Genomic DNA, 57,671 nt, shown 5'->3' with positions numbered 1-57,671 from the left:
CTATTGCTGTTGGAACAGGTGCTAACCAGATGATTGCGTCATCTGTAACAGGGGCTATTACACATTTTAGAAGGCGTACGCTTGATATCAAGCTTGGTATTCTTTTGGCAGTTGGGGGAGGGATTGGTTCTTTGATTGGGATTCAGATTTTTTCTGTTTTGAAAAAGTTAGGTCAATTAGATTTAATGATTTCACTTCTCTATGTGATTCTTCTTGGAAGTATAGGAAGCTTGATGATTGTTGAAAGTTGGTATGATATGATACGCAAGCGGGAGGCAGGAAAAGTCAATATGCGTCTTGCTGGTCGACATAATTGGATTCATCGTTTACCATTTAAAATGCGTTTTCGGACATCTATGATATATGTCAGCATTATTCCAGTTTTAGGAATTGGTCTCATTGTAGGGTTGCTGTCTTCTATTATGGGAATTGGTGGCGGGTTCTTTATGATACCAGCATTGATTTATCTTCTGCGGGTTCCAACTAGTGTGGTGATTGGGACTTCACTTTTTCAGATTACATTTGTATCTTCTTTCACGACGGTTTTGCAAAGTATAACTAATCAATCCGTTGATATTGTTTTGGCTTTTTTATTAATGCTTGGAGGAAGTATTGGTGCGCAATATGGAACACGGGCTGGACGAAAATTAAAAGCTGAGCAATTGCGTATGGCACTTGCATTTTTAGTGTTAATTGTATGTATGCGTCTTATTTTTCAATTGTTTATACGCCCCGATAATCTTTTCTCGCTGGATATTCTGATGAGATAAAAATGGGTAGGTTATTTTCTTTATGTATCATTGCAGGTTGCTTTTGTTTTGTTTCTTTTTCGACATGGTCACATGTTGAGATGACAGCTACATTCATTGATCAAGTTGATCACGAAACTATTCAAATTATCGTAACAACGAATACGATTACTGTGGATGCAAATTTTGCTGGTTGTGATCTTTATATTGCTGGTGTTTTGGAAAATATTGATCCATTATATTCTCGCCAGAACCGTTATGATGTTGTGGTAAGCTTGGAGGGACAAGACCGGACAATGGTAATGCGAGAAAAAAAACGCAATGCTGGGGTATGGGTTAATACAGATTCCCTTATTTTTAAAAAGGTTCCTTTTTTTTATGCTATGGTCACAACGCGTGAAATTGACGATATTACGAGCATTGAAGATTATAAACGGTTGGGATTAGGATTACTCTATTTGCCATTGCAAACGAATGAACAAGATCAGAAAAAAGTACAAGTTTTTCGCGATGAACTTATAAAGTTGCAAAAAGCTAAAAACTTTTATTATGAGGAAGTCGGTGGAGTTCGTTTTGGTTCTGACACACTTTTTACAGCACATTTTCGTTTGCCAGCAAATATTCCTGTTGGACATTATAAAGTACGTGCTTATCTTTTTCGTGATGGCCAATTTATTGATAGTATAACAACAACTCTTGAAATTGTTAAAGCACACATCGCTTATACAATTTTTAATGCGGCGCATCAATATCGTTTCTTATATGGTATTGTTGCGGTGATTACTGCTGTGATCACAGGATTTTTATGTCGTTTGATCTTTCGAAAAGATTAACGCAAAGAAGGTCTGAAGGATTCTATTTTTTATGAAAAATGCGTAAGATAAGAAAAATAGGCACAACAACAATTGCTCCCATCATAGCTATATGAAAGAAGTTTGTAAGTATTATAAGCCCTGTTTTCCATAAATATTGAAAAAAATCTATTATTTTCTGTATGAAATTTCGGGGTGTCCATCCAAAAAAACTCATTACGATGCCCATGAAGAATGAAAGGAGGAGCAATTGTATGCTAATACGGCTTAATGTTCCTCCAAGAAATGTATAAAAAGAATTTGATAATTTTTTCTTTCGGTTCATTTTAGTATACTTTCAAATGTCTCGTTTTTTATTATATCATCATGGTACAGTGATGTCTTTATCATCTTTATCATAAAGGGGAAATGTTTTTTTATTTTTTCTGACTTTTTTCGATTTTACTACCTTTGGTGTTATCAGGACTGGCTTTTGAAATATACTCGTATTTTATTCGTAATATTTCAATAGTGCTTCTTTTATTAAAATGCGGTAGTATCCTTTCATTTTTGAGAATTTGTAGGGGAATTTTTATAACGTTTCGATATTTCGCATCAGGGTAAGGGTTCTAGTACATTGAAGATTTTGTAATGAACTTATTATTGTTATATATAGAAATAATATTTCAGGATAGTTTACTTAAAAAAGACTACGTATTTTGCTAACGGTGTGTTTCCATAAATATTATATATATTGGGGAGTACATGAATAAATATTCATTACTGATTATCGCTACAATGGACTTAACGGAAAGAAAAATACCTCTTCTGAGTCATTTAAAATACTAAGAACTTTTGCAATATTGAGAACTGATGAATAGTAAAGGAACACTTACATCTTTGTAAAGTCAAGACGATGGTGAACAATCGATTTTATAGCATTCACAAACACCATCGTAAAATAGAGTATTAAGAAATGCTTCTTAAAAAACACGTGAATGAACAATAAAATAATATTCTATTTTGGAGAGAATTTGGATCCCATAATCATGCTACACAACACCATTCCATCTAAACGCAATAATGCAATCACAAATACCTTCAATGATTAAAAGTCTGCTTTTGCTCTTTAGAGATTACTTGCTTTTAAAAATAAATAGGTGAACTATATAAAATATTTAGTTACCTCCTTACAGAGGATATACTATTCAGATCACATCATTCAAGTGAAAGATTAACAAAATTCATTTTCGTATACATATTTTCATAAAATCTAATTTTTGTATACAATAAGCATTCTACTCTATGGTTTCTTTCCATATCGAGAAGGATTTTTAATTCTAAGCCCTTTTGAATATAAATCGTTAACCATAAATAGAGTAGGGGTTTTACTCATCTTAATAATTCATAGACCATTGCAATGTTAGCTATGTATATGAATTATAGAAACTCTGTTTTGTGATATATATTATAATTAATTAAACTTGTCTACGTGTTGTCTCATGTTTTGAATTTATGTCCTTTACGTAAAACGAACGCCATTGGGGTATTCATTTGTGCACTCGCTTTAAAAAGACATGTCTTCAAGTTCATCACATCCATTTCGCGAAAGTGTTTGTGAATAGTATAACGATAAAGCTCTTGATGAAGAAGATAAAATTTGTAGATTACTTCTATCTTTGCGCTGATAAAAGAGCAAGTCAGCACCCTCATACACTTTACTAACTCTTTGGTTTTTGTGATAGCCCTTAGCACTTGAGAGCGTTTATAAGAAAAATTTTAAACTTTTTTTGTTGTGTTTTACCTCTACATTTCAGCTCCACTTATGACATGGCAGAATATGATTTTTATTGCTTCAATATAGACAGATTTGAAATGAGAGAATCTTACGGTATTCAGAGTTCTAATTCAAGTTGAATAACGCTAAATTACCGTTATAAATCAATATACTGTCTACAAAAGCTTTTTAAAAATCAATCTCACTTTTTTATCATACATGTTTAAATATATTCTATCAAAAACTTCTAAAATAAGGCGCAGCGTTATTCCTTAATAATATTATGTAACTTTAATTTTTAACTAAGAAAAAGTATGGACAATTTTCTTGACAAGATATTGTTTTTCATTTGGAACTTTCTAAGCTATGTTTGTATAATATATCTTGTAGATTGACTACTCTTCAATCTAAAAGTGATTCTATAACCCACTATTTTAATGGGAAATAAAAAATACTTTGATCATATTAATAATAATCTTGCGATAGTTTGTTTGCATAGACATCACCATTATCCAACTGCAAATACATAACATTTAAGATATCACCCTTTTTTACCTCTGTTTTTGCATTCTCAAAGTTATATTTTTATCATTTTGATTGTCAACAATAGTAGAAAATTATCAAGAGTGTATAGTCTGTATACTTCAATGATCTTATACAGTGGAGTTGCATAATCTGTAGATTTATTAAATAATTCAATTATTATTCTGTTGATCATTATCCTTACGAAAGAAATTTTGCCAATTTATCGGAAAAAACATCCTTCAAGATGATCATTAACAATCCCTACAGATTGCATAAAAGCATAACAAATCGTGGGACCAATAAATGTCCAACCACGTTTCTTCAAATCGTGAGCAAGACGAAGAGATGCAGGGATTATAGGATGAGCCGATAATGTTTGAAAGTCTATCTTTTCATAATGCTCTGATTGTAGTGGCTGAAAAGACCAAAAATAATGGGACAAGCTTCCCCATTCTACTATAATTTCCTGTGCTTTAAGTGCATTATTAAGTACTGATCGAATTTTTCCTTGATGGCGAACAATGTCTTTGTTTTGCATCAACATTTGCACTTTTAACTCATCATAATGAGCAATTTTTTCGAAGTCAAAGTGATCAAATGCAAGGCGAAAAGAAGAGCGTTTTTTTAAAATTGTAAACCAAGAAAGCCCTGCTTGGAAACCTTCAAGACAAATTTTTTCAAACAAACCGATATCCTCAAAAACCGGTTTTCCCCATTCGTTATCATGATAAGCACAATAAAGCGGATCTGTTCCTGCCCATGCACAACGAACTTTCCCATCTACTCCCTTGAGAAGACCTTCTGCAAGCGTAGAATTAACTGTACTAAAAGAGAGTTCCTTGGTTATCATCTGGTGACTTTATTTGTTTGTGTTTTAAACGTTTAGTGGAAACAGGCTCTTGTGTTGCAACATTGATATCACCATCAAAAAAGCGTAAGTTTATTTGCCCTGTTCCAGGAAATTGGGCCAAGCGTTTAATGGGCTTATTATTTTGCCCTAAAGCCAAAACAAAACCACGCTCTAAAATATTCTGATAAGAAGTGCTTTTTAAAAGCCTAAATGCTACCTCCATTTGGGCACGTTGTTTTTCCACACTACGTACAAAAGCACGATTAAGACGCGCTGTATATTCTCTTGTATTGTGTTGGGCTTTTTCACTATTTAATAAACGTAGCGAAAGACGTAGACGAAGAGTATGAAAAGAAAAACGTTTTTTATCATAACTCACACAGAGAGCACGCTGTAATCGACTTGAAATTTCATCAAAACCACGTCGTGATAGGGCGAAAAGTTGATCGACAGTGGGAAGACCACGTCTAGCTGCACGCAATTTTTGTTGATGAAAATCAAAAGAACGCGCAAGACCCTTGCGCAAACGTGCCCCAAGTGACGCAACGCACACTTCAAGATCAAGTTTGACGGGAACAGCTTTTTCTGCGGCTCCTGTAGGGGTTGGTGCACGCCAATCAGCAACATAATCAATCAAGGTCCAATCCGTTTCATGCCCAACAGCAGAAATGATAGGAAGGGCTGAGGTATAAACAGCACGAACAACGGCCTCGTCATTAAATCCCCACAAATCTTCTAAACTTCCTCCTCCGCGTGCAACAATAATAAGATCAGGTTTTGGAATAAGGCCTCCTGGAGCAAGAGCATTAAAACCTTTAATAGCAGTAGCGACTTCTTTCCCACTTGTTTCGCCTTGAACACGTACCGGCCAAACCAAAACATGCAACGGAAAACGATCGGATATACGATGAATAATATCACGAATAACAGCACCCGTTGGTGATGTTACAACGCCTATAATTTGAGGCATGTAAGGTAAAGATTTTTTCTTTTCTTCATCAAATAAACCTTCTTCTATAAACTGTTTCTTACGATTTTCAAGAAGTGTCATCAAAGCACCAACCCCTGTTGGTTCAAGAGCCTCAATGACAATTTGATATCTCGATGATCCTGGATAAGTCGTAAGTTTACCAACAGCAATTACTTCCATCCCTTCTTCAGGAGGAAATTTAAGCTTTTCCATCACTCCACGCCAGATAACAGCTTCTAACCGCGCCTTATCATCTTTTAAAGCAAAATAAGCATGTCCTGAAGCATGAGCACCACGGTAACCTGATACTTCTCCACGTACCCGTACATAACCAAACTTTTCTTCAACAACGCGCTTTAAAGCTCCTGCTATTTCGGAAACAGTAAATTCCGCAACATTCGTTGCATTTGTTTTTTCACCAAATAAATTGATCATTTTCACTTCACGGAAGTTGAAACATTCAGTCTTAATATCTACATATACATAAACACGTCTTTAATGAAAATAAAAGAGCTCTTTAAAATAGAATGTCTTAAAAGTACATTTTTTCTACAACAGATCCATTCATTATCCATGATACCCCCTTGTTATTCATGAACTTTGACGTATCGTAAAATTTTTAAACCCTATGCAATACGCTGAATATGTTATGATAATGCTTTTTATCTATTTGATAGCATTTAAGACATCCTTATTTTTCAATTTTACTATAAAAAATACGCGGCGCACTATTCCAAACCCATTTCTTAATATTGGATGTCATCGCTATAACATCATATTTTTGATAGATAAATGCATAAGGTCCTTTTTGCATCAGTTCGCGTTGTAAATCAGCATACATTTGCGCCCGTTTTTGCAGATCTTTTTGAAATAAGGCTTCTTCAACCTTTTGATTCATTTTGGCATCAAAATACCCATGCCTCCAACTAGGATAGGCTGTATTTCTAGCCTCAAGCCTATTATCTGGATTATAAACAAGACGTGAAGCCATAGTATGAGGATCTGTAGAACCGCTATTCCACCCCACAAAAGCCGTATCGAAAGCCCGTGCATTCACTTTTGAAAACAATTGTGTACCTGCCACATGTTCAATTTTAAGACGTACTTCCCGCTTGTGCGGTACTATCTTGAAGCGATTGAGCAAGTAACAAAGTGTAAGGAGCGTTTGATACGAGAAAACTTACCTCAAATCCGTTCGGATAACCGGCCTCGGTTAAAAGTTGTTTGGCTTTTTGAATATCAAGTTTAAAGGGTTGTCCTTCTTTTTCATCCAAAGCCCCAAAGTTGCCAAGAGGAACAAAACTTGCTCGTGGAACACCAATCCCTTTGAGAAGTTTCTTACCAAGACCTTCATAATCTATAAGGTAGCGCATCACCAAGCGTACTTTTTCCATTATGGATGAAATGAAAAGAACGGAGACATAGAGCGATCCACACCTTTTATTGTTTTGACCAGTGACATAAGAAGCCCATCTATCCATAAAAACACGACGCTGGTCTAAATAGTCAGTCCGACGATAGGCACGTTCTACTTTACCCCCCACCGTATGCGCTAAAATAGTTTCAGCGACCTCATAGGGGGCATCGGTTGTTTCAGCGAGCCAATCACGTAAACTAGAACGAAAACCATGGGGGCAGGCTTTAAGTCCAGTCTGTTGCATATAGTGTGACATACAGCGTGCAGCAAGGGGACCGCGACCGGTTGCAGAGAAGAAGAAATCATTGCGAGAAAGCCTGCGCGCTTGTTTTAAAATTTTCAATGCTTCTGTTGATAAAGGGACGCGAAATTCTGTTGTAGCATCACGCCTTCCTTTCATATTTTCAGCAGGAATAGTCCATATATCCCCATCAATTTGATCTTTATGAATATGGCGTATAGGATTTGTACGAACCCCTGTCAGAATAAGCAAACGCAAAGCCAGTTGTGTTATGGTTGTTTTTTGGCAAAGTGTTTTATAAAAAGTGGGTACATCTTTCCAATTCATGGCTGGTCTATTTTGTGTTTTATGGAGTTGTTTGCCTAAGAGAGCGCGTGCTTTTTCTACAGCTTGTAAATCAACATCCAAACCCAAAGCAGCCGCATGTTTGAGACAAAGATTGAGACGAATAAGAGCTCTATTAGCTGTTCCTGCTTTTGTATGCCAGATAGGAGCAAGTGTATTGCGTATCTCTGTTTGGGTAATCTCAGAAACGGGTAAACAGCCTAATTTGGGGAGAATATAAAGACGTAAAGGTGAAAACCAATCACAAGCCTTGCCATCATCTTTTAATTCAGCTTTCCTACTTTCAAAAGCATCTAAAGCAATATCTTTTAAATAATGAAGATTGCTTATTGCTTCACGTTTTTGTTTCTCACTTTCTTTAATAGGGTCACGACCTTCATGTAAAACAGAACGCCATTGATTTGCCAATTCACGTGCTTTTTTTAAAGAAACGTTTCGCAACGCCCCCAAACCCATTTCACGACGGCGCCCGTGAATGGTATACCGTAAAATCCATTGAGCACCTCCATCTTTACGCTTGTGAAGAAGCAAGTCTGCACCATCATTATATTTGCCGGCCCCCAATGTTGCGACAGATCTTGCATTAAGACGGTTCATAAGAGCCATTTTTATTCCTTTCTTATATAAATTTGATCCACACACTCATCCCACTTGTTATGTGCAAATGAGTGGTTTTGATTGATTCAAGATAAACCGGTTTGAAATGAGAGAATCCTACGATATTCGGGACTCTCATTCAACATACAAAACAGTTAATTATCATTATAAATCAATGTATTGATATATAAAAGCCACTTTGCAATTCATTAATAAATCATGGAAAAAATATTCTTTCCTGAAAAAATGCAAGCAATGAATTGAGCATTGTGAGGAGAAGCTGAAAAAAAGTCTTAATCTTATTTTGTACGAGCGCGTAAGGGAATGTCAATGGTTATAGTGCCCATACTCCTTTTATTTGGAAATAAGATATCTTATTATTTGACGGGGCATTATGGAAAAATTCAAATTTTTTCTTGCAGAAATAGTAAAGGTAGGTGCATCTTGACTGATAGGCGGTTTTCCTGTTTTATTAAAATATCAAATATTAAATTATTTTTCCATGTATATTAGGGGTTGGCTTGTAAGTATAGGCAGGAGGAGTAGTTAATAAGTATTATTGTTTAATTTTAATACTTTGTTTTTAAGGACCTATGGTTCGTATAAACTTATTTATTCCACACGTTTTGCTGCAGGGGAAATTTATACAATAACGTTAAAAGGAAAAGTTTATGAACTTGAAAAAAAAGACATTGAAAAGTGGCAGTGCTCTTATTTCTACTCTTATAACGCTGGGGATAGTTACACAACAAATTTCAGCGAAACCACCCGCTGATATCCTTGTAATGGCTTGGAATCTCGATGCAATCAGTACATTTGATCCCGCACAAATCAATGATATTTATAGCAGTGAAATTATTTACAATGTTTGTGATAATTTGGTGAGTACTGCAACAGATGACCCAACGAAAATAGTTCCTGCTTTAGCAACACATTGGGATGTTTCAGGAGATGATCACAGTACGGTGATTACTTTTCATTTGCGCGATGGCTTGAAGTTTAATGATGGTAGACCAGCTAATGCCAATGATCTTATTTGGGGTATTAAGCGGATTGTCAAATTAAAGATGGCTGCTGCTGCAACTTTTAATGAATACGGAATTGTAGCACAAAATATTGATGATGCTTTGCAAGCCCCCGATGAGAAAACAGTGGTGATGAAATTTGATAAGCCATATCCAGCAGAACTCATTCTTAATAATATTGTTGCAAATCATGTAACTGCTTTGCTTGACCGTAAAACAATTATGAAGCATGAAAAAGATGGTGATCTAGGAAATCATTATTTGAAAACACATGCTGCTTGTGTTGGTCCTTATCAATTAAAAAGTTGGCGTCCTGGAGAAGCTATTTTGTTGCATGCCAGTTCCAACTATTGGGGCCCTCCCCCTAAATTGAAGCAGATTCTCATTCGCCATGTTTCAGAACCAGGAACACAACGCTTATTGTTACAAAAGCATGATATTGATATTGCTCGTGACTTGACATCTGAAGATCTTGCAGATCTGCAAAAAACAACAGATATTAAAATTGAAAAAGTGTTGGCGCCAAGCATGACATACTGGGGATTTAATACGACAAATCCTATTTTTGCTAAGGAAAAAGTACGCTTGGCGATGCGCTACCTTATAGATTATGAAGGTCTTGGTAAGAAACTTCTCAAAGGGATTGGTGTTCCACGAGCAAGTTTTGTTCCTCTTGGCAACTTTGGGGCTTTGGATGAAAAAGAAGGACAACCCTTTAAACTTGATATTCAAAAAGCCAAACAACTTTTAACCGAAGCCGGTTATCCGAACGGATTTGAGGTAAGTTTTCTCGTATCAAACGCTCCTTACACTTTGTTACTTGCTCAATCGCTTCAAGATAGTGCCGCACAAGCGGGAGTACGTCTTAAAATTGAACATGTGGCAGGTACACAATTGTTTTCAAAAGTGAATGCACGGGCTTTCGATACGGCTTTTGTGGGGTGGAATAGCGGTTCTACAGATCCTCATACTATGGCTTCACGTCTTGTTTATAATCCAGATAATAGGCTTGAGGCTAGAAATACAGCCTATCCTAGTTGGAGGCATGGGTATTTTGATGCCAAAATGAATCAAAAGGTTGAAGAAGCCTTATTTCAAAAAGATCTGCAAAAACGGGCGCAAATGTATGCTGATTTACAACGCGAACTGATGCAAAAAGGACCTTATGCATTTATCTATCAAAAATATGATGTTATAGCGATGACATCCAATATTAAGAAATGGGTTTGGAATAGTGCGCCGCGTATTTTTTATAGTAAAATTGAAAAATAAGGATGTCTTAAATGCTATCAAATAGATAAAAAGCATTATCATAACATATTCAGCGTATTGCATAGGGTTTAAAAATTTTACGATACGTCAAAGTTCATGAATAACAAGGGGGTATCATGGATAATGAATGGGGGTGGTATCAAGAGAACTATTTTATAGATGTTGGGTTTATTAAATAAAGTTGATGTTTGATGCTATGCTGTTTAAAAGATGAAAGAGCCAAATCATAATCACTCTGTGTGAAAAAATGTAAAGAATATAACAGGAAGAGATAACATGGGGAAAGAAGAATGTTGAAAAAACTTTTTATTTTATTAAGTGCAACAGCTTTTTTAAATGGGGCTGTAACATCTGCACTCAGTGTTTCGTCTAAAGATAGATTGGTGATGGCATGGAATATTGATTCAATTAGTAGTTTTGATCCAGCACAAACTGTTGAGGTTATTACTAGCGAATTATTGACCAATATTTGCAGTGGATTAGTGGTTTATGATCAGTATGGTTCCACAAAAATTCGTCCTGTGATGGCAAAATCTTGGGATGTTTCGGATGATGGAAAGAAAATAGTTTTTCATCTTCGTGATAATTTGAAGTTTGATGATGGAAGAAAGGCGACGGCGCAAGATCTCGCTTGGTCAATGCAACGGATTGTAAAATTAGGATTGGGCTATGCTCAATTTTTAGTGAATTACGGGTTTACTAAGGATAATGTTGATACAAATATTCTGGCTCTTGATGATAAGACTTTACAATTGAAATTAGATAAACCCTATCCTACTCAGCTTATACTGGCTGTTGTTGGGCAATCTTATACTTCTTCTTTACTTGATCGGAAAACAATTGAAGCGCACAGTATTAATGGTGATATGGGGAATAAATATTTAGCAACACATTCGGCTTGTGTTGGACCTTATAAATTAGTGAGTTGGTTTCCAGGGGATAAAATTGTGTTAGAGGCTACACAGCATTATTGGGGCGATGTGCCTAAAATTAAGCAGATTATTGTGCAGCACGTAGCGGATTCGTTAAGTCAAAGATTTCTTTTGGAAAAAGGTGATGTGGATATAGCTCGTGACCTCTCTTCAGAGGATATTTTAGATCTTGAAAAAAAAGGAGGTCCAATCAAAATTGGTCGTATTTTACGGCCACAAATGGTGTATTTAGCATTGAATAACAAAAATGCAATTTTTGCTAAGGAAAAAGTGCGTTTGGCATTGCGTTATTTGGTTGATTATGAAAATCTTGGAAAAACTGTTTTAAAAGGTCTTGCAATTCCACGGGCGGCTTATATACCAATGGGTATTCCAGGATCTTTGGATGAAAAAGAGGGGATGCCGTTTAAGTTAGATTTAGAAAAGGCAAAACAGTTGATCAGCGAAGCAGGTTATCCTGATGGTTTTAAGGCAAATATTTTAGTTGGTAGCCTTAGTTATATGAGATCTGTTGCTCAGTCTATTCAAGCGAATGCCCGTAAAATTGGGGTTGATCTCACAATTGAAACAATGGCGAAAAATCAATTGTTAAGCCGTGTACGTGATGGAAATTATGATACTGCTATTCTGTCGTGGGCAAGCGGTGATCCTGACGGGCATCCTACTTCATTAAATAATGTTTTTAATCCTGATCCAACATTTACAAAAAAGTACAAGGGGTATTTGGCTTGGCGTGCCGGTTATTATGATGAGAATATCAATAAAATGGTGACAGATGCTTTGTTTGAAAAAGATCAAAATAAGCGTATTGCGCTGTATCGTGCTTTACAGCATTATGTGTTTGAGCATGGTCCTATGGTTTATTTGTTTCAGACGTATTACACCGTTGGTATGGGACCTGCAGTGAAAAAGTGGGCTTGGAATGGTTTTGGGGTTTTCTACAATGATATAGAAAAACAATGATGCAGAAAAATAAAAAGGAGCATGTTAGAGAGGAGGATTGTAGAACATGCTTAATAAAAAGTTGTTTTGTTAAAAGTATTCGCTTTATGTTTTGTTGCTACGGAGGGGATTTTTATAATGGCTTTGCCACTTTCAGAGACTGAAAGAGCTGTATCAGAAAAGAAAAAAAAATTGTTTTTATGGGATTTTTTGTTCAGGGGATTTAAACTCCTTATTTCAGTTTTTATCACATTACTTGGGTTGGTAACAATTACTTTTTTTCTTGGTCATCTTCTTCCCCTCGATCCCGTTTTGTCTATTCTTGGTGATAATATCAGTCAGGAAGCTTATGAGACAATGTATTATAAGTTGGGTCTTGATAAGCCGTTGATTATCCAATATTGGAAGTACATTCATAATGTGTTCTTATTTGACTTTGGAGATGCTTTAACTTCTGGTCGTCCTGTTTTAGCGGATATTATGCATGTATTTCCTGCAACATTAGAACTTGCAACCGTTGCTATCGTTATTGGCACAAGTCTTGGAATTCCGTTTGGTGTTTTTGCAGCAATGTATCGCGATTCATTTATTGATTATATCGTTCGTATTTTTACACTTTTAAGTTATTCTACTCCGAAATTTTGGCTTGGGCTCATGGCGTTGTTAATATTTTACGCCAAACTCGGCTGGGTTGGTGGTCCAGGACGTATCGATTTTCTTTATGAATATTCTTTTGAACCTAAAACAGGATTTTTTCTTTGGGATACGGCGAGCCAAGGACAATGGGAGGCTTTTGGTAATGTCTTTAGTCACATTATTATGCCTGCTTTGATTTTAGCTTTTGGTGCTATGGCTTATATTAGCCGTATGACGCGTGGGTTTATGATTGAGCAGCTCAATCAGGAATATATCATTACTGCACGTGTAAAGGGATTATCGTGGATTAGAACGGTCTGGGGACATGCCTTTAGAAATGTGGCTGTTCAGGTTAGTACTGTTGTTGCGCTTTCTTATGTTTTTTTATTAGAAGGGGCTGTTTTGACGGAAACAGTTTTTGCTTGGCCTGGTTTTGGGCGTTATTTGACAAATACTCTTTTAGCTGGCGATATGAATGCAGTTGTAGGATGTACTTTATTTATAGGATTTATCTTTGTCGCTATTAATTTATTTTCTGATTTTCTTTATCGCATTTTTGATCCAAGGACACGTTGAATATGACAGTAAGTAATCATCATAAATCGCCATCATCATTTTCTTGGGGGAATTGGTTAAATGCTCCTGTTCCAAATTCCGTAATTCAAGCGAACATACAAAGAATTTATCACGCATTGGTTAAGTTTTTTCATAACTTTTCGGCTGTATTCGGTTTGCTTATTATTTGTATTATTATCATATGTGCCTTTTTTGCTCCTTGGATTGCTACTCATGATTTTCTTAGCAATGATTTGGGAAATCGGTTGCAACCACCATCTATGGCACATTATTTTGGGACAGATGAATTAGGGCGTGATATTTTTAGTCGCATTGTTTTTGGTTCCCGTATTACGCTTTATGTTGTTTTTCTCACAACAGTTATTGTAGGTCCAATAGGGCTTATCGTTGGAACTGTATCTGGTTATATGGGGGGATGGGTTGATATTGTTCTCATGCGCATTGTCGATATTTTTCTTGCTTTTCCAGGTTTGATTTTAGCTCTTGCATTTTCAGCTGCATTGGGTCCAGGGATCGAAAATGCTTCTATTGCAATTTCAATTGCAGCATGGCCATCAATCGCACGTTTAGCACGAGCTGAAACTTTAACGATACGTTCTTCTGATTATGTTGCTGTCGTTCGTTTGCAGGGGGCTTCTGCTTGGAGGATTATTTTGTTTCATATTGCGCCCATGTGTATTCCTTCAGTGATTGTACGATTAACTTTAGATATGTCTGGAATTATTTTAACGGCTGCGGGTCTGGGATTCTTAGGCTTGGGAGCTCAACTTCCAAGTCCTGAATGGGGGGCGATGCTTTCTTCAGGGCGAGAATTTATGATGACAAATTGGTGGTTGGCGGCAATACCAGGTTGTGCAATATTATTTGCAAGCCTTGCTTTCAATCTTTTAGGTGACGGTCTTCGTGATGTATTGGATCCACGCAATGGGTAATAAATTATTAGAAGTAGAAGATTTACGTATTTCTTTTCCTACAACATGCGGCATTTCAGAAGTTGTGCGTGGTGTTAGCTTTTCTGTTGGAAAAGAAAAAATTGGAATTGTTGGTGAATCCGGATCTGGAAAATCAATGACGGGACGCGCAATACTAAAGTTGAGGCCAATTTCAGCAATTGTTGAAGCCAAAAAAATGCGCTTTGGAGATGTCAATTTATTGACCGCAAGTGAATCTCAGATGCGAAAAATCCGAGGGAAGCATATTTCAATGATTCTACAAGATCCTAAATATTCACTTAATCCATTAATACGGATTGGGGAGCAGATTATGGAGGCTTACCGTATACATTACCGTGTTTCAAAAGCTGAAGCGCGAAAGCGAACTATATCTATGTTAGAGTCTGTTCATATTCGTGATCCTGAACATGTGATGCGATTATTTCCTCATGAGATATCAGGTGGGATGGGGCAGCGTGTGATGATTGCAATGATGCTTATTCCGAAGCCTGATTTAATTATTGCTGATGAGCCAACATCTGCTCTTGATATTACAGTAAGACGACAAGTCTTATCTGTATTAGATGAACTTGTGATAAAGTTTGGAGCGGGACTGATTTTCATTAGTCATGATTTGAATATGATTGCTGATTTTTGTGATCGTATTTTAGTGATGTATGCGGGACGTGTGTTAGAAGAGTTGTCTGCTTCTGATTTGTCTTGCGCTTGTCATCCTTATACGAAGGCTTTGCTTGCCAGTTTGCCACGGCTTGATAAGCCTGTTGATGTCTTGGCTGTGCCTGAGCGTGATCCTGATTGGTTGTATAATCCTACGATTGTTAATGGTGTTGAGAAGGTGCCTCATGACAAGTTGTGAGAATATTATTAATGTTTCTAATTTATCTGTAACTTTTGGTCATAGGCATAAGGCAGTAACAGTTGTTAAAAATGTTAACTTTCATATTAAACGTGGTGAGGCTTATGGGTTGATTGGTGAATCTGGATGTGGAAAATCAACGATCTTGAACACGTTGGTGGGGCTTATTCCAGATTATAGTGGAGAGTTCCTTTTTGCTGGACAAAAAGTCGAGAAAAAAAGAAGTAAAAATTTTTTACGCTGTATTCAAATGGTTTTTCAAGACCCTTATGCTTCGCTTCATCCCAGAAAAATGGTTCATACGGTTCTTTCTGAATCTCTCAAAATCTATGGTATGGATAATCAAAAGCAGCGGGTAGAGGAGGCTTTGGATGCTGTTGGTTTAGATTCTTCATTTCTTTATCGTTATCCTCATGAGTTGTCTGGAGGACAGCGTCAACGTATTGCTCTTGCACGTGCTTTAATTATTGAACCAGAGGTTTTGTTGCTTGATGAACCAACATCTGCATTGGATGTGTCGGTACAAGCTGAAATTTTAAACTTATTGAAATCATTGAGAGAGAAAAAAAATCTTACTTATTTGATGGTATCCCATGATCTTGCTGTTATTGCACATATTTGTGAACGCGTTGGAATTATGCATAAAGGGATTATTTTGGAAGAGCTTAGCAATGATGAATTGCGTAATCTACATGCGCAACATGGTTATACAAAGGAGTTTTTTGAAGCAAGTATTGAGCCTATCGTTCATAGAGAAGAGAGAGTGTGATAGGTTTGGTTAGAAAGAAAAATAGACTTTTTTGTTTGAGGCTTCTTTAACTGTAATATAGAGGTTTTCATTTTTTATTGTTATATCTAAATATAATATTTTTATTATATCATGCGTTCTGCTTTATAATATATGTAAATATAATTCATAAGATGAATTGTTTCTATATGATTAGAATTTATTTAGTTTTGTTTTTAAAAATATTTTCTGTGATAGTTTTCTAATGAGAATGGTAAAATAGCAATAGTACTTGAGAACCTCATAATTTAATTAATAAATTTTCTGATTTTCTATGAAATAGGTTTTATTTCTTCAAAAATACAGAGCTTTGTTTCTTGAAAAAGGAAGAGTAAGGGTTTTTTCAATTGTAAATAACAATTGTTAGAATCTTTTGGCTATTTTCAGTCAAAAGAGAAAGATTTTTAGAAAAAGAAATTTAGATGTATAAATTGAAAAGGCAGTATAATGTTCTGCCTTTTTCGTTAATGCTTACAGAATAAATACATTTGTTTTTACAGAATTATTTTTTTATGGCTTTGTTTTAAAATTGATAGCGTAGACCGCCTGAAAAGCTTGCTCCAGAGATACCAGTTTTTTGAAGCTTTTGTTGATAATTCACATCACCATGAAGAGAGAGATTGCGAGACAGTTGCGCGTTGATGCCAATGCCCCCTTCAAGAGAAGTATCTGTAGGTTCAAGGTCAAAGTCTCTGCCAATATGAATGCTGCTATCATCACCAAAGGTTTTGAGTAAATTGACTTTTCCATAGAAAGATACCGCACGGTTGGTTTTAGTAGAAATCGTTTGTGTCAAGCACCCACCAACACGGAACAACCATTGAGAAGGATTTTTCATATCAATGATAAGATTATCGGCATCGTGAATGGTCTTAAATATCAAATGTTGATAGGCAAGTTGTGCCTGCGGTTCGAAGGTTAAACCTTCCATTCCGATTGCAAATTCTTTGCCAACAGTGGTGGAGATACTCAACATTTTAGTATCGTTCAACTTTGCGGTTTCACCAATGAGAGCATTGGTGATATTTCCTTTTATCATCCCATAGGATAAGAGTGTATCAATATAGAGACTATTGTTATGGTGTATGTTGCCGTAGGCTGTTAGTGACCATTTATCCAGTATGCTCTTACCGGCATCTGCTATATCTTTCGGTGTGAATGATAGTTGCCCATAGCTGCTTACAAGGCCAAAACGCGTGGTGGTGTTTTGTCCCTCATTTTCCATCAATGTAATGCCAGCTTGCAGAGCCGCATAACGAATATCAGCGCCATAACCGTATTTGAGAGGTCCACGTTCAGAAGCTAAGGTTCCTGTGTTTCCATAAGTGTAGAGGAAGAAATTGGTCTGTTTATCTTCTTCTTTTCTCAAAACAGATGTTCTCATATCGGCTAAAAGCGCATTTTGTTTGGCTATATCAGTTAATCCCGTATAGAAGAGAACGTTTGGCATGACTAAGTAACTAGCTGTTTGTGGTACAGGGGTATACATATTTGAATTAGGATCAGGATTTGAATCAGGATTGGAGCCAAGTAGCACGGGTTGTAAACGGAAATCCCAGAAGTTTTCATTCTTTTTATCAAATAGGTTTTGCTCAATGTTGGCTTTACCTTGGCTTGACTCTGGTCCATAGGCACGTAGTGTATACATATCTGGAGAACCATCTATTGTCATATAGCCATTTACTAGTTTGAAAGAGGATTCGGTTGCTTTTCCAGAAACTTGAATGAGTGAAAGACCACGTACATTAGGAGCGGCAGAGGTATTTGCTTTAACATTGTTTTTTTCTAAATTAACATAAACTGATGTGTTGCCCGAGATGTTTCCATTGATCAAAAGTCTATCGGTTTTTTGATTAGCTATTGCTGCGCCATCATTCCATTTTGCGTTGAAGTAAATCTTTGCATTATTGACTGCAGTGTAGACGGTTTGCGTATCTGGTTTACCAGATCCTATATGCAATGTTTGGTAATGATCTTCTTGCTTATTAAAAATAATGGAGCTGTTATCGAGATTAAGCGTGGAAATATCAGAACGAGATCTTTGGGCAATATCAAGCAGATTGCCATCAGCATCTTTTTCATTATTGCTGATCTTCAACGTCCATTTTGTATTATTTTTCAGATCAAAGCGTACGTTTCTTTCTTGTGCAATGTTTGCTCTGCCCTCTAAAGTAGAATGATCAGCATTTAATGTGAAGTTGCCATTTGATATTTCTTCAACTTCTTTATCATTCCACACAATTTTATCATTCCAAGAAGTTTTGTTCCAAAAAATACCATCATCTAATAATACATCGGTATGGATTTCTGAGTTGTTAAGATTAAGTGTACCGATTGATAAGTTTTGAATATCTTCAGTACTCTTTTTAGCAATAGCTCCAATGAGAATTCCTGTGCCATTGTCAATGTGAATATCTGCATTGGTTAAATTGATTTCATTACTTTGATGTTTTGGTGGATCATTTGGTTTGGTTTCAAGGAAATCTATAAACTGCAAGCCACTGATTTCTGCTGCTACAGAGACATTTGTAAGATCAATATGTCCACCCGATATTACTGATAGCGCCATTGTTTTTGCTTTTATTTCATTTTCTACATTACCATTAATCATCTTAATCGTGCTGTTATTTCCTGCAGTAAGACCCATATCAAAGTTTTGAATGGTTGTTTTACCATTTAATTCGATCAGACTACCAAGCTCTGCAACGTTTACACCAACAGTCATTTTTTTGGATTCATCACCGATCATTGTTAAATCTCCGCTAATGATTTTACCCCCATCGTCTACATAGAAACCTTCATCAACATTTTTAATAATTGTTTTGCCTGTTAACTCAATTATACTACTAGATCCTGTTACCGATACACCAGAGCGATCTTCCTCGGAGTTTTGATCAATTGCTTTATTAAAGCTTATCGTTAAATTTTCGCTAATGATTTTACCACCACTAAAGGCTCCAAGACCGTCCAAAGTATTGTTAATTTCTGTATTGCCATGTAATTTAATTGTGCTGTCAGTACCATGTGCAATTGCACCGCTTCCTTTGCCATTTGTTGTTAGAAAAACATTCGTGGTGTCAATATGTCCACCTGTGTTTGCCGATAATGCTGTTTTTTTTGAGGTTATTTTCCCACCAGTCATTTTGATTGTGCCATGGTTCTGAGAAGCTACAGTTCCATCAAATGATCCTTTAGAAATTGTTATTTTAGAATCGTTAGTTGCAATGATAGCAGTTCTCGCTTGAGTAATTTTTACATTTTCTAAAGTGACTTGACTGCTGTCATGCGCTGCTACTCCAACTACCAGTGGTGCATCGTTTTTATCACTCGATATTGTGATACTATCCAGTTTGTTGCCTTTACTATCAATAAATTCTGCGCCAGTGTTGGAAACGGTAATAGATCCACCAGTCATTTTGATTGTGCCACCATTTTTTGTTTCAAGACCGAAGCGGATAGCAGAATCAATTCCCTTGATGATTGAACCATTCAGTAATTCAATTGTACTATTAGAGCCTTCAGCGATCACAACATAGTTTTTAGAGCCGTGGAGGAAATTTATATTTGTTTCTTTATTACCAATTACTGTTAAATGGTTTCCGAAGATTTGACCATCTTTTAGGGTATGAAGTGTCTCATAGGTGCCATCGCTGACTTCTTTTTTACTCCCAGAAACTTCAAGAGATTCAGCATGCGCATTGATTTGGATGTTAAATAGCATCATTGCTGCTGTTGCTATAGATGACAGAAGGAATTTTTTATACACGAATACTCTCCTTTTAAAGCTCCCAATATTTATTTCCCCGCATTCTTTAAAAGAAGAACAGAAAATAGATATTTCTTTGTGTCTAATAAAGCGCAATTTCGATAATTTTTTTCTTTGTTTATCAAATTTAAATTTAAATGTATATTAAACTGTGGAATATTTAATTTAGTATAATGTATTTTTAGTTAAGTATATTTAAAAAATGAGTTTTTAATATTTAGGATCATATTATGAGAGGTGGGGCGTTGCGTTTATGAGGTTTTTATTCAGGGCAGATATTCTTTGATGCCAATATTCAATGGGGTATGGCTAAGAAATACGGAATAGAAAAGGCGCTAGAAATGAGAAAAGCAGTGTTAAAAAAAACACAAGGGTATTTGTGCATTGGTTGTCCATTCATGTATGATTTGTGACATCAAAGCAAGGGAGTGTACCAAAAACAACACATGTTTGTCGGTTGTTGTATCTTTTCTGAAAAGGGAGGGATTCTATCATTTTAGAGCCAATAAAGAATAAGCCTTTTTATATGTCGTTTGACAGTGTGTTTTGTACTGGATGAGAAAAGAAAGGATGAGGGTAGAATAGGTAGTAATTTATTGTTTTTATGTATAAAATTTAGCATTAAATGCGTGTTTTTTTAATGGATTTTGACATCTAAAATTGCAAAAATTACCGAAAATTAGAAAAAAGTGCGTTTTCATGGTAAAAATAAGGGAAGGTTTTGATAGAGCTCTGAAGGTTCTCTGAGATCTTAAAAAAACTTTGAAAAAAATAAATTAATGCAAAACTTGCTGTAAAATTATGTAAAACCTGCTGACAAGCTACAGTTATTATACAAAAGAGATATTATGAAAACTATTTTGAAAAAATGGTAGCGGAGGAGGGATTTGAACCCCCGACACAAGGATTATGATTCCTCTGCTCTAACCTACTGAGCTACTCCGCCAAAACAAAAAAATTACTACAATATTCCACCTTCTGCGGATATAAGGGGTAGAATAGTAAGATGTCAAGCATCGTTTTTAAGCTTTTTTCTTGTCATTCTATTTTATCCTCGATATGTAAAAATGTGATTTTAGAGGATAAAGTAAGGTAAGGCGTGAAAATGGTGCCACGTGTAGCGGTTTTAGGATGCGGTCATTGGGGTGGAAATCATATAAAAACACTCTACTCTCTTGGAGTTTTAGCAGCAGTTTCTGATATTGATAGTGATCGTGCTGTTCGTTTTGCAAAGATGTATGGTGTAGAAGTCATGACACCAGATGATCTTTTTGCTCATCGAGATATTGATGCACTGGTATTAGCGTTGCCTCCACAATTTCATACACAAAATGTGCTGCGTGCTGTTAAAAATGGGAAGGATGTTTTGGTGGAAAAACCAATAGCCCTAAATGTTGCTGATGCTAAACGCCAAGTTCAGGAGGCTGATGCTTATAAGCGGATTTTTATGGTGGGCCATATTTTGCGATTTCATCCGGCTTTTGAAAAAATGTGTGAATTGGTGAAAAAAGGAGAATTGGGGGATGTACGATATATTTATTCTCATAGATTAGGCTTTGGAAAATTTCATACACACAGTGATGCTTTATGGGATCTTGCCCCTCATGATCTTTCAATGATTTTGACGTTGACAGAATGTGAACCTTGCAAAATTCAGGGGGAGGGAGCTGCTGTCGTTGATCAGATTTCTGATTTTTCTCATGTTCATATGACTTTTCCAAATGGTGTGCGTAGTCATCTTTTTACTTCACGGCTTTGCCCTTATCGTGAAAGGCGTTTAATCGTTATTGGCACAAAGGCTATGCTCGTTTTTGATGATATGGAACCATGGAACCGTAAATTGGCAATGCACAATTTTGCAATTTGGAAAGAGAAGCAAGAACAGGATTTTAGTATGGATGAGCTGAATTACATTGATGTTGGTGAAGATTTGCCGCTTACTCGCGAATTACAGCACTTTTTGCATTGTATTAAAACGCGTCAATCACCTCGTACAAATGGTGATGATGCTATTGCAGTTTTACGAATTTTAACAGCTGCTGGTGTCAATCATTATAAATAAAATATTATAGATAAAAAAGAGAGGGGGCGCTTTTGCACTCTTGTGATGATCAATGGAGTTAATATGCAATTCATCGACCTTGGGGCGCAGCGTGCGCGTATTGAAGATAAAATTAATTCTGCAATTGTGCAGGTGATTGCTAGTGGTAAGTATATTTTGGGGCCAAAAGTAACAGAATTTGAAGAGAAATTAGCAGAGTATCTTGGGGTTAAACATGTGATTGCATGTGCTAATGGAACAGATGCTTTGAAGATGCCTCTCATGGCTAAAAATATCGGTCAAGGTGATGCTGTGTTTTGTCCTAGTTTTACGTTTTCTGCAACGGCCGAAGTAGTTGCTTTGGTAGGGGCAGAGCCCGTTTTTGTCGATGTTTTACCTGATACATTCAATATTGATGTTGAAAAACTTTCTCAGGCAATAAAAATGGTTAAAAAAGAGGGGCGGCTAAAGCCAAAGGCTATTATTGCTGTTGATTTGTTTGGACTTCCTGCTGACTATGTGAAAATTGCTCAAGTGGCAGCAAAAGAAAACCTTTTTGTAATTGAAGATGCAGCCCAATCTATGGGGGGAAAAAGCGGGAGGACTATGTGCGGTGCTTTTGGTGAGGTGGCAGCAACAAGTTTTTATCCCGCAAAACCATTAGGATGTTATGGCGATGGAGGCGCTATGATGACCAATGATGACCATTTAGCAGAACTTTTACGTTCTATTTTATTTCATGGTAAAGGTGAAACACAATATGATAATGTACGGATTGGTATGAATTCACGTCTTGATAGCATTCAGGCTGCAATTTTACTGGAAAAGTTTGTGATTTTTGAAGATGAAATGGAAAAGCGTGTAGAAATTGCTCAACGCTATTCCAATGGTTTAAGAGATATTGTTACAGTTCCAGAAATAGGAGAAAATATTCGTTCTGCTTATGCACAATATACGATTAAGGTAAAAGAGCGTGATAAATTAAAAGATTTTTTACAAAAAAACTCTATCCCTACAATGATTTATTATAAAACTCCTTTACATCAGCAGTCAGCTTATAAACATTTTCCTTATGTAAAAGATTCTCTTTCTGTATCAGAGTCTTTAGGAGAGAGTGTGTTAAGTTTACCAATGCATCCTTATTTGACACAAACGGATCAAGATATGATTATCCAGAAAATAAAAGATTTTTATCACTCTTGAGAGAATGCTTTTATCTTTAAAACTATGTAAAAGCTTTATTGATGTTCCATCTTAAAAGAGGTTTTTTGTTAGAGCGTGTGACAGGTATTTTAAAAGTATATTCTTCTTAGGGCTTATGAAATGCTGTTTTTTAAGACTGTGATATGAAAAGGAAGGTGAATATGCTTAAAAAAGATAGATTTTTTATAAAACGGTGTGGGGGCAGAAACTCTGTCTTTTAGCTTAGCGAGAAAATTATGCTTAAATAAAAAGTATTTAGGTTATGAGACTTACAATGAACCTTTGTTGATTTTACTCCTCATTTAAGATGTTCTAAAAGATAACTTATTTAAGGAGATTTGGGGATTAGTTCAGGGGGAGGAGGAGAGAAAATTTATTTTTTCGCGAATACGTGATGCTAGGTCATTTTTGCTTGTAGAGTTTTGAATGAGTGTGTTGATGGGTGATGTATTACCCTCTTGTAACGCTATGTGAGCTGCTAATGTTGCTGCGAGTTCTTTTGTTTCTTCACGTAGTTCCTCCACCAGTTGGCGGTTATCCCTTGTGTCAAGCTCATAAGTTTGGATTTCTTGTAAACGTCGCTGATAGTGGGCAATTTTTTCACGCATCATTTTGCTTTTCCTTGAAAGTGTTTGTTGTGGCAATATTTTGTTTGATTGCTATAGCTTCTTTGGTGGGCGTGTCTTGTGTGGGGAGGTATAGACGATAAAGCTGTTCTGTCACTTGGCTTAGTTGTATTTTCTGTTGGGCATATTTTTTTTGCAAAGATTCGTATTTTTGTTGGTTGTTTGCTAATTCTACAGCATGTTGTGCACGAAGAAAATCGTGGTTTGCTTCTATTTCCGCAAGTGATAATGGAATTTTCGCACAAACATCTTTATACGCAAAATGAACGGCTTTACGCCAAATAAGAGGAGACAAAAGCACCAGTAACCAAGAAGTAGTGGCAACTCCAAGAATAAAAAAAAGAAACGATTGAATAAACATAATATCCCTATTGCAAATAAGAAACCGTTTAGAACGGATTCCATGTCGGTTTAGGTGTTAATTTTAAATACCCTATATTGATACCAAGGCGTGCACCGATTCCTGTACGTATTGGAATTAACAAAGTATTATGGTATTTGAGAACATGAAAACCAACACCTGCAATTAAATAGGCCGAACCTGAAATACCACCATAGCGTCCCCATAAATTATTTATACTATTAAGATCGTAAACTAAGATCATTAAACGCGAGCCTTGGCCACCAAAATCCCATCCTACTGAGGGACCTTGCCAAAAAACTTTATGCTGGCCATAGCTTTTGCTAAAAACCGTTCCTTCGCCATAGGTTAAGCCTGCAAAAAAGGCACCGGAAGCTTCTTGCCCTAAAATATAGGCATTGGGATAACCGTATTGTGAAAAAATATTTTGAATGGCAACTGCTAGACCGCTGGTTGTTTTGCCAAAAAAAATATGACCAGAATCAATAATTTCTTGGAGTGAATAATGAGGTTCGTTTTGTTCTATCGGTTTTAGTTGAGCATATGCAGTGTTTATGGTGATCAATAAAAGGAAAATTAAAGATATAATATTTTTGTACCAGTATTTTAGAAGAGAGAGAGCCATAAAGTTTTCTCCTTTCATTCGTGACAAATAAAAAGATAATATTAGGATTTTCATTCTATTCAAATAAAAAAATAAAATGTAAGGTTATTTAAATTCTTGAATTTATTTCTGAAAATTTTTTAGCATGATTGGTAATGTTTCCTATTATGCATCAGATATTAAGAGTTTTTCTTTAAAATAAAGTTTGTTTTTTTGAATCTAGGAGTTTTCAATCATTATGACGTTAGATATTTCTTTGAAGCCTATGGATCTTGCTGCTTTGCTTTGTAGTCGTATTTGCCATGATTTGATTTCACCTGTAGGGGCTATTCAAAATGCAATGGAGCTTTATGATGATGGAGGAGACGAAGAAGATGTTTTACAATTAGTGCGTTTATCTGTTGCAAGTGCTTCTGCACGTCTACAGTTTGCGCGATTAGCTTTTGGTTTTGCTGGTGCAAGTGGAGGACAAATAGATACACGGGCTGCAGAACAGGTTGCTCAACAATACATGAAAGAAGAAAAAGCAACTTTAAAATGGCAAGCCCCTTCTTTTTTGCTACAAAAAGATGAAATTAAACTTTTGCTTAATTTGTTATTGATTGCAAATGCAACAGTTTCTCGTGGTGGTGAAATTGTTGTTATGATTCTGCAAGCGGAAAATAAACGTTCTTTTCGATTCGAGATTTTTGGTAAAACCTTACACATTCCTCCACATTTTCTTGCGTTATACCATGGAGAAGCTCAAGAAGAGCTTATTGACGCACATGTCATCCAATTTTATTACACAATGTTACTAGCTCAGATGACAGAGATGAAAATAAATATTGATGAAAGAGATTGTAGGATTGTTTTAGAAAGTATCAAAAAGCTTTGAATAAGAGAGAAGCGCTTAAGCCGTGTTAGGGAAAAATGGCTTCGATTGAAGTTACAAGCGATAAGATTATATTTGAAATAAGGTCTGCTTACTTCTTAAGCTTTAAGCGCTTTCTATATAAGATTTTTCGTGTGCAAGCTTTTATTTTTAACAGAGAAAAAATCTCGGTCCGCTATACCCCGAGATTTTACAATGTTTATTTTCACTGCTTAAGCGGTTTTTCGTACATTTTCTTCAACTGGATCACGTAACACATAACCACGTCCCCAAACTGTATCAATGTAATTTACATTAGAAGACACCGCTTCCAATTTTTTCCGCAATTTACAGATAAAAACATCGATAATTTTCAGCTCTGGTTCATCCATTCCACCATAGAGGTGATTGAGAAACATTTCTTTGGTAAGTGTTGTGCCTTTGCGTAAAGACAAAAGCTCTAGCATTTGGTACTCTTTACCAGTTAAATGAACAGGGCGTCCTGCAACTTCGACAGTTTTTGCATCAAGGTTAACGGTGAGATCACCGGTAACAATAACCGATTGCGCATGCCCTTTAGAACGACGAACAACTGCATGGATACGCGCAATGAGCTCATCCTTGTGGAAAGGCTTCGTCATATAATCGTCTGCTCCAAAGCCAAAGCCACGAACCTTATCTTCAATAGCATTCATACCAGAAAGAATAAGAACAGGAGTTTTTATTTTTGCTAACCTTAGAGTCCGCAAAACATCATACCCTGACATGTCAGGAAGATTCAGATCAAGCAAAATGATATCATAATCATAAAGTTTGCCTAAATCGATACCTTCTTCACCCAGATCAGTAATATAAACATTAAAATTGGCTGACTTTAGCATCAACTCAATACTTTGAGTAATTGCTCTATCATCTTCAATTAATAATACGCGCATTTTAGATCCCTCACTTCGCTCCTTTACGAATCAAAAGGAGCATTCCTATTTTATAACAGCTGATAAAATTACTGTTATAAAAAACTATGAAATCAAATACTTATAATAAAGCATTTATGAACATTCAGTAGTACGCGTAACAATCACTACTAAATTCCTCACTATCCATGATAGTGGTTAACAAAATATTTTTATTTTTGAAAGAGGCTACAAAATTATTTCAGAAAAATCCATATTTTTTAACATAATAAAAAATGAAGTTTTTTTCTATAAACTTTAATCTAAAAAAATCTTGTAAAAGAGCATTGTAAATTACTTTTTTACAATTTTAGTGTTTGTTTACTCAGCTTTAAATCTCTTCATTTTATAGTGGGGGGAGGGAGGGAAGAGAAAAGGATAAAAATCGTTATTGCTTTTTAAAGATGGGTATAGTTGCATATGCTTTAAGGAAAGGCAAAATTATTATAGTTTCAAGCTAATTTTGAGTTGCCGCTAGTCAAGGAGTAGTGAGTATGAAGCCACAGAAAAATATGGTGCGATTGAGAATGTTTCAAGTGCGTGGAAAGCACCGTGAAATTGCACAGCTTGATATGATGATCGCAGAATTTGAGCGGATGGTGCTAGAGCTGGAAGCACAGATTACGAATGAAGAACGTAAATCTGGAAATAATGATGTTCACCATTTTGCATATTCTTCTTTTGCGCGTGCAGCTCGGCAAAGACGTGATAATCTGATCAATTCAATTTGTGATTTAAAGTTTCAAAAAACAAATGCTGAAATCGCTCTTCATGAAGCGAATAAAGAATTGCAACGTGTACAGCTTTTGGAAGCAAGAGAAAAGAAAACTACCGCGGATGATGAAGATATTTTGATGCAATCTAAGTCAATGACTAGGTGATAAAAGCAATTCTTGAAAGATCAATTCTTTTAGATTTAATTTTTGAATATAATATAAAAACAGCCAAACTTTTATCAGTTTTGGCTGTTTTTATAGAGTGCTTTTGAGCTGTTATCGAATCATTATCAATAGCAATTTAATACCTGTAGTGTTGAATCTTAGTTGTTCGTAATCCCGCTAAACCGTGTTTATCGATTAAACTTTGCCATGAAAGAAATTCTTCTACAGTTAAAGTATAACGTTGACACGCCTCATCAAGACTTAATAATCCACCCCTGACAGCTGCAACAACTTCAGCTTTGCGACGAATCACCCAGCGCCGTGTTGTTTGCGGCGGCAAGTCGGCAATTGTAAGTGGACTTCCATCTGGCCCAATAACATATTTTATTTGTGTTTTTATCAAATTGGTCATTCGTATCCTCTACCTTTCGTCAAGGATTTGATTCGTTTATAGAGCATGAAATTTAAAAAAGAACTAAATGCGCTGAAAGAAAAAGTTAATAAAGTGATTGAGTATGTAAAAAGTGAAGTGTGTAGAAGAGTTTTTTGCAATATTTGATCAAATTTTAAAAAAGAGCAAAAAAATTTCTAAAAGGTTTCTTCTAAACAATTTTTATTGTGCCTTATTTCTATCACTCTTTTTTGTTTGCAGCAACTTGTAAGAAAGTAATGCTATGGTTGTGGAAAGGATAAAAAAACAATATAAAGAACAATCAATAGAGTGCTGAACAGCTTGCATCAGAATGTTAATAATATATGAGTATCCATTAAATAGAGCGTTAAATAGAGAATGAATACATGTTTTTAAACAGTCTTGATTTACCAGGACAACCTAAGGATTCTCGCATTGTTGTGGCAATGTCGGGAGGGGTTGATTCATCAGTTGTTGCAGGTCTTTTGAAAAAGGAAGGGTATAATGTTATTGGCATTACCTTGCAGCTTTATGATCATGGGGCTGCTACGCATCGAGTGGGGGCTTGTTGTGCAGGACAAGATATTGAAGATGCTCGTCGTGTTGCAGAAACATTAGGAATACCACATTATGTTCTTGATTATGAAAAGCGCTTTCGCGAAGCTGTTATGGATCCTTTTGCAGAAAGCTATGCTCATGGAGAGACACCAGTGCCGTGTATTGCATGCAATCAGACGGTTAAGTTTGCTGATTTATTAGCAACTGCACGCCAATTGGGGGCAGATGCTTTGGCTACCGGGCATTATATTCGTTCGCGTTCCAATGGAGCACATCGAGCACTCTTTCGTCCTCTCGATAACGAACGTGATCAGAGCTATTTTCTCTTTGCAACAACACAAGAACAGATTGATTATTTGCGCTTTCCACTTGGTGACCTTCCAAAAGCACGCGTTCGTGAAATGGCAGCAGAAATGGGCTTTGTGGTGGCTAATAAGCATGATAGTCAGGATATTTGTTTTGTTCCGCAAGGAAAATATTCAGATGTTATTGCAAAACTGCGACCAGAAGCAGCTAATCCTGGTGTTATTGTCCATATCGATGGAAAAATTTTAGGCAAACATTCGGGAATTGTTAATTATACTGTTGGTCAACGTCGTGGTATTGGGGTTTCAACGGGTGAAGCGCTGTATGTGATTTATCTCGATGTAGAAAATGCGCGTGTTATTGTTGGGCCACGTGAAATGCTGGAAACGCATAAGCTTTTTTTACGTGATGTGAATTGGCTTGGTGATGAGTCCTTGGATAACTTCCCGTCTCAAGGCATTGAGATGGCTGTAAAGGTTCGTTCAACACGTCCTCCTCATCGTGCACGTTTACATTATAAAGAAGGTGTTTTTTTTGTTGATCTGTTGGAATGTGAAAATGGTGTGGCTCCAGGGCAAGCTTGCGTTCTTTACGATGGAAATGGTCATGAGGCGCGTATTCTTGGGGGAGGATTCGTAACGCATTCAGAACGTGCCGCTGGTACTGAAATGATGTTGAAGCGTATTTTGTACAACCTCGAAAAAACAGATTCTGTTTCCTCTGAACTTGAAGCAACGGTTTCATAAAAAGAGCGTAAATTAATTTGTAATGATAATTTATAATCTTTAACTTGAATGAGAAATTTCCGTGATATTTTCTCATTACAAATTTGTTTTTATGAGTGATTCATCAAAATCATGTTTTTGATATATCACTAGTGGGGGGGAGAAAGGTGATGAAAAAAGGAAAATGTAAAAATGTTTCTTATCAATGCGTTTAAATGATAAGGGATAAGAACATTAGGGGATGGTAGATAACACACATCATCGGAGATTATTTATCACTTTAAAGTGTTATTATCTTGAGTGGTCCAAGTTGGTAAAATGGGCGAGTGCAATATCTGCATCTTTAACGACATTGAGGCTATGAAAGCTATCGGTCATGGGAATATGTAAAGATTTTAATTGTTGTAGTATACAGGGGTATATTATCGTCCTCCGTTTCAAAAATAAGTGCCATTTTTATGATTTTGTTGGCTTTATTGAGGTGTGTGAAGCGAAAGGGAAGGCGTATGAAGATGAAATTTTTATCGTTTAGGGCTGCTATAATGTCATTTATATCAGCTATATTAGCGTTTTGCGTATTAAGTATATTAACGTTTTATGTATAGAGTACTTTTAGAGTAGTGTTGCAAGAAACTCTGATTGATCTACGATAAAGTGGAGTGCATGAGACTTTTTCGACAATAATGCCGCTCTTGCAAAAAATTGATCTCATATTATCGTGATTCGAGATACAATATAAAATCAGAATCACAGCCTTTTCAGGCAGATTTTGTAAAGAATTTTGTAATGATGGTAACATTTTGCGTTTACCAATGCCGGGAGTACTACCATGAATATAGGAAATCGGTTATATTACCCAATGAACTTTTGTATAACGCAATAAATGAAACATATAGATAGATGGAAATATAAAAGCTGTGTTTTTTGCTCAAAGCAGTAGAAGTTCAGGAAGTCGTTTTGTTACTATGACCAGTAAGATGGCAGAAAATTCCTTCGAATGTAGTGATGCGGACAATGTTATTTTGCTTTCAACAATAAATTTATCTTGTCGTTCAGCAGGATTTTTTTTCGCGGATATTATGATAGGCTTTTAGGGCCGGAACATTTGTTTTGTTGGTTGTTGGATATGCAAATGCATGCGAGATTTTTAGTAATTTTCTTTTAATTTCCAGATGTAGAATTTATTTTATTTTTTAAGAGAGATAAAAAAACACTATTTTAAAACTTATAGTAGAATTTTTATTGACATTACACAACTATAAGTATAATATAAAAACACTGATGCAGGATAATATCGTTTGTTTTTGTATCGGGTACGATGTCTTGGGTCCCCGCTATTTCCCAAGCGTTGTAGGTCCTTAATTTTTAAGGGAAAGGAATCTGGGTCCCCAATGCCCAGATTCTTTTTGAGTATAATAATTGCTCTTCTTTTTTGTTTCTAAATTTTTTAGCAAATCATTTTAAAATCTAATTGAGCTGCAGGATTATTAAAGAATGCTGATTCATTTTTTCTAGTATGCACCGATGCTTATAAATTGGTTATGATGCACATCGTAAAGCGGAAGAATAATGTATGATCATGATATATATAAGCAAAAAAGTTTTGCGTTCATGAAACATAGAGAGCTTTAAGTTATTCAGAAAACTATTGATAATAAAGGTAATCTATTTGATTGCTCTAGGGAGAGCTCTTTGTTTATTGTTTGTTTCCTTTCAATCTTTATGAGCGATGTTCATATAGCTGGACAGTTCTTGCGATAATAATGGTGAGTTGAGGCACTTATTGTGTGATGAAGTTTTTTTAATATTGAGGAGATATTAGCGATATGCCAAAAATATCATTATATGGTTAAAAGTATTATTCCTTATTTCGTGAAGAAAAGGATGGTGTTCATGGATGTAAAAATCAATATACAAAGCTTGACTTTATACTCCATTTTTATTGCGTGGATTGTTTTTGCTTTGAAATATTGGGCATATTACATTACAGGTTCGGTTGCACTTTATTCTGATGCATTGGAATCAATTGTCAATATCCTTGCGTCATTGGCAGCATGGTGGGCTGTTAAAGTAAGTATGAAGCCAGCAGATTATGATCATCCCTTTGGGCATCATAAAGCGGAATATTTTTCTGCAATTCTTGAAGGGCTACTCATTATTATTGCGGCAATTGTTATTTTAAGAGAGGCATGGATAGCTCTTTCCACCGTTAAATTATTGCAGAAACCGGGAATATGGCTTGTTATTCATTTAGTTGCAACGGTCATAAATTGTATGTGGGGAATGGTTCTTATTTGGCAGGGAAAACGCTATCGCTCACCGGCTCTAAAAGCTGATGGAGTGCATTTCATAACGGATGTTTTTACGTCGCTTGCGATTTTAATCGGTTTAATTGCTGGTTTTGTAGGAGGATGGGGAGTTTTAGATCCAATTTTAGCGATAATCGTTGCTGTTAATATTCTCTTCCAGGGCTGGAAGGTGATTAGGAATGCTGCTCAAGGATTAATGGATGTTGGTGTTGAATTAACTGAAACCATGAAGATTCGAGAGCTGATTTCTGCAAATGCAGATGGGGCACTTGAAGTACATGATTTACGGACGCGTGTTGCTGGTAGAGTTACTTTTATAGAGTTCCATTTGGTTGTGCCAGCTGTAATGCAGGTTGGAGAAGCACATAAAATTTGTGATAAAATCGAAGCTGTTCTTCAAAAAGAATTTGATAATGTGCGTATTTCTATTCATGTTGAACCTGAAGATGAAGCAAAGTTGCCGCCTGGTACAACGATGATACCTTTTATATGAAAAGATTTTTTCAAATCCTCACAGATTATAAATATTATTTCTTATGATGGGAACGCTATATCTCTTGTAAATAAAAACATAATCTTTCGTTGATTTTATTTTTGCATCAATCAAGCACAGAAGGTTAAACAGAGTATTGAAGGTGAGATTTCTCTTGTTGTCGTAAAATACCGTAATTAAAGGTACGCTGATATAAGCAATGTAAATTTGATACATTAAGTGACTTTAAGAGTGAGAGGTGAATATTCAAAGTACGGTTTGCTGGTGTATCCTTGTTGTATGCGAATTACATGAAATAATTAGCCGCTTAAATTCACTTAAGAGGAAGAATTGTTTACAGATTGTCGGGAGTAGATATATTATTTCTTAGGATGAAGAGGAATTTAAGCTTTTGTCATAAGTTAATGAAGTTTAAAGGTCAGTTTTATATAAAAGTTATGAACAGAATTCTTAAGTTTGTGATCATCAATTAATCATTATTACTATTGCTGACAAATGAGTTATTTTATCAATATAATGCATTAGCTTAATAATAATTTATTGTTTTGTATGTTGAAAAAGAAATATGAAGACAGCAAAATTTTCTCATTCTAAAGTTGTTTGGGATGAATTAATCAAAATCATTAATCTGTATGTTATAGACCATGTTATAAGCGCAGTTAGGGTAAGGTGGACGAAATTGTAGAAGAAAGAAGTAAAAATGCTAGTATATAATGGATCCTATATTTTTTATAGGAAATTTTATCATTATACTCTTCTCTGAGGATATTGTGGAATGGGTGAGAAGGTAATATTGCTTTGAAATAAATGCTGAATTAACAATGTAATGTCTTTTGTTTTGAGCACTCTATTTTGTGTGAAGGGTAGGGCTCTCATTAAAGAAATAAAAGTATAAAATAATACTCATGCCTCTACTCTTTAAAGGATATTGCGGTGGTAGCTTTAGAAAATGTCACAAAGCTGCATTAAAGAATGATGATAAAGATAGAAGCCGATATTTATGCCTTCATATCGTCTTTCAATGGGACTGTTTTATAATTTTGAAGATTATTTCAAATAGATTATGCAATATTACACCCAAATCTATTATAAAAATTTTACAACTTCTTGTACAGTACGGTGCATTTGAATTTTTATTTCAAATGTGCTGCTGCTTTAGGGTGATTTTACTTTATAGACAATAAGAAAAAATGAAGACTTTGTGAGACAAACGATGCTATAAAGTCAAGAATTTATACGCAATAAATTGTAGAGATCGATCGAGTTTTTATAAAAGATTTTATGAGACAACGATTATAATATATTTATCTTTAAGTTTACTTATTTTTATAAACAGTTGTATCTGTCTTTTGCTTTGGATTTGTAAAGATAAGATTGAGGTTAATCTATCGATAATTCTTGGTTGAGAATATTAAAGGCAAGATTTTGATTTATGATGATAATATAGCGTTATTCAACTTAAATTAGAACCTCGAATACCGTAAAATTCTCTCATTTCAAATTTGCTTATCTTCAAACAAAACCATACCCTTGCACATCACAAGCGAGAGGTGTGTGGGTGAAAACTGTAAAAGAAAGAGCTAAAAATGATTCTTATGGAATCGGCTTAATGCAAGGGATGTCGCAACATTGGGAGCTGGCAAATATAACGATGGTGCCGGCTTGCTTCTCCATAAGCATAAAGATGGAGGTGCTCAATGGATTTATCGTTATATTCTTCACGGACGCTGTCGTGAAATGGGCTTGGGTTCCTTAAGAGATGTCTCTTTAAAAAAAGCACATGAATGAGTAACCTAATGGCGTTTTGTTTTACGTGAAGGGCGTGACCCCATTAAAGAACGCAATAAACAAAAGCGTGAAGCAATGCGTAATCTCCATTATTTAAAAGGCATTACTTTAGATGCTTTTGAAAGTCGGAAAGCTGAACTAAAAGATGATGGAAAGGCTGGGGATTGGTTTTACCTTTACGTCTTTAATATTCTCCTAAAATTAGGTTGTTTGCCGGTTTCATAAATTATCCAAATAGAGATACGCCATACCCTTGCCCCTATTTGGCATACAAAAGCTGCAACAGCAGAGAAAGCACTGAACCGTCTTAATATTTGTCTCAAGCATGCGGCTGCTCTAAGTTTAGATGTTGATTTACATGCAATAATAAAAGCACGTGCTCTCTTAGGTTAACAGTGGTATAAAACCGTCGATAGACCGGGTATGGATTGAAGGGATGTGTCGGGTTTTTACTAATTTCTCTGCAAAACAATAACCATAACACAACTAGCTTTGTGTTTGCTTATCCTGATCGACGTTTTGCGCAAATCTTTTGCGTCATATTCATGAAGATCAAGTTGATAGCGATATATGGGCTATTCCTGCTGAGAATATGAAAGGAAAGTATAGTCCTACAATAGAGTTTTGTCTGTCTTTACCTTTGATTCGTAAAAATTGATTACAAATCCGTAATTGCTTTAAAAATGAATTTATTATATCGATAAACAAAGTTAAATCAAAACGGCTTTATTTTTCTCTTCAAGGAAACAAATATATTGTATCCTTATAGCTTGAATGAAGCTAGATGTTTATCTGAATAGCTTCAGTGTAATTTTAAGAATAGAGAAGATATTCGTCTCACTATGGTGCTATTAAAGAGCTCTTAAAACAATAATTCCCGGTGTTTTTTTAACATAATCCATAAAAGGAGAATCAACGACTTTTTCATTTGCTTTTTTTGAAGAAGCATTTCGTAACATTGGTCCTTTATCTGTCATGATGAAGAACCCCACATGTGTTACATCCAATCCAGCAAGTTTCGTATAAATACCAATAAAATCGCCAGATTTTAGACGACTTACAACCTCTTCATTAATGAATTTACTTGGAATATATGTTATAGTACGTTTTACAACTGGCAGTCCAGGAAGATAGTTTCCACTATCAGCTTTTTGATTGAGATATTTTTCTGTCTTCATTGCATAAGGACTTATTTGTGCGGTAATATCAGTGGCAAGTTTATATTCTCTATAAGCCCAGTCGGTAAAAAAATGTTTCCGATTTAAAAAATGAATATTACCATTAATATAACGTGTTTTTATGATGTTATTGATGAATTCTGTTTGGGATGTTGATTTGCGCAATGCTTCAACATAGTCCAAATAAGTGAAGCAATCTAAGCCTCTAAAATCAATGATCAGTTTTTCTGGTGTATTCTTTGAGCCATGTAACATATTGGCTTGGTAAGGCGTTCCTAAAAAAGCTTTAGAAAGAGAGTCAATCAGTGCTTCTTTTTCGTGATAATTTGTTTCTGAACGTTTTTTGAGAAGAGCGTTTAATTTATTGAAAGTATATGGATCGAGGTTGATGCTGGCTGTTTGTTGTGTTTCTATTTTATTTTCTAAAATATCCTTTTGTGAATCAGAATTCTGCACATCACATCCTGTAACCAATATTAAAATGAGAATTAATTGAAATGTTTTTCGCATTTTATATACCGCTTTTGAATTAACAGCTTATGGTCAATGATTACTAAAAGTGTTATTTTCTCATGCTTCTTATATCATTATTGGATCTAATAATAATTTATAACTATGAATAGAATCAATAGACATGATCATGACTTTTTAGGTTATAAAAAATACAATTGTATGAATACTTTTTTAATTATAGAATAAAAAAACCTTATATGCTACAATATACTTATTTTTAAATAAAAAATTATTTTGAATAAATATTTTTTATAAAATTTTTCATTATATTCAAAATATGATAAGTTTTTTACGTTGTTAAGCTGCTTTAACCTTATAGTATATTCTGAGAATGAAAAAAGTTTTTAAGAACTTAATCTTTAAAAGATTTCAATTATTATGGAGTATGTGATGTATCAAATAGAATTGAGATTCTTGAAAGCGGTAAGATGAGAAGGGGAAATATGTCTGATACAATTGATCACAATAGCTCTAAAACTATTGCAAATGTTTTATATTCATAGAGATTTTATTCATAATTTATTCGCATGAATCTTTGTTCGTATACTGTAAAAATAACTTTTATGCTTTGAGAATGATATACTCATCTTGCTTTTGCTATGTAGGCTAATGATTTTGATTGATGTGATCCTAAGAGGAGGGGAATGAGAAAAATTTACAATATTTAGGCTTTTATTTAAATTATGAAATGATGAATAATAAATATTATTCAATAAGTTGTAGATATAAAAATAATATAGTTATACATGGGAAGGCAATATAATTTTAAGAAGAGAAACTGGACGGTAAAGTATTTCATTTTAAGATATTTTTTTATAATTCATGATGAGATCACAGAAATTTTGAAAGAGGTAGTGACTATCTTGTGGTCCAGGAGAAGCTTCAGGATGATATTGAACAGAAAAAACTGGTTTTCCAATGATTCGAATACCACAGTTTGAGCCATCAAAGAGAGAAATATGTGTTTCTTTAACATATTGTGGTAAAGAAGATGCATCTATGGTAAAACCATGATTCATCGATACAATCTCAACTTTTCCAGTGTTTAGGTCTTTAACTGGATGGTTGGCGCCGTGATGTCCTTGGTGCATTTTTACGGTTTTTGCACCAACTGTAAGAGCAAGAAGTTGATGGCCAAGACATATTCCAAAAATCGGTAAATTATGATCAATTAATGTTTTGATTGTTGGAATGGCATGTTGAGCAGTAGCTGCAGGATCTCCTGGTCCATTAGAAAGAAAAACGCCATCAGGGTTCATTGCTAGAATTTCTTTTGCAGTTGTGTGGGCCGGTACAACAGTAATGCGTACTTTTTGTGTTGCCATAAGGCGAAGAATATTGCGCTTAACACCATAATCAATTGCAATGATATGAAGGTTGTGTACATTATTTGTACCGTATCCTTTATTCCAACTCCACGGTTCTTCATTCCATTGCATTGATGATTGAGATGTTACTTCTTTTGTAAGGTCAAGATTGACAAGGCCGTGCCATTTTTGCGCACGTTTCTTTAAAGAAGGGATATCAAAAATCCCGTCAGAATCATGCGCAATAACAGCATTTTGCGCACCCTTTTCACGAATAAGAATTGTGAGCGCACGTGTATCAATACCACAAATTGCAATAATTTTACGCGCTTTAAGCCATTGATCGAAGCTATCGTTGGAACGATAATTTGAGGGATGTGTAATATCTGCCTTAAAAATAGCGCCAACAGCACCATGACAGTGGAGAGGAGTAAGATCCTCAATATCCTCACTATTTACCCCTACATTTCCTATATGAGGAAATGTAAAATTAACGATTTGTTGTGTGTATGATGGATCTGTGAGGATTTCTTCATAGCCTGTGATGGCGGTATTAAAACACACTTCAGCTTCAGCAATACCTATAGCACCTGTTCCTTTCCCTTCAATAACAGTTCCATCCGCTAATACTAAGAGAGCTGTAGGTTTGTTGATACTCCAAGGGTTGCTCGATGAAGTTGTTTGTATCATAGTGTGTATCCACGATTTATTCTCTGAAAGGTATAATGATCAACTTTACACAAGAATCATACCTCTAACCGATACTGTGTATGTTATTCTGGGTAATGTTTCGCTTGAAATAGAGAGTATAAGTACATTCCATGAAGAGGTAAAGTCTTGTTTTTATCTTTTCTAAAATCGAGTCTTTAATTACTTTTTATCCTACAGTGTAGGATGAATAATGATCATTGCAAGATGTATAAAGATTGGTTAGAAAGCACGTTCTTCTTGAATGAAATTGGATAAATTTATGTTGCGAGATCAGATTGATGTGGCTCTTAGGGCTGCTTTAAAAATGAAAGGTGATGCGCGTCTTGTTATACTTCGTTTAATGAATGCGGCCGTTAGGGATCGTGATATCCTTTGTAACAAGCCAGCACTATCATTATATTTGCCAGCTCTTAGGTGTTGTGATAGTCCTTGCATTAAGATGGTTCATAAGAGTCATTTTTAGTCTTTTCTTATACAGTTTTTATTCACACGCTAATCCTGCTTGTAACGTACAAGTGAATAGTTCTGGTCGTTTCAGTATAAACAGGTTTAAAATGAGAAAATTTTACGGTATTCGAGATGCCTATTCAACATACAAAACGATGAATTATTATTATAAATTAAAGCGTTATAGAATCACAGAAAGATGTAATATAAGAGAGGTATTTTATTACTCTATGAGTCCAAAAGCAGATTCGTTCATTTATGAAGAATTGTTTTTGGATAAGGGTGTATATGTATAATGCAAGAGCTAATTTTAATGATTGTGATAAGGAAAGCAGAACTTCAAAACGCTTTTTTAATGGGTTTAAGGGGGGAATATTTTAAAGCTGAAATGGAAAGCTATTTCGAAAAGAAGTCTTGGTTTGTAATCTGTTTTGAGATAATTTTGAAAATCTCTTTCTCTAGTAAATCTCCTAAAGCTATACAGAATCTTAAGTTATGCAGAATAAAATGAGCATCCTCTATTTATGGCGGTATAGTGGTGAATCTGTTAAAAACAGCTCGGTTAGTAACAATGGTTTACCAGTTAGCCGCAAACGAGAACGTCGTGCCCATAGCACACCTTGTTGACCAATATGGATATAATCGCGGGTTAATTTTCCACTGTTAAATAAATAGTGACCAAGCGGTACGGTTCCTAAATGCATCAAGTCTTGATTGTGTAGGAGGGTTTCTTGTGGGATTACAGTGCGTCCAAGGATCCAAGGTTTACTATCTCCTGTCAATATAACTTCGCGTAGCCAATAACGCGCATTTTCGGGTAGATGTTCTGCCTCTTCTTTTAATTTATCTCGCGTAATAAAACATTCGTGTTGTGGTCGAACTTGGAGACAGGTGCAATATTTTTTTAATCGAAGTGTCATCGAGCCCAACTCCATGAGCCAATCGCGAATGTTTTCTGGTAGGGGAAGATGTTGATCAGAAAGCCACTTCACAGGTGGTAAGATGGAATCTACAAGATCAGTCATCGTTTTACTCCAGATCTAAAATCCGATTGAGTATGTTATATTGGGTGAAATAAATGATGATTATTGTAATACAGGAGTATAAAAGCAAGCAAGATTTTAACAGGAAGATATCAAAGAAAATTGAAAGCAGAGATCTTTAAAAGAAGATATATGGAAAATGTATTATAGGGGCATTTTCATTTAAAAATGTGTTATAATTTCTCTAAAGTGCTTGCACACAATGCGTGAGGGGATTTTCTTGATAGTATTAGGGAAATAGGTAAAGTATTTTGTGCTTTAAAGTTCATATGTAACGCCGATAAAAGGGATGAAGAATTCATCTATATCAGCTGATATAAGGGGGAAAGTTTGAGAGTAGAAAAAAATTCATTATAAAAAATCATATCGTAGTATATTTATATACATTTTAAAGTTAAATAAAATATAAATAAACTGTATATAAATATAGTATGTTAATATAACTTCATTGTTTAACAATAAAGTTTAAAATAATACATTATTATTTAAACTTTATATTCATTATTTAAAATGTCCGTGAATTAATAAAGGGTGATGAATATAGGAAAGAAAAGCGGGACGTATCGGCTTTGGAGCATATATTTTTTATTTCGTGTATTGGAAAAATTCTCTTTATAATTTTATGCTTACTCCATGCCTTTATCTCTTAAGAATAGAGTTATTCAAATTTTTCAGTAAAAATGCATTTGTTGATGAAGTATAGAGATGTTAGATGTTATGGGCTGAGATCTTTAATTATCGTAATTGATTTTTGTAATCTTATGGATTGTTATTTATAGGGCGCTGGGCCAGATTTATGTGCGTATTACAGAAATAAGTTTTTATTGCATTAAAATAACCACATATCTTTTCTGATATGCGGACGCTTGTAGAGGTATGGAATGGTGGGTTACAAAATTTTCTGTGTTGCGTTTTATGATATAATGACGGTGTATGCCAAAAATCATAGCTTAAGCATCTCGCCATCATATCACAACTTGTAGTAACGAATGAAGAGGGAAATATTCCTGTTGTATTCCAATTGTTTTATTTCCCCAAAAAGGTGCTTAAAATATACTCTACGATCGAATTTTTCGTCCTATCCATAGAAGAATACAGGCTCCTATAAAACCTGAGATAAGATAACCAAGCCAACCAGCAAAACTTACGCCTAAAAGACTAAAAAGAAAGCTCGCTAATGCAGCGCCAATAATCCCTAAGATAATATTTAACAATATTCCTGTTTGGCTTTTCATAATATATTGTGCAGCCCAACCTGCAAGCCCACCGATAATAATAGCTGCAAGCCAACCAATGTTTGCATTTTCCATTATACTCTCCTTTGCCTGAACTTAAACTGTAACTAGGGTTAGGAGTGTAAAGATCAAGGTTTATTTATTTTGTCCCATGAAGAAGGATGTTATTGTTAAAAAATTTGTTACAATGCTTATTTCGTTATTTTTTAAATCATTTATATATTATTGGACACTATTACATTTAATAATAATATAATATAAATTATTTTTTAACAAAATATTAAATTATACAAATATAAAATAGAAAATATCTGTAAAAATATTTTTATAATGTATAAATTATATTTATTATAAGATTTATTAATACTTTTTATAAAACAAGTTAAAGAAAAAATTGTGGTTAAAGCAATAAGTAAAATGGATATTTAAAGTTTTTGAGCTTGCCTATTGATATCAATAACGTTTGCAATGAAATTAAAACTGTTTTGTTAATGCGTTATAAAATGCTATGTAGGTATGAAGCCCTATCGATATTGATCTAAACGTTTACTGCCATAAATGTTGCAATTGAGTTGAGAGTTTCATTTCTTATAGAGTATTTATATTTTGCTATAGCTGTACACTTGTGCCATTTTTACAGTGGATTTAGATCAGAATCATCATACTTTTTACCATCTCTTTATGTTGCTAACAGTTTTGGCTTGGAGATGGGTAGGCATGTTTTTACTTCAATATGTCGCTTTGCTTGTAGTATGCAAGAAAATGATTTTGAGGCATTCATTATGTATAGATTTGAAATGAAAGAAATTTACGATGAAGAGAACTCATTTGAAAATAATACAATATTTTATTAAATCAATATCTTAAACAAGATATTTGAATGTTCAAATCTTAATAATTGATATGATAAGTTTCTTATTCAAATTATTTAAAACGTTTAAGGTTTTTCTGTCTGTTTTTCATCAGGATTGCGTAGGCGAGAATTTTGAAGAAGTCCTTGTTTTTCTAAAATGGGATAGATCATTGAGATCAAAAGGGAGTTAATTTGTTTGAGATCATGGTCTGGGCCGAGATGAAGATTGGTTGATTCTATATTTTTGAGATTCCCTTCACGTAAGCGTTTAAAATGTTTTAAACTCATCTTTTTTTCTAAGTTTCGTAGTTGATCTTTTTTTGTACCAATAAATGGGTTGTGTGCGTGGCATGTGAGATGAGAACGTTAAATGTTATGTGTGTGTTGGACGGAACAAGGTCATGGAAATGAAGGTGATCACTCCAGCTTTCGTTGCTGAATTGTGGATCTCTTTGTTGTTTCTTGTTAATCAGCATTAGCATATTATAAGTAATAATGTCCCCTGCTTGGTTTGATTTTATACAGGGAGCTAGAAGTTCTTGCGTTTGAAGAGCTTCTTTATCAGGTGATTTTTATCCTGCTAATCATGCAAGATAAAGTTTGGTAGCGATATGGTTGTTGTCCAATATGGTATTTAGTTGGTTGAACTAATGAATAATATTGGGATCAGTTTTTTCATAAAGTTCCATGATTTTTTCTAGCGTGATGTCTATAAGATCATAAATATGAATAATTTCACGCATGTCATTCGAGAGGGGAGAGTTTGGCGTTAAAGAACGCTATCATCAAGAGTCGTTTGATAAGATAAATTGAGGGTTTTATAGGCTTGCATTTTTTTGCACTTACATGAACAATTTGGGTGGTTAATTTTAAAACCCATTTTGAAAGCAGTATTCCAGCAAAGAGAATGAAAACATTAAAAATAATTTGGGCATTAATCACTTGAGTAGGGGCGTTCTAACGGTAAATCCATTGAGCATTTCTATCTTTACGTTTGTGAAGAAGCAAGTCGGCATCATCATTATATTTGTCATCCCTCAAATGTTGCCGACAGCTCTTGCATTAAGACGTTTCATAAGAGCCATTTTTAGTCCTTTCTTATACAAATTTTATCCACACGCTAATCCCGCTTGGAACGTGCAAACGAGTGATTTTGATTGATTTAAGATAAACGGGTTTGAAATGAGAGAATCTTACGGTATGCGAGTTTATAATTCAATATGAATAACAATAGATTATATTTATAAATCAATATCTTGAGTTGCGAATCCATGAGATTAGTGATTGAAAGGAGAGAAAGAAGATAAGGACAAGGATTGAATCGGTCCTACGCATGAGTAAATTTTCTAAGGGAACGAGGTAGGTGTTAGGGGAAGCGTTGTGTGTTAAAAGTGGTGCTATAAGAGAAAAACCAAAGTTGACACCAAGAACTATAATAATGCAGAGTTGCGTATGGATAAGGTCGTAGTTGACAAAATTGACCAGTAAAATGATTCTTGCAATGGATGAATGTAAGAGGTAGGTTAAGGCAGAGGCCAATAAAAAAGTGGACAGGGGTGCTTGAAAGATAATGAATGATGCTCGGTAAAATTTTGCTATCACGTCGAGGCTATATTGCGGTACTTGTCATCTGTAAAGACAAAATCAAGAGATCAATGCCAATGACAATATGTCCTATTTGACGTCATTCACGTTTTTTTGTTATCAGAATACACAGGTGCCAATTAAAAGATAAAAGGGTACCACAAGAGTGAGATTATAGGTGAGAATTTTAACAACGATTGCTGATCTTAATTCTTCTGCGTTTACAGCTTAAGTTTCGCTAATCTAAAAACAAAACCAGATTCAATAAAAGAACCAACAAGGAATGTTATTGCTGTAGGGCTTTGTAAAATCATTGCTGTAAAGAAACCAAAACTTACAGTAAACAATGAATCTGAAATGACATGGTACATTTTATATTTAAGTTTATCACCATAGGTACGCTCAATTCTTTTGCGCGCTATGCGGGGTGGCCTAGAGAAGTAAAGAAACAGGATTGTCAAGATGAAGGAGTACCAATAAACCTTCATGATACTTTATTCTTTCTTTGTTATTATGAAAGTGGTTGCCTCAAAATTAATAAATTAAAGCTTATTATTTTTATTTAGCTTTTGCTTTTAATAGTTGATGAAAATCATCGCCGCTTGGATTTTGAAAAACCTTTAGACCAAAACAGGGAAGAATGGAATAAAGGTGATCAAAGATATCGCCTTGAATTTGTTCATAGTTTAGCCAAACGGTGGTATTCGTAAAGCAATAGATTTCCAAGGGTAAACCATTTTCTGTAGGAGGTAACTGTCGGGCCATAAAGGTCATATTAGGGTTGATGTTTAGATGCTGTTGTAGATAAGCAAAAATATAAGCACGAAAAGTCCCAATGTTGGTTAAACGGCGCGTGTTGGCTAAAACATCATGATTTTTATCTAATTGAGCGTTCCATTGGTTAATTTCTGCTATTTTTTGTGTGAAATAATTTTCTAATAAATTAAATCGGGAAAGATGTTTTTGTTCTTCTTCTGTAAGAAAACGGATACTTGATTGATCAATAAAAAGTGAGCGTTTGATGCGTCTTCCACCTGATTCTTGCATTCCACGCCAATTTTTAAAAGGATCGGTTACAAGTTTACGGATAGGGACTGAGGTAATGGTGTTGTCGAAATTTTGAACTTTAACAGTATGAAGAGCAATTTCAATAACATTACCATCAGCACCGAGATTGGGAATTTCAATCCAATCACCAACACGAACCATATCGGTGGATGAAATTTGAATACCGGCAACGAGAGAAAGAAGTGTGTCTTGAAAAATTAACATGAGAACCGCGGCCATTGCACCAAGACCGGAGAAAAGAATAAGAGGGGAGCGGTCAATTAATGTGGCCACCATTAAAACTGCTGCAATCGCAAAAAGTGCAATTTTAGCAATTTGAATATAACCTTTTATTGGTTTTAGACGTGCTGTTGGTCGTTGTTCGTAAAGAATATTAATGATATTGAGACAGGCAGAAATTGTCAGAACAACAAAAAAGATAATAAAGGCGTTGGCAACATTATTGATGACAGTGCTGAATGCATCGGGCAATGTTGGTATAAGATTAATACCGATTGAAAGAATAAAAGCTGAAATGATATTCGCTAGGTATTGAATAGTATTTTTAATATCGATCGTTGTATTCTTCGGAAGAAAAGGAGAGAGTTTTTTTGCTCCGTGAATGAGTAATTTTCGTCCTATAAAAAAGTTGACTAAAAGGGCAGTTATAGTCAAAATAATAAGCCAAGAAACAGCCTCTAACCACGGATTTTGAACAACAAATTCGGTCACTTTTACTCTCCATTTCTAAGATTATAGGCAGTTGAGAGTTTAAAATTTTACAACTGCTTAAGAGGAAGTATTGGAATTATGCTCTAAAGTCGTTAAATATGCAAAAAAGAATTTTCAAACTTTGTGAGAGAGAATGCGTTTTCCGCCTGATTTCCTGAATGAACTGCGTACCAGACTCCCAATTTCAACAGTGATTGGCAAACGGGTGGATTTTGATCCTCGAAAAAGTAAGCCTTCACGGGGAGATTTTTGGTGTTGTTGTCCATTTCATGGAGAGAAAACGCCCAGTTTTCATTGTGATGATCGTAAAGGGCGTTATTATTGTTTTGGTTGTGGTGTAAGCGGAGATATTTTTACCTTCCTGTGCGAACTTGATGGATTGCATTTTTCAGAAAGTGTTGAGCGTTTGGCTGATTTTGTAGGAATGAAATTACCCGTTTGGGATCCACAAAGTCATCAACGTCAAATGGAAAAAGCTGACCTTTATGATGTGATGAAAATTGCTACAGATTTTTTTCAAGATCATTTACGCGATAAAGGAGGTGCACAGGCACGGCGTTATTTGGATGCACGTGGTGTTACGCCAAAGCTTATAGAACGTTTTCGAATTGGTTTTGCACCGGTGAGGCGTACAGCTTTGAAAGAAGCTTTAAGTGCTCGAGGTATTTCAATAAAACAAATGGAAGAATGTGGACTTCTTACAATGCATGAGGAGAATACTGATTCTTGTGACCGTTTTAGAAATCGCATTATGTTTCCTATTGAAGATTTGCGCGGACGTGTGGTGGCTTTCGGAGGGCGTGCATTAGAGAAAGAGACACGAGCAAAATATCTCAATAGCCCTGAAACAGTACTATTTCATAAAGGAAATATACTTTATAATGCGGCAATGGCTCGCAAAAATAGCCGCTTTGTTGATGACGAAAAAAATCATTTCCTCCTTGTTGTTGAAGGGTATATGGATGTCATTGCATTGACTAAAGCTGGTTTTGAAGGAGTTGTAGCGCCCTTGGGTACAGCATTAACGGAAGCGCAAATTGAGCTTATATGGCAGATGGGTAAGGAACCCATTTTATGTTTTGATGGTGATGATGCTGGTTTAAAAGCTGCTTTTCGTGTTGCTGATCGTGTGTTGCCTCTTTTAAAGGCTGGAGGGGGGGTGCGCTTTGTTTTGTTGCCGCAAGGAAAAGATCCCGATGAAATTATTTGTGCTGGGGGGGCGAAACTTTTTTCTTCTTTTTTGCAAAAAGCAATTCCTTTAATTGAGCTTTTATGGTGGCGTGCTACTTATGGAAAGCATTTTGAAACGCCAGAAGAACGAGCAATGCTCGAAAAACAACTAAAACAGCAAATTTTTACAATTAAGGATGAAGATGTCCGTCGTTATTATTTGCAAGATGTAAAAAAACGCCTCTTTGATTTTTTTCGACCTTCTTTTTCGAAAAAGAAAGAGGGAGGGCAATATGATCAGTTTTCGTCAAATAAGATCTTTAAAAATAAATCCTTTTCTCTGTTAGAAAATTCTGAAATAGTACGAAATTCTTCGCAAGCTATTCCGTTGCGTGAAGCAGTAATTTTACTCACTTTAGCTTATTATCCTGAGTTGTGGTATGAAAATTTTGAGATTCTTGCTGAGTTAGAATTAAAAAATACTCAATTGATGTGTTTTCATCAAGCCATGTTGGAAATTCTTGGGAATCAACAGCTCCATGATAAAGAAACGATGGTTGCTTTTTTAGAAAAAAAAGGGCAAAAGACTCTGTTAGAGCGTATGAAACATCTTGTGCAAAATATTGGTATGCGTATTATCTTTGGTAGAGCTCCTATAGAAGATGTACGCGCTATATTAAAACAAGCTGTCTACTTGCATCTTCAAGAACACCACCTACATAAAAGGTTACAGGATATTGAAGAGCAACTTGTAGAAAATCCTAAGAGTGAGGTTTTTGATCTGCTTCGTGAGGTAAAAAATGAACTGCAGCAGATGCAGGAAATAGGAGCGCTAATTGAAGGGGTTGGGAGTTGGTTAGATAAAAAAATAGACGGGAATACACAAGATACGATAAAATGATTCGCTTTTTTAATGCGAATCAGTCACTTAAATTTTTAGATGAGGAAGTTTATGTGGAGTGACATTTTCATAAAGATAATACTTAAATTTTAGGAAAAGCGGGAAATTGGTTCTTACGATAGGGTACAGAAATTGTCTCAGAAGGGCTGAGAGGTGTCGGGGAAACTTCTGGAGTTTTCCCGCGTTTTTGTCTGAATGACAACGTGTGTACAAAATGTATTCTTTCCAATAGTAATCTCTTTAAAGGAAGTATATATGAGAAACTATTGGTAGATTTGGGTGAGAACAAAAAGCTGGTCACATGGAATATGAGTGATCAAGTGGAGTTATGGTATGGCAACAAAGGTTAAACAGAAAGATAATGCGGAAGTAACAAGCCAAGCGAATTTGGATGGTCCTCTTCTTGATTTTTCTGATGATGCCATCAAGAAAATGATTAGGCTTGCCAAAAAAAATGGTTACGTAACGATGGATGAACTCAATGCAGTTCTTCCTTCCGACGAAGTGACATCCGAACAAATTGAAGATATCTTGGCGATGTTCTCTGAGATGGGGGTTAATGTTGTGGATGATGAGGATGAAGTTGAGACTGAAAATTATGACGAAGAAGTTACTGTAGAAGGTGGTGACTTAATAGAGGCCTCTAGCCACGCAATTGCAACAACGACGAATAAACGCGAAGTAACAGATCGTACTGATGATCCAGTGCGTATGTATTTGCGTGAGATGGGAGCTGTTGAACTTCTTTCACGAGAAGGTGAAATTGCCATTGCTAAGCGTATTGAAGCAGGACGTGAGACAATGATTGCAGGATTGTGCGAGAGTCCTTTAACTTTTCAGGCCCTTATTATCTGGCGCGACGAATTAAAAGAACAGCGTATTCTTCTTCGAGAAATTATTGATCTTGAAACAACTTATGCAGGGCCAGAAGCAAAGCAGACTCCTGTTATCGAGCGAAGTGAAATTGATAAAACTAAAGAAGAAAAGATGTCTTCCGGTATACATGATATGGGGGAAAATGCAGAAGAGAGAGGCATTGAAGACGACGATGAAGATGACGATGATGATGTTAATTTATCGCTGGCGGCAATGGAAAATGAACTTTGTCCTCAAGTTATGGAAACATTGGACTTTATTGCTCAAACCTATGTAAAATTACGAAAACTACAAGATCAACATGTTGAAAGCAGTTTAGCAGAGCGTAAAGAGGGAGCTCTTACATCTTCTCAGAAGAAAAAATATATTCAATTAAAGGGTGAGTTGATTCAAGCAGTAAAGTCTCTTTCTTTGAACCAAAATCGTATCGAAGCGTTGGTTGAACAGCTTTATGACATCAATAAGAGATTAATTCATAATGAAGGTAAACTGAAACGGATTGCCAATAGCTATGGCATTGGTCATGAGGATTTTTTAAAAGAATACCAAGGACGTGAATTGGATGCAGATTGGGTGAATTATATTGCCACTTTGCCTACACCTGGTTGGAAAGAATTTTCATTACGTGAAGCAAAAGAAATTCAAAAATTGCGGAGTGAAATACAAAATCTTGCGCAAGAAACGGCTATTTCGATTGGTGAGTTTCGCCGGATCGTTATGCAGGTGCAGAAAGGTGAACGCGAATCAACAATTGCGAAAAAGGAAATGGTGGAATCTAACTTACGTCTTGTAATTTCAATTGCAAAAAAATACACCAATCGTGGTTTGCAGTTCCTTGATCTTATTCAAGAGGGAAATATCGGTTTGATGAAGGCTGTGGATAAATTTGAATATAGGCGCGGTTACAAGTTTTCAACTTACGCCACATGGTGGATTCGGCAGGCCATTACACGTTCAATTGCTGATCAGGCACGTACTATTCGTATCCCTGTTCATATGATTGAAACAATTAACAAAATCGTTCGTACTTCGCGTCAGATTCTTCATGAAATTGGACGAGAACCAACACCAGAGGAATTATCGAGCAAGCTTTCTATGCCGTTGGAAAAAGTGCGAAAGGTCCTTAAAATTGCAAAAGAGCCTATTTCACTTGAAACGCCTGTTGGTGATGAAGATGATTCCCATTTGGGGGATTTTATTGAGGATAGGAATGCGTTATTACCCATTGATGCAGCTATTCAGGCGAATCTTCGAGATACGACAACGCGTGTTCTTGCTTCCCTTACACCGAGAGAAGAGCGTGTCTTGCGGATGCGTTTTGGAATAGGGATGAATACTGACCACACATTAGAAGAAGTTGGACAACAGTTCTCGGTTACAAGAGAGCGTATTCGCCAGATTGAAGCAAAGGCGCTTCGTAAATTGAAACATCCTAGTCGTTCACGGAAATTACGTAGTTTTCTCGATTCTTAATTAAAGGAGTTGGTACATTTTAATCATTCTCCCTTTCTTCTTCATCGAGGGAAGGGGGGGACTATGTACTTTATTTGAATGCTTTTTTGAGAAAAATGTGGGAAGACTTTGATAATCTAGAAAGTTTACAATGTTTAATGTTGTTCTTAGCTTTGTGATTTTGTTCTTTTCTTTCTGAATAGGGCAAAGAGTGGTGTGATAGTCTTTCAAAAAATGAACGATAAAATACTATTTGCGTATAGCGATTCGTTTCTTAAGAGGGAAATATATTAGAATAAACTCACAATGATAGCATACTGACTTTGTGATGAGAAAGGTGTATGCTTTTTGGGATTATTCTATAATGTTAGATAGCGTGTTTCATTCTTTGTCAGTTTACAAAAAATAGATGTTTCTAATAGGTTATGTTCATTTATATGCGCTATTTTTTGAAGATTTCCTTTTCCTTCATATAAATTTTAAGAAAATTGTATGAAGTATGCTTTGAGAGTTGAATCTTTTTAAGAGACAGAAATAGATGAAATTATAGAAATTAAACTTTTAATTTTTTTATCGATCATCTTAATTAAAAAAGGTATGTCTGAGTTTATGAGTAGAGAACTTCCTTTTTGGAAAGTAAAAAAATTAGAAGACCTTTCCTTCTCTGAGTGGGAAAGCCTTTGTGATGGCTGTGGTCGTTGTTGTCTCCATAAAGTTGAGGATGATGATACGGGTGATCTGTATGCAACCAGTATTGCTTGTCGTCTTTTAGATGGGAAAACTTGCCGATGTCGAGATTATATTCATCGTCAATCAATTGTACCAGATTGTATATCGTTAGATGTTACAACCGTTAAAACGGTGCGTTGGCTTCCAGAAAGTTGTGCTTATAAATTAATTTATGAAGGAAAAGATCTCCCATGGTGGCACCCATTGGTATCAGGAGATTATCAGATGGTGCATAAAGCACACATTTCTGCACGCAGTTATATAGAGATCTACGAAGATGAATTATCATCTGAAGAAGATTATCTCACTCATATTACTGGTCTTTTATGTAAAGGCCAATGATATGAGTGTTTTATACAATGGTGGGTGATTTAATCGATCGCAAAGACGACAGTGACAGTTACATTATAATTTAATTCACCTCCCGAAAAATTTGTATCTGCATAGCTTGCTTCTGCTGCTCTACTCATAAGACGTGGTGTTGGGCGATAGTAATCATCTTTTTCATTGATTTCAATAATTTTACCTAATTTTAAGTTAGCAGCTTGTGCTATTGTTTGTGCTTTTTCAATGGCTTCAGTAATGGCTTTTTTACGCGCTTCTTGATAAAATGGCTTCGTATCTGCATTGGTAAAAGTAATGCCATTCACTGAATTAATCCCTAGTGCCATTGCTTGATCAAAGATTTTACCAGCATTGTTGAGATCACGGATGCGTACAGTTAAAGAATTTGAAACGTGATAGAGTTTTTCATGATTCTTTTTTTCGTGGGATAACTGATAAATAGATAAGCCTGATGTTTGTAAATCAGTTGCTTTTATACCATTGTTTTTAAAGGCATTTATAATATCATTCATAGATTTATTATTCGCTGCTAATGCTTTTTGAGCAGTTTTATCATCAGTAACAACGGCGAGATTAATAATTGCCATATCCGGTGCAGCTTGACTTTCTCCGATTGCAGTCACTGTAATCGTTGCATCTCTTTTATTTTCTTCAGCGTAGGCATGGACACTCGATAAAACGGCTAAAAGTGTAAATGTTAATATCGCTATTTTAACCAAAGAATTTTGCATTGCTTGAATTTTCTTTTTTATCATATCTATTCCTTTAATTTATTAGTTTACTACCTTCTCATTTTTGAGAGTTCTTGTAAAGAAGTTAGAGCATTAGAAAAAAAACCAATAGAAAAGAGAAAAAGATAGGTTATAATTCAGGTCAGCTCTTGTATCATGGAGAATTTTAGTTTAGAGAGAAACGACCTATGTGGGGCCTGTAGCTCAATTGGTTAGAGCCAGCGGCTCATAACCGCTTGGTTGGGGGTTCGAGTCCCTCCGGGCCCACCAGTAGGAAAACGGATAGCTTATACAAAGGTTTTAGGATTCTATTCTGTCGTTTTTTTGTTGCAGTTTTTTCTATCAGTTATTTTAGTATTAAACGAATGGCATACTTCTTTAGTCTCATCAAAAAAATGCTTTCATTTACAGCATTGAGGTTAGCTGATATGTGTCGCTGTTTACTTCCTTAAATGATATTAAGGTTTTTTAGACGTTCGAACAGCTTTAATTATGAAGAAAAGCTGCCTATAAAAGAATGTGATTTATAGACATTCATAGATAGCATGGGGGTAACGGTGATAATATTGGTTAATAGCTTATTTTCCCACGAAAAAAGCTCTTTCTGATTTTTGAAAGATAGTGTTTATAGGGGTGATGGTGTGTTCTCTAAAAAGAATTTAATCAATTGTTTTTTGAAAAGTTAATTGAGTGATTGTTTATGTTATCTTACATCATTAAATTGTATTGGAATAAGCTGTTTTATTATTCTGTAAAAAATGTTTTCTATAGTATTAAAAAATTCGTTCTAATGTCCTTTTTTCCTTTGTGTATTTTCTGCTTAATGGTCGAATTCTAGAATTCTCATGTAATGTGAATTGTTATTGAAGAGCAGAAAGTCTTTTTTGATTTTATTTTTATAAGGTATTGGCAGTATTTCGGTAAATCTAGCTATTTTATTGTATTGCTAAAATTTTTTTCCGTATCTCTTGTGAAGAGAATTTTATCTTTGTTATGCTTTTTTACTCTTGTGAAAAATTATTGGCAGGGCAAATTTTTTGTTGGAAGAAGTACACTTCTTTTTCAAGATCATGCTTTGTAAAGTGTAATCTCTTATTTACACAAAAAAATTTATTCCTCGTTGTAAATTTCTATACAATTTACATAAAGAGATCACGCGGAATGATTCATTTTATTTTTTATATTACCATTTTTACTGATGATAGATAATTATATCAGTGTTTACAAGGTGCATTTAGAGGGAGCGAACAAGTTACAGAGTTTTAAGGAGTGCAGCTATTTATAAGAATTTGTTCTTATATAACGCTTTTATAGTCTTGTTTTGCAAATATGACTTTAAAAACATAGATGGCACTATGTAGAATCAAATAGTGATATATTATCTCTTTCAAAATAAGATTTTTTGTGTTCTCTTATATTAAGAATTCAAGAGTGTTTTCAGAGATAGTTTCACATAATTTATCATTGGTTCGAATCATAAGATTTGCGTAAAATTATTTGCGTTGTTGATAAAAGTGATCATATCAATTTTCATAAGAAGGCCTAGATCATGCGAGGCTTTCTGTTTCACTATGGTATATGATTCATAGAACTTCATCTGATTTTATAAAATAAGTTTATACACAATTGCTTCCATACTGCCTATTGCAAATATTTTTTTCTAAGGTATGAAGTATATTTAAACGCTTTAGCGTTATATAGTTTGACTACATGGAGTGTAACTATGAAGAATGATAAAAAAAATGAGACAACTTTATCTGATATTATTGTGAAATGGGAGTCTTTATCGACGTCTCAAAAGCAAGCGATCTTAGATAGAGTAGAAAATTCTACAGATTCTGCTCATTCAACAGAACATTTAAGGCCTCAATCTTCTTTTTATCTCCAGACGAAATCAGAGTTATGAGCTTTAGGTCTTCATCGGAGATGTTAAAACCAGTTATGACATATATGGCACTAGCATTTCCTAGCGTGTTCAAAATAGCCATAAGTTTATCAACTGAAGGCCTTTTTCCTCCGTTTATCATTTGTTGTACGTAATTTTGTCCGCAACCTGCAGCTCTGCTGATTTCAATCATTGTTCGCCCGTCACTTTTTATCAATTCAACTAAGCGTTGGAACCAATCTTTTTCAGTCTTTGTCATTTTTAGACCTTTACATATTTACGCTATAGCGTTAATATTGAGTTGCGAATCCGAAATATATGGTACAAGGAGGATTAAAATATCCATGCATAGCTCTTCGCTTATGAAGCATATAGAGTTGTTTTTAACTAATAACAAAATGTCCCCATACACTTTCAGATTCGAATCAATAAAAAATGGTTGCTTAGTTCCACGGTTGTGACGAAGTTAGTGCGTATACCAGGAGCGGCAATACACTCTCATATATTTATGAGATTTTACCATAATAGTATACGCAGCGATATTATAAATCAAGATATACCCCAACATCCGTATTTGTAAAAAATTGTTCGTTAAGGCGGTATGTGAGCATAATGAAGCTTTAGAGCCTGAAGAGGTAGAATAATGGCTGTAGAAAAAATGTAAATTCATAGGTAAAAAGTACTAATTTCTCCTTTATTGTAATAAATTAGATCACTCTCAGGTGCTATATCGCATGCGTTTATTAAAAGATTGGGGAAATATCAAAAAAAATAACTTTGATGATTTTATTGAACATGAAGATAACTTGATTCACAAAGGTGCTTGTTTGGTAGTATGTGTATACTCGGTCAATGCTTCTATGAGGAGGGATGTGTTTTTTAGATGTTGTGGTTTATAATAAAGTTTGTGTTTACAATGGTATTGTTATTTATAACAATGCGTTAATATATGGTCATATAGAGGTTTGCAGGAATTTGCATGTTTGTGAAAGGGGAGAAAGTTATAATCATTCAAGTATGAGTAGAGATATATGTGTTTACACTAATGTAGTCGTTTTGGGTTAAATTTTGAAGGCTAAATAATTAAAGTTTCTAGTGATACTCGTGATTATAGAAAGGTTCATGTTTTATAATAGTGCTTTTGTTTGTGGTGATGTTAAAGATTTGTGGGAAGGTAAAACTTTATAGAAAAGTGGTGCTTTGTGGCACTGAAGATTTTTGTAAGAATAAAAAAGCTTCCACATGTAGCCGTATTTCATAGGGCGTAAAAGAGGAAAATAGGATTGTTTCAGGGAAGGTGGGTATTAACCTTCTCATGTTGTTCTTTCTATTGGAAGTTCCTTATTGTTTATATTTTGGATCAATAAATATGTTGCGAATAATTGGTGTGAGCGTGTGGATTTAGCTTATTTCAGAGTGCTTTTTCGTGTCATAGATCAATCTTTTTAATGGAGAAAATAAGAATGCTGAGAGTGATTGTTCGCACTTGGAACATGCAGTTTATTGCATTTTTTTGATTGAAGGTGGAAAAAAAAATTAGTCAAGATGATTACTTGAGCGGCAATTAAAGGAGATCCAGATGGATGTAAATGAGATTTTATTGGGAGCAGTGGTTGTTGTTTTGTTGTTCAGCGGGGTTATATTTCGATTTTCTTTATATTATCGTAGTCAAGTTAAAACCATAAAAGAGGAAACTAGAAGGATAAGGCATAAGTTTTTGAAGAATTCTATGAAAATGACTGAAGAACGAGATAGAGCCGTTAGAGAGCAAAATATGATGATTAAAAGGCGCGATAAAACGATCGAAGAATTGAAAAAACAAATTAAACAATATGAAGAAAATGAAAAGAAATATCAAAAAATGCTTAAACCTGAAGATGATAATAAGTAATTATATTCATATTTTTCATCAAATTTATGCATTAAAGGGGTGAGAAATATGTTAGAAAGTTTAGAATGGCGAGAGAGATAAATTTTAATTAAGCAAATTACAGTGCTGTGGGGAAATTGTACTCGCTAGAATTCAAGCTTACTTTAATTTATGAAAAGATTGAATTTTATAAGATAGAGCGTCGTTGATAAAATAAAAGTTTATGATGATGCTACCGTTTTTAGATATGCTAGATTATTAAAACCCCGTATATAAGATTCAGAAATTGTTGTGGTGACGTTATATTATTGCTGAAAACAATTTTGCATGCTTCTTTTAGATGTAAGGTATGAAATGTTACAATAGCTTTAACTAATGAATATAAAAAATTATGTGATAATGGAAAGGGATATTGACTTGTTATGAAGATGAAATGGATAAATGCGTTATGGTTATCGGGTACAGAATAGGAGGATGAACGTAAAAGGTATTTGATCTCAGTAGAGGAATTATATTCCAGTTTATGATTTATCTTTTTTTATGTATGTTTTTTATGAAAAATACAAGATTTGAGAGATTTGCTGCTTAATAGAGACTGTAGAAAATTGACTGCATTTGAAAACAAATACATAACCTGTAAAAAGTTTAAGTGTTATTTGTGAGGGTTAGAAATAACAAAAAAACCTTTTTCTCATTAAGAGAAAATCAGTCGCTTTTTACTCACCAGAGAAGTAATCTAAAACTTCATTATAAAAAAATAAACGTTTGTCTCAATGGTTTAGAATGTTAAAATTGCAATTCTCTAATAAGGGCTTTTTGTGTAATTTCTTTTATTTGCTCAATATTCATTAAAATATCTTGTTTTGTTGGATAACCTTTACTAGAGAAAGCAATCTTTTGTGCATCTCTTGACATTAAACGCCAGTACCATTGATTGTGAACGCCTTGAAACACCTCAAAATACATGTTTCCCACCTCATAAAATATCTCATAATTTTCAGGATAAATACTCAACTAACCCGTTTGTAAACACTAATGTATGTCTCCATAGGAAGTCGTCAATATATTCCCTTTAAATTTTCTGACCTTAAATAATAATTTCTATGAGAGCTATTACTGTTTTAACAAGAAAAATTTTCTTGTCAATAAGATATGAATAAGAATTTTATACTATATAATTATTTTTTACTAGTCTAATAGCAAATATATTTTTATGTACAATACAAATATTTTTATTATCGTTACAGATAAAAAACTTTACAGAACATACAAAACTTCACCAGTATAGGCAAAGTAAATGTACTTTTTTCCATACTGGTAGAGTTTAATTATTCTTTTTTTGAAATAGAGGTTTATTGGTTTGCTATAACCTCTTTTTGGGATGCACTTCGAATGAGCAGATCAATAAATAAGCTAAGGGTGTAAGAATTGGCCATTTTAGCCTTCATATCGATCAAAGAGGTTGCAGTTTTAGGATTAAAGCCATTTGATAAACCTTGCCTTGATAAATATTGTTGCAATTTTTCATAAGAACTATCGATTTTTTCTTGATTTAATTTCTCATTACGATCACTATTTGCAAGTGTTTCTTCAAGTCCTTCAATTTTTTTAATAAAATAATTCCAGTCAAAATCACCTTTTGCGTATTCGGTGTCAAACATTTTTCCTTGTCCAGTTAAAAGCCAATTAATATTGACACCATATAATGTGCGGTATGTTTGTAAGACACTAAGATTGGGTTCTCTTTCTCCACGTTCATAAAAAGCAATAGAGTTTTTCGTCATGCTAAAATTTTTGGCTAAGGTTTCACGTGATGGATCACCTAAAGCAAGACGTACATAACGTAAACGTTTTCCAAATATAGTTTTTGATTCAGTTTCAGGACGTGCCACGAATTATCTCCCTCAGTAAATCATCATGGTATAAATTTTGAATAATAAAAGCACACTATGTATTAATATTCTATGATATAATGTCAATATTATAGTGTTAATTTCTCTTTATTTTTTCAACAAATAAAAAACTCTCTTTTATATAGAGTATTGAAGACAAATATTCATTTCAAAACAAAATTCTGTGTTTACCGCACTTTGTCTCTTGTTTTTTTGAGAAAATTTTCATGTAACCTTATCATATATATTCTATACACCTCTGCATTAATAGATGCAACTTTAAAGAGATGAAATCTTTGGATTTATATTGCATGCTGTCTATGAATAGAAAATAAACTTTGAGGAATGATCATGGCCCTATTACGCTATTTTGGGTGTGCTTTTTTTTTCACGATTATTGGTGTCTTTTTAGGAGGGGCTATTGGTTGGTTTGAAACGGGAAGCATTACTGGTTTTCTTAAATATTTTTTTATTTGCTGTGTTTTAGGGATTTTGGAAATTTCTTTATCTTTTGATAATTCTATTATCAATGCCCGTATTCTTGGTAGAATGGATCCGTTATGGCGTCGTCGTTTTCTTATATGGGGCATTTTGATCGCTGTATTTGGGATGCGGATTGTTTTTCCGTTACTGGTGGTGGTTATTGCTGTTGGGATTAATCCAATTGCTGCAGTCAAGTTAGCAGTATGGGAACCATATCGATATGCTGAAGTTTTAACCAATGCGCATATGGGGATTGCCGCTTTTGGAGGAACTTTCCTTATGATGGTTGGCTTAAAATATTTTTTTGATTTTGAAAAAGAGGTACATTGGATTAATATTATAGAGAGACCTGCTCAAAAATTTGGCGGGCTTATTGGGAGTGATGTTGCAGTTGTTTTGATCTTAATATTATTTGTTTTAGGACAGATTGATCCAGAAGATAAAGTAACTTTTTTATTGGCGGCCCTTTATGGACTTTTGACTTTTATAGGTGTTGAAGCTGTTGGTCATTTTCTGGATGCTCCTAAAAAGACTTTAACAACAGTGACCCAAGGGGGAGTAGGAGCG

General features: G+C 34.9%; 37 protein-coding genes, 2 tRNA genes and 6 pseudogenes (2 of these 45 cut by a window edge). 23 read left to right on the top strand and 22 right to left on the bottom strand.

Going from position 1 to position 57,671, the window contains the following annotated elements:
* Positions 1 to 770, top strand: partial view of a sulfite exporter TauE/SafE family protein gene (locus MCY_RS08130; protein ID WP_007347892.1) — the 3' portion only. Its footprint begins 151 nt before the window's first position; the window shows 770 of its 921 coding nt (coding positions 152-921); its start codon lies beyond the left edge, outside the window; it ends in the stop codon at positions 768 to 770.
* 2 nt (positions 771 to 772) lie between these two features.
* On the top strand, positions 773 to 1,582 hold the full coding sequence (locus MCY_RS08125; protein WP_007347891.1) for a TIGR02186 family protein: 810 nt from the start codon (positions 773 to 775) through the stop codon (positions 1,580 to 1,582).
* 22 nt (positions 1,583 to 1,604) lie between these two features.
* Here MCY_RS08125 and MCY_RS10120 read toward each other — a convergent pair whose 3' ends face one another.
* The 5 genes and pseudogenes from MCY_RS10120 to MCY_RS08095 all read right to left on the bottom strand — a co-directional run.
* On the bottom strand, positions 1,605 to 1,886 hold the full coding sequence (locus MCY_RS10120; protein WP_007347890.1) for a DUF6460 domain-containing protein: 282 nt from the start codon (positions 1,884 to 1,886) through the stop codon (positions 1,605 to 1,607).
* Between the two features lie 2,176 nt (positions 1,887 to 4,062).
* Positions 4,063 to 4,689 carry a DNA-3-methyladenine glycosylase I gene (locus tag MCY_RS08110; protein ID WP_026088032.1) on the bottom strand — a complete coding sequence of 209 codons (627 nt, stop codon included), beginning with the start codon at positions 4,687 to 4,689 and terminating at the stop codon, positions 4,063 to 4,065.
* Entirely contained in the window at positions 4,667 to 6,094 is a 1,428-nt protein-coding gene (gene xseA / locus MCY_RS08105; protein ID WP_193352228.1) for an exodeoxyribonuclease VII large subunit, read from the bottom strand. The genes MCY_RS08110 and xseA overlap by 23 nt, the downstream gene beginning before the upstream one ends.
* A gap of 259 nt (positions 6,095 to 6,353) precedes the next feature.
* A pseudogene (locus MCY_RS08100) lies at positions 6,354 to 7,053 on the bottom strand (ABC transporter substrate-binding protein); the annotation flags it as partial.
* A 54-nt stretch (positions 7,054 to 7,107) separates the two neighbouring features.
* Positions 7,108 to 8,271, bottom strand: a pseudogene (locus MCY_RS08095) (tyrosine-type recombinase/integrase); the annotation flags it as partial.
* A 662-nt stretch (positions 8,272 to 8,933) separates the two neighbouring features.
* On the opposite strand from MCY_RS08095, the gene MCY_RS08090 reads away from it, so the two are divergent.
* The 6 genes from MCY_RS08090 (at position 8,934) to MCY_RS08065 (ending at position 16,223) form a co-directional block, all read left to right on the top strand.
* Positions 8,934 to 10,559: an ABC transporter substrate-binding protein gene (locus MCY_RS08090; protein ID WP_007347885.1), complete on the top strand. Its 1,626-nt coding sequence runs from the start codon at positions 8,934 to 8,936 to the stop codon at positions 10,557 to 10,559.
* Between the two features lie 290 nt (positions 10,560 to 10,849).
* Positions 10,850 to 12,454: an ABC transporter substrate-binding protein gene (locus MCY_RS08085; protein WP_007347884.1), complete on the top strand. Its 1,605-nt coding sequence runs from the start codon at positions 10,850 to 10,852 to the stop codon at positions 12,452 to 12,454.
* Positions 12,455 to 12,571: 117 nt separating this feature from the next.
* On the top strand, positions 12,572 to 13,645 hold the full coding sequence (locus MCY_RS08080) for an ABC transporter permease (RefSeq protein ID WP_007347883.1): 1,074 nt from the start codon (positions 12,572 to 12,574) through the stop codon (positions 13,643 to 13,645).
* Positions 13,646 to 13,647: 2 nt separating this feature from the next.
* The gene (locus tag MCY_RS08075; protein ID WP_007347882.1) at positions 13,648 to 14,577 is read left to right on the top strand and encodes an ABC transporter permease; all 930 of its coding nucleotides are present in this window, start codon (positions 13,648 to 13,650) and stop codon (positions 14,575 to 14,577) included.
* Entirely contained in the window at positions 14,570 to 15,454 is an 885-nt protein-coding gene (locus MCY_RS08070; RefSeq protein WP_007347881.1) for an ABC transporter ATP-binding protein, read from the top strand. Before MCY_RS08075 ends, MCY_RS08070 begins: the two co-directional genes overlap by 8 nt.
* Positions 15,441 to 16,223, top strand: coding sequence for an ABC transporter ATP-binding protein (locus MCY_RS08065; RefSeq protein WP_007347880.1), 783 nt, complete (start codon positions 15,441 to 15,443; stop codon positions 16,221 to 16,223). The genes MCY_RS08070 and MCY_RS08065 overlap by 14 nt, the downstream gene beginning before the upstream one ends.
* Positions 16,224 to 16,764: 541 nt before the next feature.
* Here MCY_RS08065 and MCY_RS08060 read toward each other — a convergent pair.
* Positions 16,765 to 20,007 (bottom strand): autotransporter family protein, encoded by a 3,243-nt coding sequence (locus MCY_RS08060; RefSeq protein WP_007347879.1) that lies wholly within the window; start codon positions 20,005 to 20,007, stop codon positions 16,765 to 16,767.
* A gap of 869 nt (positions 20,008 to 20,876) precedes the next feature.
* Positions 20,877 to 20,953: transfer RNA gene (locus MCY_RS08055), tRNA-Met, on the bottom strand.
* Positions 20,954 to 21,112: 159 nt separating this feature from the next.
* Between MCY_RS08055 and MCY_RS08050 the strand changes: the two genes are divergently transcribed.
* Together MCY_RS08050 and MCY_RS08045 are read left to right on the top strand one after the other, a co-directional pair.
* Positions 21,113 to 22,069 carry a Gfo/Idh/MocA family protein gene (locus MCY_RS08050; RefSeq protein ID WP_007347878.1) on the top strand — a complete coding sequence of 319 codons (957 nt, stop codon included), beginning with the start codon at positions 21,113 to 21,115 and terminating at the stop codon, positions 22,067 to 22,069.
* Positions 22,070 to 22,132: 63 nt separating this feature from the next.
* The gene (locus MCY_RS08045; RefSeq protein ID WP_007347877.1) at positions 22,133 to 23,251 is read left to right on the top strand and encodes a DegT/DnrJ/EryC1/StrS family aminotransferase; all 1,119 of its coding nucleotides are present in this window, start codon (positions 22,133 to 22,135) and stop codon (positions 23,249 to 23,251) included.
* A gap of 350 nt (positions 23,252 to 23,601) precedes the next feature.
* On the opposite strand, the pseudogene MCY_RS10115 reads toward MCY_RS08045, so the two are convergent.
* Both MCY_RS10115 and MCY_RS08030 read right to left on the bottom strand, forming a co-directional pair.
* Positions 23,602 to 24,238: pseudogene (locus MCY_RS10115) on the bottom strand (hypothetical protein).
* Positions 24,239 to 24,266: 28 nt separating this feature from the next.
* Positions 24,267 to 24,863: a DUF1134 domain-containing protein gene (locus tag MCY_RS08030; RefSeq protein WP_007347874.1), complete on the bottom strand. Its 597-nt coding sequence runs from the start codon at positions 24,861 to 24,863 to the stop codon at positions 24,267 to 24,269.
* Between the two features lie 217 nt (positions 24,864 to 25,080).
* Between MCY_RS08030 and chpT the strand changes: the two genes are divergently transcribed.
* Positions 25,081 to 25,719 (top strand): histidine phosphotransferase ChpT, encoded by a 639-nt coding sequence (gene chpT, locus MCY_RS08025; RefSeq protein WP_007347873.1) that lies wholly within the window; start codon positions 25,081 to 25,083, stop codon positions 25,717 to 25,719.
* 209 nt (positions 25,720 to 25,928) lie between these two features.
* Here chpT and ctrA read toward each other — a convergent pair whose 3' ends face one another.
* Entirely contained in the window at positions 25,929 to 26,630 is a 702-nt protein-coding gene (gene ctrA / locus MCY_RS08020; RefSeq protein WP_007347872.1) for a response regulator transcription factor CtrA, read from the bottom strand.
* A gap of 512 nt (positions 26,631 to 27,142) precedes the next feature.
* Between ctrA and MCY_RS08015 the strand changes: the two genes are divergently transcribed.
* The gene (locus tag MCY_RS08015) at positions 27,143 to 27,529 is read left to right on the top strand and encodes a hypothetical protein (RefSeq protein WP_007347871.1); all 387 of its coding nucleotides are present in this window, start codon (positions 27,143 to 27,145) and stop codon (positions 27,527 to 27,529) included.
* Between the two features lie 136 nt (positions 27,530 to 27,665).
* Here MCY_RS08015 and sciP read toward each other — a convergent pair whose 3' ends face one another.
* A complete protein-coding gene (gene sciP / locus MCY_RS08010) occupies positions 27,666 to 27,941 on the bottom strand; it encodes a CtrA inhibitor SciP (protein WP_007347870.1) in 276 nt (91 codons plus the stop codon).
* 386 nt (positions 27,942 to 28,327) lie between these two features.
* On the opposite strand from sciP, the gene mnmA reads away from it, so the two are divergent.
* The 3 genes and pseudogenes from mnmA to MCY_RS09510 form a co-directional block, all read left to right on the top strand.
* Complete coding sequence (gene mnmA / locus MCY_RS08005) at positions 28,328 to 29,551, top strand: tRNA 2-thiouridine(34) synthase MnmA (RefSeq protein WP_007347869.1); 1,224 nt, start codon at positions 28,328 to 28,330, stop codon at positions 29,549 to 29,551.
* Between the two features lie 1,872 nt (positions 29,552 to 31,423).
* Positions 31,424 to 32,332, top strand: coding sequence for a cation diffusion facilitator family transporter (locus MCY_RS08000; RefSeq protein WP_007347868.1), 909 nt, complete (start codon positions 31,424 to 31,426; stop codon positions 32,330 to 32,332).
* A 1,629-nt stretch (positions 32,333 to 33,961) separates the two neighbouring features.
* Positions 33,962 to 34,757, top strand: a pseudogene (locus tag MCY_RS09510) (integrase arm-type DNA-binding domain-containing protein); the annotation flags it as partial.
* Between the two features lie 214 nt (positions 34,758 to 34,971).
* On the opposite strand, the gene MCY_RS07990 reads toward MCY_RS09510, so the two are convergent.
* Together MCY_RS07990 and carA are read right to left on the bottom strand one after the other, a co-directional pair.
* A complete protein-coding gene (locus MCY_RS07990; RefSeq protein WP_007347867.1) occupies positions 34,972 to 35,808 on the bottom strand; it encodes a DUF1460 domain-containing protein in 837 nt (278 codons plus the stop codon).
* A gap of 803 nt (positions 35,809 to 36,611) precedes the next feature.
* Positions 36,612 to 37,808: a glutamine-hydrolyzing carbamoyl-phosphate synthase small subunit gene (gene carA, locus MCY_RS07985; protein ID WP_007347866.1), complete on the bottom strand. Its 1,197-nt coding sequence runs from the start codon at positions 37,806 to 37,808 to the stop codon at positions 36,612 to 36,614.
* A 280-nt stretch (positions 37,809 to 38,088) separates the two neighbouring features.
* Between carA and MCY_RS07980 the strand changes: the two genes are divergently transcribed.
* Positions 38,089 to 38,292 (top strand): hypothetical protein, encoded by a 204-nt coding sequence (locus tag MCY_RS07980; protein WP_007347865.1) that lies wholly within the window; start codon positions 38,089 to 38,091, stop codon positions 38,290 to 38,292.
* A gap of 502 nt (positions 38,293 to 38,794) precedes the next feature.
* Here MCY_RS07980 and ubiC read toward each other — a convergent pair.
* The 5 genes and pseudogenes from ubiC to MCY_RS07950 all read right to left on the bottom strand — a co-directional run bounded on the left by ubiC (position 38,795) and on the right by MCY_RS07950 (position 44,770).
* The gene (gene ubiC / locus MCY_RS07970) at positions 38,795 to 39,301 is read right to left on the bottom strand and encodes a chorismate lyase (protein ID WP_007347862.1); all 507 of its coding nucleotides are present in this window, start codon (positions 39,299 to 39,301) and stop codon (positions 38,795 to 38,797) included.
* A 1,076-nt stretch (positions 39,302 to 40,377) separates the two neighbouring features.
* On the bottom strand, positions 40,378 to 40,629 hold the full coding sequence (locus MCY_RS07965; protein WP_007347861.1) for a GlsB/YeaQ/YmgE family stress response membrane protein: 252 nt from the start codon (positions 40,627 to 40,629) through the stop codon (positions 40,378 to 40,380).
* Positions 40,630 to 41,491: 862 nt separating this feature from the next.
* Positions 41,492 to 42,364: pseudogene (locus MCY_RS07960) on the bottom strand (Na/Pi cotransporter family protein); the annotation flags it as partial.
* Positions 42,365 to 42,667: 303 nt separating this feature from the next.
* Positions 42,668 to 43,489, bottom strand: a pseudogene (locus MCY_RS07955) (Na/Pi symporter); the annotation flags it as partial.
* Between the two features lie 60 nt (positions 43,490 to 43,549).
* Entirely contained in the window at positions 43,550 to 44,770 is a 1,221-nt protein-coding gene (locus MCY_RS07950) for a mechanosensitive ion channel family protein (protein WP_007347858.1), read from the bottom strand.
* A gap of 133 nt (positions 44,771 to 44,903) precedes the next feature.
* On the opposite strand from MCY_RS07950, the gene dnaG reads away from it, so the two are divergent.
* The 3 genes from dnaG (at position 44,904) to MCY_RS07935 (ending at position 50,240) form a co-directional block, all read left to right on the top strand.
* Entirely contained in the window at positions 44,904 to 46,841 is a 1,938-nt protein-coding gene (gene dnaG / locus MCY_RS07945; protein WP_007347857.1) for a DNA primase, read from the top strand.
* A gap of 333 nt (positions 46,842 to 47,174) precedes the next feature.
* Positions 47,175 to 49,190 carry an RNA polymerase sigma factor RpoD gene (rpoD, locus tag MCY_RS07940; RefSeq protein WP_007347856.1) on the top strand — a complete coding sequence of 672 codons (2,016 nt, stop codon included), beginning with the start codon at positions 47,175 to 47,177 and terminating at the stop codon, positions 49,188 to 49,190.
* A gap of 588 nt (positions 49,191 to 49,778) precedes the next feature.
* Positions 49,779 to 50,240: a YcgN family cysteine cluster protein gene (locus MCY_RS07935; protein ID WP_007347855.1), complete on the top strand. Its 462-nt coding sequence runs from the start codon at positions 49,779 to 49,781 to the stop codon at positions 50,238 to 50,240.
* A gap of 29 nt (positions 50,241 to 50,269) precedes the next feature.
* Here the strand turns inward: MCY_RS07935 and MCY_RS07930 are convergent, their stop codons facing one another.
* The gene (locus MCY_RS07930) at positions 50,270 to 50,998 is read right to left on the bottom strand and encodes an SIMPL domain-containing protein (protein WP_007347854.1); all 729 of its coding nucleotides are present in this window, start codon (positions 50,996 to 50,998) and stop codon (positions 50,270 to 50,272) included.
* Positions 50,999 to 51,167: 169 nt separating this feature from the next.
* Here MCY_RS07930 and MCY_RS07925 point away from each other — a divergent pair.
* Both MCY_RS07925 and MCY_RS09225 read left to right on the top strand, forming a co-directional pair.
* A tRNA-Ile gene (locus MCY_RS07925) sits at positions 51,168 to 51,244 on the top strand.
* 1,453 nt (positions 51,245 to 52,697) lie between these two features.
* Positions 52,698 to 52,880 (top strand): hypothetical protein, encoded by a 183-nt coding sequence (locus tag MCY_RS09225; protein WP_007347853.1) that lies wholly within the window; start codon positions 52,698 to 52,700, stop codon positions 52,878 to 52,880.
* Here the strand turns inward: MCY_RS09225 and MCY_RS07920 are convergent.
* Positions 52,804 to 53,118: a helix-turn-helix domain-containing protein gene (locus tag MCY_RS07920; RefSeq protein ID WP_007347852.1), complete on the bottom strand. Its 315-nt coding sequence runs from the start codon at positions 53,116 to 53,118 to the stop codon at positions 52,804 to 52,806. The genes MCY_RS09225 and MCY_RS07920 overlap by 77 nt on opposite strands.
* Positions 53,119 to 54,438: 1,320 nt before the next feature.
* Here MCY_RS07920 and MCY_RS07915 point away from each other — a divergent pair.
* Positions 54,439 to 54,750, top strand: coding sequence for a hypothetical protein (locus MCY_RS07915; RefSeq protein WP_007347850.1), 312 nt, complete (start codon positions 54,439 to 54,441; stop codon positions 54,748 to 54,750).
* A 765-nt stretch (positions 54,751 to 55,515) separates the two neighbouring features.
* Here the strand turns inward: MCY_RS07915 and MCY_RS07910 are convergent.
* Both MCY_RS07910 and MCY_RS07905 read right to left on the bottom strand, forming a co-directional pair.
* Positions 55,516 to 55,695, bottom strand: coding sequence for a YegP family protein (locus MCY_RS07910; protein WP_007347849.1), 180 nt, complete (start codon positions 55,693 to 55,695; stop codon positions 55,516 to 55,518).
* Between the two features lie 386 nt (positions 55,696 to 56,081).
* Positions 56,082 to 56,621, bottom strand: coding sequence for a helix-turn-helix domain-containing protein (locus MCY_RS07905; protein WP_007347848.1), 540 nt, complete (start codon positions 56,619 to 56,621; stop codon positions 56,082 to 56,084).
* 351 nt (positions 56,622 to 56,972) lie between these two features.
* Here MCY_RS07905 and MCY_RS07900 point away from each other — a divergent pair, with 351 nt between their 5' ends.
* Positions 56,973 to 57,671, top strand: the 5' portion of a protein-coding gene (locus MCY_RS07900; RefSeq protein WP_007347847.1) for a DUF475 domain-containing protein. It continues 351 nt past the right edge of the window; only the first 699 of its 1,050 coding nucleotides appear in the window; it begins with the start codon at positions 56,973 to 56,975; its stop codon lies beyond the right edge, outside the window.

The sequence above is a fragment of the Bartonella rattimassiliensis 15908 genome, from assembly GCF_000278215.1.
Classification (GTDB): domain Bacteria; phylum Pseudomonadota; class Alphaproteobacteria; order Rhizobiales; family Rhizobiaceae; genus Bartonella; species Bartonella rattimassiliensis.
The sequence above is the reverse complement of the archived record's forward strand: the minus strand, read 5'-3'. Positions and strand labels throughout refer to the sequence as shown.

What these genes read in the sequence shown, in the direction of transcription:
- MCY_RS08125 (WP_007347891.1), top strand. Translation starts at nt 773, where the DNA reads ATGGGTAGGTTATTTTCTTTATGTATCATTGCAGGTTGCTTTTGTTTT.
- MCY_RS10120 (WP_007347890.1), bottom strand. Translation starts at nt 1,886, where the DNA reads ATGAACCGAAAGAAAAAATTATCAAATTCTTTTTATACATTTCTTGGA.
- MCY_RS08015 (WP_007347871.1), top strand. Translation starts at nt 27,143, where the DNA reads ATGAAGCCACAGAAAAATATGGTGCGATTGAGAATGTTTCAAGTGCGT.
- MCY_RS07910 (WP_007347849.1), bottom strand. Translation starts at nt 55,695, where the DNA reads ATGTATTTTGAGGTGTTTCAAGGCGTTCACAATCAATGGTACTGGCGT.
- MCY_RS08000 (WP_007347868.1), top strand. Translation starts at nt 31,424, where the DNA reads ATGGATGTAAAAATCAATATACAAAGCTTGACTTTATACTCCATTTTT.
- dnaG (WP_007347857.1), top strand. Translation starts at nt 44,904, where the DNA reads ATGCGTTTTCCGCCTGATTTCCTGAATGAACTGCGTACCAGACTCCCA.
- MCY_RS07935 (WP_007347855.1), top strand. Translation starts at nt 49,779, where the DNA reads ATGAGTAGAGAACTTCCTTTTTGGAAAGTAAAAAAATTAGAAGACCTT.
- MCY_RS08075 (WP_007347882.1), top strand. Translation starts at nt 13,648, where the DNA reads ATGACAGTAAGTAATCATCATAAATCGCCATCATCATTTTCTTGGGGG.
- MCY_RS08070 (WP_007347881.1), top strand. Translation starts at nt 14,570, where the DNA reads ATGGGTAATAAATTATTAGAAGTAGAAGATTTACGTATTTCTTTTCCT.
- carA (WP_007347866.1), bottom strand. Translation starts at nt 37,808, where the DNA reads ATGATACAAACAACTTCATCGAGCAACCCTTGGAGTATCAACAAACCT.
- MCY_RS08045 (WP_007347877.1), top strand. Translation starts at nt 22,133, where the DNA reads ATGCAATTCATCGACCTTGGGGCGCAGCGTGCGCGTATTGAAGATAAA.
- chpT (WP_007347873.1), top strand. Translation starts at nt 25,081, where the DNA reads ATGACGTTAGATATTTCTTTGAAGCCTATGGATCTTGCTGCTTTGCTT.
- MCY_RS08085 (WP_007347884.1), top strand. Translation starts at nt 10,850, where the DNA reads ATGTTGAAAAAACTTTTTATTTTATTAAGTGCAACAGCTTTTTTAAAT.
- MCY_RS08030 (WP_007347874.1), bottom strand. Translation starts at nt 24,863, where the DNA reads ATGGCTCTCTCTCTTCTAAAATACTGGTACAAAAATATTATATCTTTA.
- MCY_RS07920 (WP_007347852.1), bottom strand. Translation starts at nt 53,118, where the DNA reads ATGACAAAGACTGAAAAAGATTGGTTCCAACGCTTAGTTGAATTGATA.
- MCY_RS09225 (WP_007347853.1), top strand. Translation starts at nt 52,698, where the DNA reads ATGAAGAATGATAAAAAAAATGAGACAACTTTATCTGATATTATTGTG.
- MCY_RS08080 (WP_007347883.1), top strand. Translation starts at nt 12,572, where the DNA reads ATGGCTTTGCCACTTTCAGAGACTGAAAGAGCTGTATCAGAAAAGAAA.
- ctrA (WP_007347872.1), bottom strand. Translation starts at nt 26,630, where the DNA reads ATGCGCGTATTATTAATTGAAGATGATAGAGCAATTACTCAAAGTATT.
- MCY_RS07980 (WP_007347865.1), top strand. Translation starts at nt 38,089, where the DNA reads ATGTTGCGAGATCAGATTGATGTGGCTCTTAGGGCTGCTTTAAAAATG.
- MCY_RS07915 (WP_007347850.1), top strand. Translation starts at nt 54,439, where the DNA reads ATGGATGTAAATGAGATTTTATTGGGAGCAGTGGTTGTTGTTTTGTTG.
- MCY_RS07990 (WP_007347867.1), bottom strand. Translation starts at nt 35,808, where the DNA reads ATGCGAAAAACATTTCAATTAATTCTCATTTTAATATTGGTTACAGGA.
- sciP (WP_007347870.1), bottom strand. Translation starts at nt 27,941, where the DNA reads ATGACCAATTTGATAAAAACACAAATAAAATATGTTATTGGGCCAGAT.
- MCY_RS08065 (WP_007347880.1), top strand. Translation starts at nt 15,441, where the DNA reads ATGACAAGTTGTGAGAATATTATTAATGTTTCTAATTTATCTGTAACT.
- ubiC (WP_007347862.1), bottom strand. Translation starts at nt 39,301, where the DNA reads ATGACTGATCTTGTAGATTCCATCTTACCACCTGTGAAGTGGCTTTCT.
- rpoD (WP_007347856.1), top strand. Translation starts at nt 47,175, where the DNA reads ATGGCAACAAAGGTTAAACAGAAAGATAATGCGGAAGTAACAAGCCAA.
- MCY_RS08090 (WP_007347885.1), top strand. Translation starts at nt 8,934, where the DNA reads ATGAACTTGAAAAAAAAGACATTGAAAAGTGGCAGTGCTCTTATTTCT.
- MCY_RS07965 (WP_007347861.1), bottom strand. Translation starts at nt 40,629, where the DNA reads ATGGAAAATGCAAACATTGGTTGGCTTGCAGCTATTATTATCGGTGGG.
- mnmA (WP_007347869.1), top strand. Translation starts at nt 28,328, where the DNA reads ATGTTTTTAAACAGTCTTGATTTACCAGGACAACCTAAGGATTCTCGC.
- MCY_RS08050 (WP_007347878.1), top strand. Translation starts at nt 21,113, where the DNA reads ATGGTGCCACGTGTAGCGGTTTTAGGATGCGGTCATTGGGGTGGAAAT.
- MCY_RS07930 (WP_007347854.1), bottom strand. Translation starts at nt 50,998, where the DNA reads ATGATAAAAAAGAAAATTCAAGCAATGCAAAATTCTTTGGTTAAAATA.